Source organism: Ruegeria sp. YTSC002 (genome assembly GCF_059609845.1).
Map to the genome: position 1 here is coordinate 397,352 of NZ_JBXWML010000002.1, position 56,929 is coordinate 454,280.

Below are 56,929 nucleotides of genomic sequence, written 5' to 3' on the forward strand. Positions count from 1 at the left end.
TGGAGATCAATCCGCTGATGATCGAGATTTTCAGGGACGGGATCGAGAAATACGGCCCTCGTGAGTTTTCCCCCAACATCATCCGCCGGCTTGAAGACAAAACCGGGCTGGAAATCCGCGCGCCGGGGTTCCCATCGGAAATGCGGGACGATGAACCTGAAGAGCCCGGTTACGAAGTGATCCCGCAAGGATCTGACCTGAAGGCCGCCGAATAGGGCGGTGCGCGGCGGGCAGGAAACGGATCTACTGTATGGCGGATCATCATTCTTGCGCCGTTGCATTCGCCGACATGGGCGGATCCTGCATCACGCCTGAAGCAAATCGGCTGGAACGTCTGGCCGTTTTTCGTGCCGCCGTTTCTGGGGGGAACGGTTCGCTTTCCGCTGCCGGTGTCCGCAAGAAACCGGATGGGCGGGGCAGGTCGCGCAAAGCGGTCGACAACCGCCGCCCGTCCCGCGAATAGGTCACATCATGTATCGCCGGCCATCACGCAAACATCCTTACGAGCCGCCTCCGGCTTGGTCCTGAAAAAGGCGACTTTATTCAGGAAAGGACAATCGCGTGACGACCCCAGATGGGAACCCTCAGGACACCACCAAAGCACCCCCCGAGCCCGGCCCCATGAGCCGCGAATGGCATTGGCACCCGAACTTGCCGGTGAAATACGCCCCGTACTGGAACTGGCCGCCGAAAACCGGCGTCCTGGCGAAATGGGTTTGGCAGAACTGGCTTCAGTTCTCGGACCGCTCGATCTTTCTGGCCTTGGCCTTCCTGGTGGCCTTCTGGGTACAACCCGTCGGTGTCGGGCAGGCCTCGTTTGCCCCGGGCTGGGTGTCATGGGTGTTCATTCGGAACTGGGTGCTACTGTTGATCGTCGCCGGTGGCCTGCACATGTGGTTCTATGGGGTCGACGGGCAGGGAAAGCTGCTGAAATACGACCCACGGCCTTACATGAAGCGCAAGAACACTTTGTACAAGTTCGGCTATCAGACGTGGGACAACATCTACCATTCGATGGTCTTTGGCGCGACATTCCTGTCGATGCTGGAGTGCTTTCTGCGCTGGATGTATGCCAACAACTATATCGCCACGCTCAGCTTCGCGGCGCATCCGGTCTGGTTCGTGTTGCTGTTCCCGACCCTGGCGATCTGGCAGAGCTTTCATTTCTACGTTGTACACCTGCTTCTGCATCAGCCGTTCATCTACAGACATGTTCACGCCGTGCATCACCGCAACGTCAATACCGGCCCATGGTCGGGCATGTCGATGCATCCGGTCGAGGCTTTCGGGTATCTCAGCGCCATCCTGATCGTGTTGGTATTGCCCAGCCACCCGGTGCACATGATCTTTCTGGGCTATTGGCTTATGCTGGGTGCCGCCTCGTCTCATTCCGGGTACGAGGCCATCTGGGCGCGCGACCGTCAGGCGTTGTTGATCGGGGCGTTTTTCCACCAGTTGCATCACCGTTATTACGAATGCAATTACGGCAACGCGGAAATGCCCTGGGACAAGTGGTTCGGAACCTATCACGACGGCTCGGAAGAGGCCACGAAACGAACACGCAACCGCAAACGTGACATGCACGCCAAATAGAGCGGCGCGCAACGCGGGCGGTGCACAGATGGCACCACTTTGGCGGATCACTTGTTTTGCCCGACAGCGCTTGACTGAACCGACCCGGTTGGCGAAATCCTGACCCTGTACGAAACTGGGCGTGCGGGGCCGGATGGCATTTCCTTCGGGCCCGATTATACTGGGCAAATGAAAGATACTGCTCCAGATTGGTTTGAATCCTGTGTCAGCCGGCTGACCACGACAAGCACCCAGCGGGTGTGGTCAGTTCTGGTCACGATTTTCGGCGATCTGGCGCAGGATGGGTCGGATCAGATCAGTGGATCACTCATCACGGCGCTTACGCGTCTGGCGGGGATCAGGGCCGAGGCCACACGGGTTGCGTTGCATCGGTTGCGCAAGGAAGGCTGGATTGAAAGCACGCGGGTCGGTCGGAACAGTGTGCACAGGCTGACCAGCTTTGGTCGCCGTCAAAGCGTTGCAGCCGCACCGCGTATCTATTCCCGCGACTCGAACATGCCGGATATCTGGCATGTTCTTATCGCCAGCAACTCGGAAAGTTCCCGGAAGGAATTGTCGGATCTGATGCTGACAGGGGATTACTTCTCGCTGAATGCGTCCACGGCCATGGCGCCCGGGCCGATGCCGGATGATCTTGAGGAGCTTCTGGGTTTCGAGAGCGACACGATCTCCGTCCCGAACTGGCTTCGCGACCTGTGCGGGCCGGAGCCGTTGAAAACCGCCTATGATCAATTCTGGGATGCCATTCAGGTTGTTGAGCGGCTTTTGCCCGCAGAGGGGGCGGGCGATCCGATGCGTTCGGCGGTTCTGCGTGTTCTGGTCGTGCACGCCTGGCGACGCATCGTTCTGCGCCATCCAAGCCTGCCGCCGGTTTTCCTGCCGGACGACTGGAAAGGTGCGGCGTGCAGAGAAGCTGTCTCGCACTTGTTGGAAAGGCTGCCGCGCCCCTCGCTATCGAGCTTGGAAGCCGAACTGATGGACTGACCCACAGCGGGGCAAAGTTCGGGCGAGCTGTTGGGTTTCCTGCCATAATCAAAAAGTGACTGCGCTGTTTTGTGCCGTCGCAAAAACCGCTTCGGTCAGAAGGCACCTTTAATGTTACAGGATGTGCGACATGTGAGAAGATTGAGTAACATAAGTCTTGCATCGAATCAGGGGAGGATTTATTAACCGACCAGACGGTTGATATTGTTCCGTGGGAACAGGAGTACTCTAAGATGGACGCTTTCATTTGTGACGCGACGCGCACTCCGATCGGACGGTACGGAGGGGCGCTATCGTCGGTCCGCACAGATGATCTGGCTGCTCTTCCGTTGGCGGCATTGAAGGCGCGCAACCCTCAGGTCGACTGGGCCAGTGTTGACGACGTGATCTATGGCGATGCCAATCAGGCGGGCGAGAGCAACCGAAACGTTGCGCGTATGGCTGCTCTTCTGGCGGGTTTGCCGATTGACGTTCCGGGAACGACGGTGAACCGTCTATGTGCCAGCGGCATGGATGCTGTGGGAATGGCGGCGCGCGGCATCAAGGCGGGCGACTACGATCTGGCCATCGCGGGGGGCGTGGAAAGCATGTCGCGCGCGCCGTTCGTGATGCCCAAGGCAAGTTCGGCGTTTACCCGCAGCAATGCGGTGTACGACACCACGATCGGCTGGCGTTTCGTGAACCCGAAGATGAAGCAGGCATACGGCGTCGATTCCATGCCGCAAACGGCCGACAATGTCGCCGAAGACTATGGTATCAGCCGGGAAGACCAGGATGTCTTTGCCGCGCGCAGCCAGTCCCGCTGGGCCACCGCGCACGCGGCAGGCGTGTTCAAGGATGAAATCACCCCGGTTTCGGTTCCCCAGCGCAAGGGCGATCCGATTGTCGTTGATACGGATGAGCACCCGCGCCCGGGAACAACGGCCGAAAAACTCGCGGGTCTGAAAGGTGTGAACGGGCCCGACAAGACCGTGACGGCGGGGAATGCGTCTGGTGTGAATGATGGTGCGGCGGCGATTCTGATGGCGAATGAGGCCGCAGCAGCCAAGAACGGTCTGACCCCGATGGCCCGAGTGGTTGGCATGTCGGTTGCGGGTGTTGCGCCACGTGTGATGGGCATCGGCCCGGTACCGGCCAGCCGCAAGGTGTTGGCCCGGGCAGGGCTGAGCGTGGATCAGATGGACGTGATCGAACTGAACGAGGCGTTTGCGTCTCAGGGCCTTGCCACATTGCGCGAGCTGGGTCTTCCCGACGACGCGGCCCACGTGAACCCCAATGGTGGTGCGATAGCGCTGGGCCATCCCCTTGGCATGAGCGGTGCGCGTCTTGTGCTGACCGCGGCCTATCAATTGAAACGTACCGGCGGGCGCTATGCCCTGTGCACCATGTGTGTGGGTGTCGGGCAGGGTGCGGCCCTTATACTTGAACGCGTGTAACGGAGGAGACGGGACATGTATGCTCAGATGGTAGAATCCGAAGCATCGAATGAAGATCCGGACAAGCTTGCTGAATTCCAGGCGCGGATCGACGCGGATATCAAGATCGAGCCCAAGGACTGGATGCCTCACGGGTATCGCAAGACGCTGATCCGTCAGATTGGTCAGCACGCTCATTCCGAGATTGTGGGTCAATTGCCCGAAGGCAACTGGATCACGCGCGCGCCGACACTGGAGCGGAAGGCGATCCTTCTCGCCAAGGTGCAGGACGAGGCCGGGCATGGTCTTTACCTGTATTGTGCCGCCGAAACGCTGGGTGTCAGCCGCGATGAGCTGACCGAGATGCTGCTGGATGGCCGCATGAAATACTCGTCGATCTTCAATTACCCGACCTTGAACTGGGCCGATATCGGTGCCGTCGGGTGGCTGGTTGACGGCGCGGCGATCATGAACCAGGTGCCGCTGCAAAGAACGTCCTACGGGCCGTATTCGCGCGCGATGATCCGCATCTGCAAGGAAGAAAGCTTTCACCAGCGTCAGGGGTACGATGCCATTCGCAAGATGGCCGAAGGTACGCCCGAGCAACGCAAGATGGCGCAGGATGCGATGAACCGTTTCTGGTACCCGTCACTGATGATGTTTGGCCCGTCCGACAAGGACTCGGTGCATTCGGCCCAGTCGATGGCGTGGAAGATCAAGATCAACACCAATGACGAGCTGCGCCAGAAATTCGTCGACCAGACCGTGCCGCAGGCTGAGTATCTGGGCCTGACGATCCCTGACCCGGATCTGAAGTGGAATGAAGAGCGGGGGCATTACGACTTTACGGAACCCGACTGGTCCGAGTTCTTTGACGTGATCAAAGGCAACGGCCCCTGCAACGTGGACCGGCTGGCCGCGCGCAACAAGGCATGGGACGACGGCAAGTGGGTCCGTGACGGGCTGTTGGCCCACGCCCGCAAGAAAAAGGCCGGCAATCTGGCTGCTGAATAAGCTTACCCTGAGGAGGATACCCGATGAATACCGAATGGCCCCTGTGGGAAATCTTCATCCGCGGTCAGCATGGGATGAGCCACCGACATGTCGGTTCGCTACATGCCCCTGACGCGGAAATGGCAATCAAGAACGCGCGCGACGTCTACACCCGCCGCAACGAAGGCGTCTCGATCTGGGTGGTCGAAGCCAACAATATCTCGGCGTCATCGCCCAGCGACAAAGGCCCGCTGTACGAACCAAGCGAAAGCAAGGTGTACCGGCACCCGACCTTCTTCGACATTCCCGATGAAGTGGGGGCAATGTGATGACCCGGGATGAGGCATTTCTGCAATTCCTGCTGCGGATGGGGGACAACACACTGATCCTCGGGCATCGTGTCAGTGAGTGGTGCGGCCATGCGCCGGTTCTGGAAGAAGACATAGCGCTGGCCAACACCGCGCTGGACCTGATTGGCCAGACCCAGATGTGGCTGGGCCTTGCAGGAGAGGCCGATGGTGGCAAAAGCGCCGACGATCTGGCTTTCCTGCGCGACGCCTGGGATTTCCGCAACGTGTTGCTGGTCGAGGTGCCGAACGGCGATTTCGGTCGTACGCTGATGCGTCAATTCCTGTTCGATGCGTGGCACTCGATCATGCTGGGACGCCTGATGGCATCTTCGGACCAGCGGGTTGCGGCAATCGCCGCCAAGGCCAGCAAGGAAGTGACCTACCATCTGGAACGTTCGGGCGACACGGTCGTGGGGCTTGGTGACGGAACCGAGGAAAGCCATGCCCGGATGCAGGACGCACTGGATTACCTGTGGCCCTATGTGGGCGAGATGTTTGCCAGCGACGAGGTTGACGCCCAGATGGTCGCCGCAGGTATCGCGCCGAACCCGGCGGATTTGCGAGAGGAATACGACGCGCTGGTTGAGCGGGTCCTCAATCAGGCAACGCTGAGTATTCCGGAAAGCCGTTTTGCCCATAAAGGCGGCCGCGACGGGCGCATGCATACCGAACATCTGGGCCATCTGCTGACGCAGATGCAATGGCTGCAACGCGCCTATCCCGGAGCAAAGTGGTAAGAGCGGATGCGGGTCTCGACTGACCAGATATGGAGCTGGCTGGATGCCGTGCCCGATCCCGAAATCCCGGTGATTTCCGTCGTGGATTTGGGCATAGTGCGCGATGTGCGCTGGGATGCTGACACGCTGGTCGTAACCGTCACGCCAACGTATTCCGGTTGCCCGGCGACATCCATCATCAGTCTGGATATCGAAACCGCGCTGCGCGATCACGGCATCGGGGATCTGCGCATAGAAACCAGCATTTCACCCGCCTGGACCACCGATTGGCTCAGCGAAAAAGGCCGCGCCAAGCTGGAAGACTATGGAATTGCGCCGCCGCAACCCGCGGGCGGCCCGGATCGCTGCCCGCATTGCGGCAGCAAAGCAGTCGAAAAGGTCAGCCAGTTCGGCTCGACCCCGTGCAAGGCCCATTGGCGCTGCACGGTCTGTCTGGAACCCTTTGACTATTTCAAGTGCATCTGAGGAGGAGCACCGGATGGCACGTTTTCACGACCTGAAAGTCACCGACATCCACAAAACCATCCGCGATGCGGTTGTCGTTACGCTTGAACCCGTTAACGGCGCAGCGGATCAGTTCGACTTCGCCGCCGGCCAGTACATGACGTTCCGGCGCGAATTCGACGGCGAAGAACTGCGCCGCTCCTACTCCATCTGTGCCGGCAAGGATGACGGTGTTCTTCAGGTCGGCATAAAACGCGTCGAGGGTGGCGCGTTCTCAAGCTGGGCAAATGAAGAGCTCAGCATAGGTGACGTCGTGCAGGCGATGCCACCAATGGGCAATTTTCACGTACCCATCGATGCGGATGCGGAAAAACACTACCTTGGCTTTGCCGGCGGATCGGGGATCACGCCTGTTCTGTCGATCCTCAAAACCACTTTGGCCCGCGAACCCAAATCCCGTTTTACGCTGATCTATGCCAACAAGGGCATCAACACGATCATGTTCCGTGAAGAACTGGAGGATCTGAAGAACCTCTATATGGGCCGGCTGAACGTCATCCACATTCTGGAAACGGACGCGCAGGAGATTGACCTGTTCACCGGTCTGGTAACGCAGGAAAAATGCCGCGAGCTGTTCAAGCACTGGATCGATGTCAAGACTGCCGACACCGCATTCATCTGCGGACCAGAGCCGATGATGCTGGGTATTGCCGCCGCTCTGCGGGAACACGGTCTTGAGGACAGCCAGATCAAGTTCGAACTCTTTGCCAGCGCCCAGCCGGGTCGGGCCAAGCGCGAGACAAGTGCGGCAGAGGCAGGCACGCAGGCAAACCAGACCAGCGCTTTGATCACATTGGATGGCGCGACGCAGACCGTGACCTTGCCGAAAGATCAGTCCATTCTGGATGCAGCCTTGGAAAATGCCATGGACGCGCCTTACGCCTGCAAAGCCGGGGTTTGTTCGACCTGCCGCTGCCGTGTTCTTGAGGGCGAGGTCGAGATGCTCGCCAATCACGCGCTGGAAGATTACGAGGTCGAAAAAGGTTACGTGCTGAGTTGTCAGGCTTACCCGGTGACCGACCGTGTGGTCGTGGACTACGACCAGTAAAGGGAGAGGATCAATGACCGACGCCATGACACTCGACAGCTACCTGGCCGCAGGCGGAGTGCTGACCAATCCGACCAACGTACCGCCGCGTTACCGCGCCGAGCTGATGAAACTGATGGCTACGTTTGTGGACAGCGAACTCGCAGGTGCCGCAGGCTTTGCTGATGTCATCAACCAGGGCCCTGGCATAAAGGAACGTATCGCGGCGGCGAAGATCGTGCTGGAAAAGACGGACCACGCGGACCGGGTTCTGAAAATCATGGGTGAGTTCGGCGCCGACACGGATCGTTATGCCACGCATCACCCCTGGACTGCCCGGTTGGATCGAAAAGCGGATATCGGCGCGACCCGCAGCGAACATGACATGCGGCTTGCAGTGTTCAATTATCCGATTGCCGGTTGGACTGACGCCGTCGTCATGAACCTGCTGATGAGCCGTGCCGTGGCAGAGCAACTGGCGGAGTTTTCGACCGTCTCTTATCAACCACTCGCCGAGGCTTTCCGGCAGATCGCGCCGGTCGAGGCGCATCACGGCGAACTGGCGTTGGAAGGTGCTGTGAAGCTGGTTGAAAACGGAGAGTCGCAAGATATGCAAGACGCTGTGGACTATTGGTGGCCCCGCGTAGCTGTGTCTTTCGGGAGGGATGACCCGAAACGATTTGAGCATCTGAGATCACTTGGCTTGCGCCACAGCACCAACGCTGCCCTTCGGGAAAGGTGGACGCGGGCAGCGGATGCAGCCCTGAAAAAGCTGGGTTTGAAATCACCTTCCTAAAAGCACGTCTCAAGGAGTGAGACCAATCCGTTTCCGAGGCGATCTGACAAGCGCGTTGGCGATTGAGATGTGTTCCTGAAGGATCGTTTGGTTGCAACACGCTGGGTCAGAGAAGCGGCAACGTCAGGTTTCCCTGACATTGCCGTAGGACATGATGCAGCTGCTGGTTTTTTCGGTCTGCGAGCTGATCCGCCCTGTCTCCTGAAAGGTTGAACCCGGCCGGTTTCTCAACCCGAGCCGGGTTTGCAACGGGGTTAGAGACACTCGGCCAGAGTTTTTGCCATGTTGAGAATGACTTGCGGGTAGAGATCCGCTCCGGGTTCCAGATCAGAGCCCAGCGGATCGATGACGCCCGTTTTGGCCTCGGTCCCGTCCAGCACGGTTTTGACGATGCCGGGGTTGAACTGTGGCTCGGCCAGAACGCAGTTGATACCTTCTTCGCGGATACGGCTTTGAATCTCGGCGATACGAGCCGGGCTCGGGTCCGAGGCGTCGGCGATGGAAATCGCACCTGCGGCAGGGAAGTCAAATGCGTCTTCGAAGTACTGGTAGGCGTCATGGAACACGACGAAGCTTCCTCCGCGAACCGGTCCAAGCGTCTCGGCCACTTGTGCAGACAGCGCGGCCATTTCAGCGCGCGCGGCTGCGGCATTGGCAAAATATGCACCTGCATTGTCCGGATCGGCAGACGACAGCTGTGCGGCGATCAGGTTCAGCCAGGTTTCTGCATTTGCGGGTGAAAGCCATGCATGTGGATCGTGCTCGCCATGCGCGTGATCGTGATGCTCATCATGCTTTTCTTGATCGGCATGTTCTTCGTGATCGTGGTCATCATCCTTGGCGTGGTCGTCGTGATCATGTTCATGATCATCATGATCGTGCCCGTCGTCTTCGACGTGCTCATCATCATGATCATGTTCCTCTTCGCCGGCATGATCATGTGCCTCGAAAACGGCGCTTTCGCGGAACTCCAGAAGAACCGTACCATCGGCGTCAAGTAGGGACGTGACCGTCGCACTGTCGGCAAGGTTTTCGATGGCGCTTTCCATCCAAGGTGTCAGGTCTTCTCCCACCCAGAACACCAGATCGGCATCCTGCAATGCCGCCGCCTCGGACGGGCGCAGGTTGTATTCATGAGGCGAGGCACCTGGTGCGACGATCAGGGCCGGTGTTCCGACGCCGTCCATAACCCGGGAAACAAGCGAGTGGATAGGCGCGATATCGACCGCAACGTTCGGAACGTCCGCGATGGCGGTTCCTCCCATCAATGCAACCGTGATCGAAACTGGAAGAAGCTTTCTGGACATCAGACCCTCTGTGTGATTTTATAACGTTACGAGTGGCAATACATGATATGAAATAACATGACAAGTGATACGAATCCTGTCTCTGTCGATGAGGCGGCCCCGGTCGGGTTTCAGGAACATGACCACCAGACTTGCGTCAAAACGGCGTTGCTATCCGCCGAGGCACGGTGCAAGGGCGAGGGGCTGCGCCTGACGCCGGTTCGCCGCAAGGTCTTGGAAATGCTGCTGCAAGAGCATCGGGCCCTTGGTGCCTATGCCATCCTTGACCGATTGCGAGAGGAAGGGTTCGGATCTCAACCACCGGTCGCCTATCGGGCGCTTGATTTCCTTGTTCAAAACGGGTTCGTTCACAAGATCGAGCGCCTGAATGCATTTGTCGCCTGTTCACATCCCGGCGCGTCGCATTCTCCGGCATTCATGATTTGCAGGAAGTGCGATGCGGTGGCCGAGGCGCAGTCTGCGCCGGCCAAAGGTGTTCTTGGTGCTGCTGCGCGCGCTGCGGGTTTCGAGATCGAGCGAACGGTTGTAGAAGCCGAGGGACTTTGCCCCGACTGCACCGAAAAGGCCTGAAAATGACGCTCGTCTGTGTCGAGAATCTCAGTGTGCGCTACGGCGCCAATACTGTTCTGAGCCATGTGGATATGGCAGTCGAACCTGGTGAGATCGTCACCATCGTCGGGCCAAACGGATCGGGTAAAACCAGCCTGTTGCGCGCCATCATTGGCGCGACCAGGCCATGTGCCGGGCATGTATCACTGAAACCCGGATTGAAGATCGGATATGTGCCGCAGAAACTGCATGTGGATCCCACCTTGCCAATCTCGGTCGAGAGGTTCATGCGCCTGACGGATCGCGTTTCACGTCGCCAATGCGTCGAGGCGCTGGAAACGGCGGGCGTCCCGGATCTGTTGAAACGTCAGATGTCGCAACTGTCGGGCGGTCAGTTTCAGCGTGTGTTGCTGGCGCGGGCGCTGATCAACAAACCTGACCTTCTGCTGCTGGATGAGGCGACCCAAGGGCTGGACCAGCGCGGTTCGGCGAGTTTCTACCAGCAAATCGAGGCCGTACGCCGCGAAACCGGATGTGCAATCCTGATGATCAGTCACGAATTGCACGTGGTCATGAGCGCCTCGGACAGGGTGATTTGTCTCAACGGGCATGTCTGCTGTGAAGGATCGCCGGCGGTGGTCGCTTCGGCACCCGAATACCGGGCCTTGTTCGGAACGGGAACAGGCGGTGCGCTTGCCCTGTACCGGCACGAGCACGATCACAATCACGACCATGATGCAAACCCTCAGGAAGCGGCGGAATGATGCTTGACGATTTCATGATGCGGGCAACGCTCGCAGGTATCGGTGTTGCGTTTGCGGCTGCTCCTCTTGGGTGTTTCGTGGTGTGGCGCCGCATGGCGTATTTCGGTGACGCAACCGCACATGCCGCAATTCTGGGCGTGGCCCTGTCGCTGACCTTTCAGATGTCGATCTTCACCGGAGCGCTGGCCGTTGCACTGATTATGGCGCTGACGGTCACCTTGTTGGCCGGTCGTGGCTATGCGATGGACACGCTGCTGGGGGTCCTGGCGCATTCCGCTTTGGCCTTCGGTCTGGTTGCTGTCTCGTTTTTGTCCGGCGTCCGCATAGATTTGATGGCGTATCTGTTCGGGGATATTCTTGCGGTTTCCCGATCGGATCTGCTGGTGATCTGGGGCGGCGCCGCGCTTGTCGTGGCGCTGATCGCCTGGCGATGGGCTCAGCTTTTGACGGCCACATTGAATGAGGAACTGGCCTATGCCAGTGGTTTCGACCCGAGACGGGAACAGTTGATCCTGACCCTGTCTCTGGCGGTAACCGTGGCTGTTGCGATCAAGGTCGTGGGGGTATTGCTGATTGCGGCGATGCTGATCATTCCCGCGGCGGCGGCACGAAATCTGGCCCGATCGCCCGAATCAATGGCATTGATAGCGGCCGCAATAGGCGCGTTTTCCGCGATTGCGGGGCTCAGAGCGGCTTATGTGTTCGATACTCCGGCGGGGCCTTCGATAGTCTGCGTGGCCGCTGTTTTGTTTGCCTGTCTCAGCCTGGTGGGGTGGCGAACGCAGGGCAGGGCTTGATCGACCCGGGCGGTATGCGAACGTCATTCACGCTAACCAGATGTTGTCCGATGCCGGTGCGCATAAAAAAGGCCCGCAGACCAGGTGCGGGCCTAATTCATTCCTTGATGAAAAAGCTTACTGCGGAATCTCGCCTTCCAGCCCTTCAACATAGAAGTTCATGCCAGCCAGCGTGCCATCGTCAGCAGTTTCGCCTTCAGCCAACCAGTCGCTTCCGTCCTGCTTCTTCAGCGGACCGGTGAACGCGTGATAGCTGCCATCTGCAAGCGCCGCCTTCAGGGCCAGCGCCTCTTCTTTGACATCTGCGGGAACCGCGTCCGAAATCTCGCCGATTTCGACCATTCCTGCTCCGATACCGTCCCAGGTGTTGGAGGATGTCCATGTCCCGTCCATTACCGCTTTAGTCCGCGCGATGTAATAGGGGGCCCAGTTGTCGATGATCGATGACACACGCGGGAGCGGTGCGTATTCGCTCATGTCCGATGCCTGACCGAAGGTGATCACGTTGCCGGCCTCTTGCGCCGCTGCTTGCGGTGCTGTCGAGTCGGTGTGTTGCAGGATTACGTCCGCGCCCTGTTCGATCAAAACGGTGGCGGCGTCAGCTTCTTTCGCCGGGTCGAACCACGTGTAGGCCCAGACGATCTTGAACTCGACATCCGGGTTCACCTTCTTGGCGTGGATATAGGCCGAGTTGATGCCGCGGATCACCTCGGGGATCGGGTAGGACCCGATATAGCCGATGATGTTCGACTTGGTCATTTTACCGGCGATGTGGCCCTGAACCGCGCGGCCTTCGTAGAAGCGGGCCGAGTAGACCGAGACGTTGTCGGCGGTTTTATAGCCGGTTGCATGCTCGAATTTCACGTTCGGGAATTTCTTGGCCACGTTGATGGTCGGGTCCATGTAACCGAACGAAGTGGTAAAGATCAGATCCGCGCCTTCCAGCGCCATCTGCGTCATCACACGCTCGGCGTCCGGGCCTTCGGGAACCGATTCAACGAATACGGTTTCAACCTTGTCGCCGAACTCTTTTTCAACGGCCTGCCGGCCCTTGTCATGTTCATAGGTCCAGCCGCCATCGCCGACCGGGCCGACATAGACGAAACCGACTTTGGTCTTGTCTTCGGCCATGGCCCCCGAGGCCAGACCCAGCGCCATGGCGGCGCTCGTCAGAAGTGCAGTGAATTTCATGTGTTACTCCCCAAATTGGTACTGTTGGCCCCTAGTGTGAGGCATGGAATATCCGGCCCAGCGAAGCAGGCGCGCTGCTCTTGTCGGCCGAAAGGATCACAAGCACAAGGATCGTGATGATATAGGGCGACATTGCCAGATACTCGACGGGAATGGCAACGCCTGCCGCCTGCAAATTAAGCTGCAACACGGTAATGCCGCCGAACAAATAGGCACCCAACAGGACCCGCCACGGTTTCCAGCTTGCAAAGACAACAAGGGCCAATGCGATCCAGCCGACTCCGGCGGTCATGCCCTCGGTCCACTGCGGTACGCGGATCAGGCTGATATAGGCCCCGCCCAGACCGGCGCAGGCGCCGCCGAACATGATGGCCAGAATGCGGATCTTGATCACCTTGTAGCCAAGCGCATGCGCGGCATCGTGGTTTTCACCGACGGCCCGCAGGATCAGACCAACACGCGTGTATTTCAGCACCGCCCAGACGGTCGCCGTGATCGCGATGCCCAGGTACAGGATCGGGTCATGTTGGAACAGGATCGGGCCGACAACCGGGATATCGCTGATCAGCGGAATATGGATGTCGCCCATACTGGGGGGTTTGATCCCCACATAGCTCTGCCCGATCAGTGCGCTGAACCCAAGGCCAAACAGGGTCAGAGCCAGACCGCTGGCCACCTGATTGGCCAATGCAAACTGCGTCAACAAGACGAACAGCAGCGAAAGAACAGCGCCGCCGATGGCGGCAGCGACAAAGCCCAGCCAGGGCGAGCCGGTCTCGACCGAAATCGCAAAGCCGCTGATCGCACCCACGATCATCATGCCTTCGACGCCGAGGTTCAGAACACCTGACTTTTCGACGACCAGCTCTCCGATTGCTGCAAGCAGCAGGGGCGTTGCGGCCACCATCAGTGAGGCGACCAGAAGTACGGGGTTGATTTGGCCAAGATCCATGAGTCACGCCACCTCTTTTCGGGCCGCACGGATGCGGTAGTTGGTCAACAGGTCTAAGGCCAGCAGGAAGAACAGAAGCATGCCCTGGAACACCTGAATGGCAGCGGCTGGCAGGCCCAGCTGAGACTGCGCGATTTCACCGCCGATATAGGTGAGCGCCATCAGAAACCCGGCAAGAAGTATGCCTACCGGGTGCAGGCGGCCCAGAAAGGCCACGATGATTGCTGTGAAACCATAGCCGACGTTGAAATCAATGCTGACCTGACCCGAAGGCCCGGATACTTCGAACATCCCGGCCAGACCGGCCAGAGCGCCGGACATCCCAAGACAGAACAGGATCAGGCGGGCGGGGTTTACACCCGCAAACTTGGCCGCACGGGGTGCTTCACCCGTCAAACGAATGTGGAAGCCCAACATGTGACGATTGAGCAGCACATAGGCAAAAATCACCGCGATGAAAGCCGCGACCACACCCCAGTGCATCCCGGAACCAATGATCAATTCAGCATTGTGAGCACTTTCATAAGATTGCAGGTTACGCGATCCCGGAAAGCCGAACCCCTCGGGGTTTTTCAGCAACCCCAGCGAAACCGAGGCCAGCATCTGCTCGGCCACGTAAACCAGCATCAGCGACACGAGGATTTCGTTGGTGCCGAAGCGTACTTTCAGAACAGCCGGGATCATTGCCCACAGCCAGCCACCGAAGGCACCTGCGATGACCATGATCGGGAATATGTACCATGCCTCAAGCGGGTAGAATGCCAGCCCGGCACCCGCACCGAAAATGGCGCCCATGATATACTGGCCCTCGGCCCCGATGTTCCAGATGCCTGCCCGAAACCCCAACGAAAGGCCGATGGCGATCAGCACCAGCGGCGCGCCTTTCACCAGCAGCTGCGGGCGGTAATAAAAGGCGAATTCACCAAAAAGAGGTTCCCAGAAGATGGTGCCGATGGCCTCGACCGGATTCTTGCCCAGTATGGCGAACAACAAACCACCAAAAAACATCGTCGCCAAAACTGCAACCAACGGCGTCGCATAAGACCAGACCCTGGAAGGCTGAGGACGTTTCTCCAGCACAATCATCAGCTCGTTCCCCTGACTTCTTCATCTTTTTTCAAATACTCTCGCCGAAGGCGGCCCAACAGATCACACATGCGCCACCTCCATTCCGTGGGCACCGCCCATCATCAGCCCGATCTCGTCCACTGTCAGTCCGGTCGTCGGACGTGGCGCGCTCAGGCGGCCCTCGTTCAGCGCAGCAAAGCTGTCCGAGATTTCCATCAACTCATCCAGATCCTGAGAGATGCAGACAACCGCCGTTCCCTTTGCCGCCAGGTCGAGGATTGCCTGCCGGATCGACGCGGCCGCTGCGGCATCCACGCCCCAGGTTGGCTGGTTCACCACCAACACATCCGGGTTTTGCAGCACTTCGCGTCCGATCACGAATTTCTGTAGGTTCCCCCCGGACAAAGACCGCGCCGCGTTGTCCGGGCCGGGTGTCCGGACGTCAAAAACCTCGATGATCTTCTCCGCAAAGCTCCTGGTCTCGGTCCATTTCAGAAAGCCGTTGCTTTCCAGACCCTCTCGAACCGAACCGGTCAACAGGGCGTTTTCGGTCAGGCTCATGTTCGGGGCAGCGGCATGGCCCAGCCGTTCTTCGGGCGCGGTCAACACGCCAAGTTTGCGTCGCGCTGTTGGGCCCAGCTTACCAATCGCCTGACCGTTGAATTTGATCGCATCGGCCGTCGTCAGGATTTCACCAGATAAAACGCCAAGCAATTCATCCTGCCCGTTACCCGCAACACCACCAATGCCCAGAACCTCGCCCTTGCGGACGGTCAAATGCACGTTGCGCAATGCGGTACCGAATTCTGACGGAGAAGGCACCGACAGCCCGCTGACATCCAGCGCCACTGCGCCAAAATCACGCCCGGAACGTTCCGGGGTTTGCAGGGCCGTTCCCACCATCAGTTCGGCCATGTCGCGGGCCGAGGTCTCAGAGGGGACGCACTCGCCGACATTTTTCCCAAGCCGCAGGATCGTGGCGTGGTCACACAGGGTCCGAATCTCTTCCAGCTTGTGCGAGATATACAGGATCGACGTGCCCTCGGACCGCAACTTGTTCAGCGTTTCGAACAGGATCTCGACCTCCTGCGGGGTCAGTACCGAGGTCGGTTCGTCCATGATCAGCAGTTTCGGGTCTTGCAGCAGGCAACGGATAATTTCGACACGCTGGCGTTCGCCGGCGGACAGATCGCCCACAGTGCGGAACGGATCCAACGGCAGGCCGTAGGTTTCGGACACTTCGCGGATGCGCGAGGCCAGATCACCCATGGCGGGCGGGTTTTCCATCCCCAAGGCGATGTTTTCGGCCACGTTCAGGGCGTCAAACAGCGAAAAATGCTGAAACACCATCGCAATTCCGTCAGCCCGCGCGGCGCGGGGTTCAGGCGGCGCAAAAGGCTGACCGCGCAACAGCATGGTGCCACTGTCAGGTTTCACCAGCCCATAGATCATCTTGACCAGCGTGGATTTCCCGGCCCCGTTTTCCCCCAACAAGGCGTGAACTTCGCCCTCACCGATGTCAAAGGACACCTGATCATTGGCCACGACACCGGGATAGGCTTTGGTCAACCCTTGCAGGCTCAGCAATGGAGTGGTCACGCGCTCAGGTCCTTCTTCAACTCGTTCTGCCGGGCCGGACGCAGCAGTTGCGCTGCGACGCCCACGGCGATCATCTGCGGGTGTTTGCCCAGCGACGGGTCACCAATCGGGCAGGTTATCCGGCTTATCCGGTCGGGCGGATGCCCAAGGGCCGCCAATCGCGATCGGAACCGCGCCCATTTGGTAGCCGAGCCAATCAGCCCCGCAAAGCGGAAATCGTGCAAAAGCAGCCTGTTGCACAGTTCCAGATCCAGATTGTGTGAATAAGTCAGCACAAGGTGCTCGGCATTGGCCGGTGCATGTCGCACAAGGTCGGCCGGTTTCGTCGCTGGCAGATCGGTCACGCCTTGGGGAATCACGTCGGGAAAGCGCTCGGGGCCGGTATCGACCCAAGTGATCGCAAGATCGGGCAGGGGGGACAGAACATCCACCAGCGCCCGTCCGACGTGACCTGCGCCCCAGATCCACAGGTTTCGCGCCGGTTTATGCACCGGTTCGATCATCCAGCCGTCGATCAGGCGCGGTTCGGGTGCAATGCCCTGACTGCGTGCCGCCGCCAGCATTCGCTTGACGGAAAGAGGCATGGCGCCCCCCGAAGCTGATCGAGCAATGATCGTATCATCCAGCGTTTCAACCGTCTTGAGATCATAGACCTCGCTGAACAAAGAGACTGCTCCGCCGCAACATTGCCCCATGTCCGGTCCCAGCGTGTGATGCGTCAGGCGCGTGGCCACTGTTTGCGTTCGTGCGGCCTCTGCGGCCTGGTATTCCAATGTACCACCGCCGATGGTTCCGCTTTGCCCGTCTTTCCAGACCAGCATTGCAGCACCCACCTCGCGCGGGGACGACCCTTTGATCCCGGCGATGACCACCCGAACCACTTTCCCGTGGGTTTTGACCGCCTCCCTCAAAGCCTCAAGGTCAAATCCCATCAGATGCCTCCCTTCATCCTCTGGACCCCGCGCCAAACCTCTTCGGCCGTGGCCGGAGCGTTCAGGGCCGGGTACTTGTCTCCGCAGGCGGCAACTGCGTTCGACAGCGCCAGCCAGGCCGAGATCCCCAGCATGAAAGGCGGCTCGCCCACAGCTTTCGAGCGATAGATCGTGTCCTCGCGGTTTTCGCCATCCCAAAGCGTGACGTTGAAGATGTCCGGCCGGTCCGAGCAGGCCGGGATCTTGTAGGTCGAGGGCGCGTGCGTGCGCAGGTTTCCTTTGCTGTCCCACACGAGTTCCTCGGTCGTCAGCCACCCCGCGCCCTGCACATAACCGCCTTCGACCTGACCTATGTCCAGCGCCGGGTTCAGCGATGCGCCCGCATCATGCAGGATATCCGTTCGCAGAATGCGGTTTTCACCGGTCAGAGTGTCCACCGCCACCTCGGTAACGGAAGCGCCGTAGGCAAAGTAGAAGAAGGGGCGACCGCGCCCGGCGATCCGGTCCCATTCGATCTTGGGTGTTTTGTAGAAGCCCGTGGCCGACAGGCTGACGCGCCCCTGATAGGCCAGTGCGGCGGCTTCGGCGAAGGTGTAGCGTTCTTCTGAGACCGAGACATACCCATCCGTGAACGTGACCGTCGATGGATCGGCCTGATGATGCTCTGCAAGATAGACGGCCATCCGATCACGGATCGTGTCGCATGCGGCCTTCACCGCCATACCGTTCAGGTCACTTCCCGAAGATGCCGCCGTCGCAGACGTGTTTGGTACTTTCGCCGTGTCGGTTGCGGTGATTTTCACCATCTCCAGCGGTATGCCAAAGCGCGACGCGGCGACCTGAGCGACCTTCTGGAACAGGCCCTGGCCCATCTCGGTGCCACCGTGATTCAAGTGGACTGATCCGTCCTGATAGACATGTACCAGCGCACCCGCCTGATTGAGATGAGTCAGCGTGAACGAGATACCAAATTTGACCGGGGAAAAGGCGATGCCCTTTTTGATTACGCTGTTTTCGGCGTTCCATTGCGTGATGGCCGCCTTGCGCGCGGCATAGTCGCTGGATTTCAGCAACGCCTCGGTCATGCCGTGCAGTTCGAAATCGCTGACCTCCATCCCATAGGGTGTGGTGTTGCCGCAGGCGGGCAGAGGACGCACCGGTGCGTCGCCCATTTCAACGGCGCCGCGGCTGGTCAGGTCTTCGTGCGGATCGGGATGCCCCTGTGGTTTTTCTGTCGGTGTGCTCTCGGCCACGGCGTGCGCGGGTGCATAGTAATTCCGGCGGCGCAGCTCAACGGGATCCAAACCCAGTTCATGCGCGGCATGGTCCATGACCCGTTCGATGCCGACCATGCCCTGGGGGCCGCCGAACCCGCGATAGGCCGTGGCAGATTGGGTGTTGGTCTTCAACCGGTGGCTTTCGATCCGGGCGTTCGGCAAAAGGTAGGCGTTGTCCGAGTGCAGCATCGCCCGGTCCGCCACGGGCAACGACAGGTCCTGCGCCCAGCCGCAGATCGCATAGTGGTGGAGTGAGAGGCCCTGTATATGTCCATTCTCATCGAAGCCAGCACGGTACGAGATGCGAAAGGCGTGGCGCTTGCCGGTGATGATCATGTCATCGTCGCGGTCATAGCGCATCTTGCAGGCCTTGCCGGTTGCCCGCGCGGCCACGGCGCAGGCCACGGCCAGCGCATTGCCCTGACTTTCCTTGCCGCCAAATCCTCCGCCCATGCGGCGGGTCTCGACCCGGACGGCGTGCATCGGAACGCCCAGAGCGTCGGCCACTTTGTGTTGAATCTCGGTCGGGTGCTGGGTCGAGCTGTGCACCAGCATATCCGCACCTTCATTCGGCACGGCCAGCGCGGCCTGACCTTCCAGATAGAAATGCTCCTGCCCGCCCAGTTCAAACGAACCTTCGATCACATGCGGTGCATTGGCAATGGCCGCATCCGCATCGCCCTTGGCAAAGATGCGTGGACCGTCTTCAAACCGGCTGTCGGCGGCCAGCGCCTCTTCGATCGTCAGGATTGGCACGTCTTCGGCGTAGTCGACCTTACCCAATCGCGCCGCTTTGCGGGCGGCCAGATGGCTGGTGGCAACGACAAGGAACACGGGCTGACCGATATAGTGCACCGAGTCGTCCGACAGCAGCGGCTCATCGTGGATCGAGGGCGAGACATCGTTGGCAAATGGCAGATCCTGTGCCGTCATGACCATCACGACACCCTCGGCGTCTTTGACAGCCGACAGATCCATTGCGGTGATCTTGCCCCTGGCGATCGGGCTCAGGCCAAAGGCCAGATGCAGCGTGCCCTTGGGTGTCGGGATGTCATCCACGTACCGCGCCGCGCCCGAAACGTGCAATGGGGCGGCGTCGTGGGGCAGGGCTTGCGTCACACTCATGCCGACACCTCCAGCACATTGGTGATCTCACCCTGATCTTCCAGCAAAGACCGTTGCAGCATCGCCTTGGCGGTTTCCAGTCGATACAGGGCCGAGGCGCGCATATCCGTGAGTGGCGAAAAGTCGTCGGCAAAGGAAGGCAGCGCGGCGTCAACGGTCGCGCGAGTCCACGGTTTGCCGATCAAGGCGGCCTCGACATGGGTTGCCCGTTTCGGAGTACCGGCCATGCCACCAAACGCGATGCGCGCCTGTGTGACGCTGCCCTCCGAAACGGTTATGTTGAAACAGCCGCAGACGGCCGAGATATCCTGATCGAACCGTTTGCTGAGCTTGTAGACCTTCAGGCGATCTGGTTGGCGCGGGAAGCTGACGGCTTCGACAAACTCGCCCGGAACCCGATCCTGTTTGCCGTAGTCGATGAAGAACTCTTCCAGCGGGATCGACCGCCGATCGTTGCCCTTGCGCAGGTGCAGTGTCGCGTTCAATGCGATCAGCGCGGGCGGGTTGTCCCCGATGGGCGAGCCGTTGGCGATATTGCCACCGACCGTGGCCGCATGGCGAACCTGAACGCTCGCATAGCGTCGGATCATCTCGGCATAGGAGGGATGCAGATCGACCAATGCATCTGCCATGCGATTCATGTCGACCATGGCACCAAAGCGGACTTCTTCACTGCCGAGCGTGATCTTCTTCAAATCATCACAGCGGTTGAGGAAGATCACCGGGTCAAGTTCACGCAATTGTTTCGTGACCCAAAGGCCCACATCGGTCGCACCAGCGACCAGAGTCGCATTCGGGTTCTCGGCATACACGGCGGCCAATTCGTCGGATGAGGTTGGCAGCATGCGCGAAGCGGCAATCGTTGCAGGTGGGCTATCTTTGACCCAAACCGGAACGGGCTGTTCCTCGGCCGCTTTCGCCGCGCGAATGATCGGCGCATAGCCGGTGCAGCGGCAAAGGTTGCCTGCAAGCAAAGTGTCATGGTCCGTTGCACCATTCGTGTGCCCGGCCACCATCGACATGACGAACCCGGGTGTGCAGAAGCCGCATTGCGAGCCGTGCAGATCGACCATTGCCTGCTGGACCGGGTGCGCTTCGCCATTCGGGCCACTTGCGCCTTCAACTGTTCGGACGGCCTTGCCATGCAATTGCGGTAGAAACAGAATGCACGAGTTCAGGGCCTTGGCGCCTTGGTCATCCGTCACCATCACGGTGCAAGCCCCGCAATCGCCTTCGTTGCAGCCTTCTTTGGTGCCGGTCAGACCGCGATCTTCGCGCAGCCAATCCAGCAGGGTGGCTGTCGGATCAACACCAGCCAACTCCACTGTCTCTCCGTTCAGAAGAAACGTGATGTTCATTCGAGAAACCCGTCGCCTTACCCAGTTGCGCCCCTGCGGCCCTCCTTCGATGCGACGTAGAAAGAGTGGCGGGCGAATTGCTTGCCATGAGATGTTAGAAACAGCGCGGCTTGTCTGGCAAGAAAAACCGCCTCTGTTATACACCATTAGACGTATACGGCCTGTTGCCGTCTTGTCTGATTAATGGGCAGCCACTTGTAAATAAAGCAGTTTTTAATTGCGGCGCCCAGTCAATCCCGAAGCACCTTCTGAAAAAGCCGAATAATCAATGGCGATTTTTTTTGCGGCAAACGTGGCGCGGTTCCGCCTTTTGTCGCGCAGCCGGCTGGGGTAGCTTGGGCGTCATGAGCAGCTCTCCACGATTCATCCACCTCCGCGTTCACACTGAATATTCCCTTTTGGAAGGCGCCGTGCGGCTGAAAAAGCTGCCGGGCCTGTGCGAGAAGATGGAGATGCCAGCCGTTGCCGTAACGGATACCAATTCGATGTTTTCGGCGCTGGAATTCGCGGTCACCGCAAGCGGGGCCGGGGTGCAGCCGATCATGGGGTGCCAGGTCGATCTGACCTATGTTCAGGCCCAGCCCGGCGAGAAGCCGAAGACACCCGCGCCTCTGGTGCTGCTGGCGCAGTCCGAGACCGGGTACGAAAACCTGATGAAGCTCAGCACTTGCCTCTACGTGGACAAGGGCGGGCAACTGCCTCAGGTCACTTTGGAAGAATTGGCTGAGCGATCCGAAGGGTTGATCTGCCTGTCCGGTGGACCCGACGGCCCGGTCGGGATGCTGCTGCAACAGGGTCAGCGTCCGGCGGCCGACGCGTTGGTCGATCGGTTGGCGGCAATGTTCCCCGATCGGTTTTACATCGAGCTCCAGCGTCATCCGGGTGAGGATGGCCAGCCCGAGGCCGAGCGCCTGACCGAACGTGACCATGTCGAGATGGCCTATGCTAAGAACCTGCCGCTGGTCGCCACGAATGACGTCTATTTCCCGACGCCGGACATGTACGAAGCTCATGACGCGCTGATCTGCATATCGGAAGGGGCCTATGTCGACCAGCAGGAAGGTCGCCGTCGCCTGACGGCTCAGCACTATTTCAAGTCGCAACAAGAGATGGCGACCCTGTTCGCGGACTTGCCCGAGGCCATCGAAAACACCGTCGAAATCGCCAGACGCTGCGCGTTCATGGCCTATCGGCGCGACCCGATCCTGCCGAAATTCGCGGATGACGAGGTGGCCGAGCTGCGGCGCATCGCCAATGAGGGCTTGCAGAAACGTCTGGCCGTGATCCCGCATGCGGTGACGCCCGAGGAATACCAGGAACGTCTGGATTTCGAACTGGGCATCATCGAAAGCATGGGTTTCCCCGGCTACTTCCTGATCGTCGCGGATTTCATCCAATGGGCCAAGGATCACGACATTCCCGTCGGGCCGGGGCGGGGCTCGGGCGCGGGGTCACTGGTGGCCTATGCGCTGACGATCACCGACCTCGATCCGCTGCGCTACAGCCTGCTGTTCGAACGCTTCCTGAACCCCGAACGGGTGTCGATGCCCGACTTCGATATCGACTTCTGCATGGACCGCCGCGAAGAGGTGATCCGCTATGTGCAGCAGAAATACGGGCGCGACAAGGTGGGGCAGATCATCACCTTCGGGGCCTTGCTGTCAAAGGCCGCCGTGCGCGACATCGGGCGGGTGCTGCAAATGCCGTATGGGCAGGTGGACCGCCTATCCAAGATGATCCCGGTCGAAGGCGTCAAGCCGGTCTCGATCGAAAAGGCCCTGAAAGACGAACCCCGCCTGCGCGAGGCCGCGCGCGAGGAAGAAGTGGTCGACCGCCTGCTGACCTATGGCCAGCAGGTCGAGGGGTTGCTGCGGAATGCTTCGACCCACGCGGCGGGGGTGGTGATCGGCGACCGGCCTCTGGATGCGCTGGTGCCGATCTATCAGGACCCGCGTTCCGACATGCCCGCGACCCAGTTCAACATGAAATGGGTGGAACAGGCCGGGCTGGTGAAGTTCGACTTTCTGGGTCTGAAGACCCTGACCGTGATCCAGAACGCGATGGACCTGATCTTCAAATCCGGGCGTCCCTTGCACATCGCCGCCGATGGCACCGAGCTTTATGAACCCGCCGAGGGGGCTGAAAACCAGATCAACGCCATCCCGCTGGATGATGAGGCGACCTATAAGCTTTACTCAGCAGCCAAGACCGTGGCGGTGTTCCAGGTTGAAAGCTCGGGCATGATGGATGCGCTCAAGCGCATGAAACCCACCTGCATCGAGGATATCGTGGCCCTTGTGGCGCTGTATCGCCCCGGCCCGATGGAGAACATCCCCACCTATTGCGAGGTCAAGAACGGCCAGCGCGAGATCACCTCGGTCCACCCGCTGATCGACCATATCCTCGAAGAAACGCAGGGCATCATCGTCTACCAGGAACAGGTGATGCAGATCGCGCAGGTCATGGCGGGATACAGCCTTGGCGGCGCCGACCTGCTGCGCCGCGCGATGGGCAAGAAGATCAAGGAGGCGATGGACGCCGAACGCCCGAAATTCGAGGCCGGCGCGGCCAAGAACGGCGTGGACGCCAAGAAGGCCTCCGAGGTGTTCGACCTGCTGGAGAAATTCGCCAATTACGGCTTCAACAAATCCCACGCGGCGGCCTATGCGGTGGTCAGCTACCAGACCGGATGGCTCAAGGCGAACCACCCGGTCGAGTTCATGGCCGGCGTCATGAACTGCGACATCCACCTGACCGACAAGCTGGCAGTGTATTTCGAAGAGGTCCGCAAGGGGCTGGGCCTGCCTTATGTGCCGCCCTGCGTGAACCGCTCGCTGGCGACCTTCGACGTGGTGGATGGTCAGCTGGTCTATGCGCTGGGCGCGCTCAAAAATGTCGGCGTCGAGGCGATGAATCTGGTGGTGCAGGGCAGGGGAGACAAGCCGTTCGTCAACCTCTTTGACTTTGCCCGCCGGGTCGATCTGAAAAAGGTCGGCAAACGTCCGCTGGAAATGCTGGCGCGTGCCGGGGCCTTTGATGAGCTCGACAAGAACCGCCGCCGCGTGTTCGAAAGCCTTGACCGCCTGGTGCAGTATTCGGCGGCGATCCATGAACAGAAAAACTCCAATCAGGTGTCTCTGTTCGGCGAGGCAGGCGATGACCTGCCCGAACCGCGCCTGTCGCCGACGCCGGACTGGCTGCCGGCCGAGCGCCTCAGCGAGGAATTCAAGGCCATCGGCTTCTACCTGTCGGGGCACCCGCTGGACGATTACATGCCCGCGCTGAAACGCAAGCAGGTTATGACGCTGGACGAAGTGATTAATGCTGTCCGAGCTAGGGGAATGATGGGAGTGAAGATGGCCGGGGTTGTCGCCGGTCGGCAGGAGCGGAAATCGGCCAAGGGCAACCGCTTTGCTTTCGCTCAGCTGTCTGATCCCACCGGCGCATATGAGGTCACGCTGTTTTCGGACACGTTGGAGAAGTGTCGCGAGTTTCTGGAAACCGGCGCGCAGGTTGTCCTGACTGCCGAGGCGACGATGGAAGCCGATCAGCTCAAGCTGCTGGGCCGCTCGGTTGGCCCTGCGGATTCCCTCGTGGCCGAGGCCGGGGCAACCGGGCTGCGAATTTACGTTGACGAAGCGCAGGCTGTGCCAACGGTCGCCAAGGTGCTGGAAGACGCCGCCTCTGCCGCGAAAGGGGCCGCACGAGGGCCAATCCAGTTCATGTTGCTGGACCCAAGCCTGCCCGGCGATGTCGAAATGGATCTGGGGCGCGAGTTCCCGATCAACCCGCAGATCAAGGGCGCGATCAAATCCCTTGAAGGCGTGATGACCGTCGAAGAGATATGACGCCGCTTTGTTGCCAGTTGATTGGCGCCTCGCTAGGCTGACTTGACAGAGATGTCATTAGGTCATGCCACGGGAGGGCGTTGTTATGGCAATAGCAGGTCTCAAGTTCAGAAAGATTGTATTTGTTGCAGCGGCATCGCTGGCCTTGGTTTCGGCCTCAGCTGGGCTGGCGGATGACAAGAAAAAGGAAAACACGATCAAAGGCGCTGTGATCGGCGCAGGTGTCGGTGCCCTGATCGGCGACGGTAAGGGTGCTGCCGCAGGTGCAGTGGCTGGTGCGCTGATCGGCGCGAATTCCAAGTGAGTGGAGGAGAAGGAAGATGCGTATGAATTCGCTGAAGCGAGCGGCCTCTGCCTTGCTGATCGCAGCCCCCGGATTGGCCTTCGCTGACGAGGAAGCCGAACAGATGATGCAGAACGCGCTGCCGGTGATGTATCACACCTGCGCCTCTGTCGTCGAAGAGGCTGACGGGAACGAAGAGTACATTCTGGACGTGGTCGGGAAGATGACGGCCCTGTCGCTTTACAACCGACAGGTCGATATCGAGGCCCACGCGACTTCGGACGAGGAAAAGGCCGCTTTGCGCGAAACTTTTTTGGCCGCTTTGAAAGAGGGCTGTGCCGGGGACGAAAACGCCTTGTTGGGTGGTGTCGTGGACAATGCCGTGAAATCGACACTGGGGCTGTAATGTATCAGTAGTGAGGCGGCCGTTCGTCACCAAGGACTATGCCGCCGGATCCTTCCTGCGCCCGTTCTGCTTCGCGCTGCAACAGCAATTCAACCCGTTGGGTCAGCCGGTCGATTTCCGTCTGTTGTCTGGTGACGACCGTGTTCAACTCGTCCACGGTACGGGTCAGATGGGCGATCTCTTCTTCCAGATGCTGCATAAGTGACTCCTGTCTTGCGCTGGTCATAGCGACACAGTCGGCCCAAGGCCAGAGAAAGCGCGCCTTGCCCCGATGCGGACCTTGGGATAGACCGCGCGCGGAACAAGGACTCTCCCAAGGACGCCCCACATGGCCAAGCCCAAGAAACAGCCCCGCCCCAAGGCCGTCACGCCGAAAGGGTTCCGCGACTATTTCGGTGAGGAAGTCACGCAGCGCACCGAGATGCTGCGGACGATTGCGGGCGTGTATCATCGTTACGGGTTCGACGCGTTGGAAAGCAGTGCGGTCGAGACCGTCGAGGCGCTGGGCAAGTTCCTGCCTGACGTCGATCGCCCGAACGAAGGCGTCTTTGCGTGGCAGGAATTTGATGACGGCGGCAATGGCGACTGGATGGCCCTGCGCTATGACCTGACCGCACCTTTGGCCCGGGTCTATGCCCAGCACCGCAACGATCTGCCCACGCCCTATCGCCGTTATGCGATGGGTCCGGTCTGGCGCAACGAAAAGCCGGGGCCGGGGCGGTATCGCCAATTCTATCAGTGTGATGCGGATACGGTGGGGACGGCCAGCATGGCCGCCGATGCCGAGATCTGCGCCATGCTGTCCGATACGCTGGAGACCGTGGGCATCCCCCGCGGCGACTATCTGGTCCGGGTCAACAACCGCAAGGTTCTGAACGGCGTTCTGGAGACCATCGGTCTTGCTGATGAAAATCAGAAAGACGCCGTTCTGCGCACCATCGACAAATTCGACAAGGTTGGTGAGCAGGGCGTGAGAGAACTGCTCGGTAAAGGTCGCCTAGACTCTTCTGGAGCTTTTATCGAAGGTGTCGGCTTGAGTGATGCTCAAATGCAACCAGTTTTGGGTTTTATCAACTATTTCAGCATTGTTCAGAATGAGCTTTCTCAAGAAGCCTCACGGGCTTTCGATGAGGGCAATAACAAACGTGGCGACCAATTGGACCGAGCGCGGCACGCTGTTTCCCATGAATTTAGAAATGATCCAGTAGCTTCCGATCCGGATGCTTTGTCTATTTGGAACACAAGAGTTTTCGACCATCTGAAGAGAATTGTCGGAAGTTCTGTTGTGGGTTTCCAAGGCGTTGAAGAGCTTAGGCAAATCTTCGATCTTTTGAGCGCGCAAGGATATGGAGCGGACCGGATCAGGGTCGATCCTTCCGTCGTACGTGGATTGGGATATTACACCGGGCCGGTATACGAGGCTGAGCTCACGTTCGAGATTTTTGACGAAAAGGGCCGCAAGCGGCAATTTGGTTCCGTTGCAGGCGGCGGGCGCTATGACGATCTGGTCAAGCGCTTTACCGGGCAGGAAGTACCTGCGACAGGCATCTCTATCGGCGTTGATCGCCTGCTCGCCGCGCTGCGCGAAAAGGGCCGGGTCACCGCACAGGCGACGGGTCCAGTGGTCGTGACCGTCATGGATCGAGACCGCATGGCCGACTATCAGGCGATGGTGGCCGAGCTGCGCAATGCTGGCATCCGGGCCGAGGTCTATCTGGGCAACCCCAAGAATTTCGGCAATCAGCTAAAATACGCGGACAAGCGGAATTCTCCGATTGCAGTGATCGAGGGCGGCGACGAAAAGGCCAAAGGTATCGTGCAGATCAAGGATCTGATCCTGGGTGCCAAGATTGCCGAAAGCGCCACGCTCGAGGAATGGAAGGAACGCCCCAGCCAGTTCGAGGTGCCGCGCGGCGATCTGGTCGCCAAGGTGCGCGAGATTCTGGACAGTCAGGACTGAGCCATGCCCAACCGATCCCAGATCCAGGCCCGGGCCGCGATGATGCGCGTGCGCTTCGAGGCCGCCGGGGCGCAGGTCGTCGACCCGCCGCTGCTGCAATCGGCCGAGACGCTGCTGGACCTTTACGGCGAGGACATCCGCGCGCGGGCCTATGTCACCTCGGACGCGCTGCGCGGCGAACAGATGCTGCGCCCGGATTTCACCCTGCCGGTGGTGCAGATGCATATGCGCGACGGGGCCGAACCGGCGCGCTATACCTATTCCGGCGAGGTGTTCCGCCGTCAGGAGCACGACCCCGACCGCGCCAATGAATACATCCAGGTGGGCTATGAGGTCTTTGACCGGGAAGACCCCGCCGGGGCCGATGCCGAGGTGTTTTCGCTGATGGCGCTCCAGTTGCGTGGGTTGCCCCTGCGCGCGGCGACCGGCGATATCGGTATCCTCACCGCTGCTGTCGAGGGGCTGCGCACGACCGACCGTCGCAAGGCTGCGCTGATGCGACACCTGTGGAGACCGCGCCGATTCCGTATCTTGCTGGATCGGTTTGCAGGTCGCAAGGCGCCCTCGGAAGGGCGCGCCGCGCTGCTGGACGCAGCCGACCCGATGGCCTTTGATGCCCCTATGATCGGCAAGCGCCGCAAGGCCGAAATCGCGGCGCGCATCGAAGCCCTGCGCGAAGACCGCGATACGCCGCCGATTTCCGACAATGAGCTGGCCGGGCTGGAAACGTTGCTGAATGTGCGCGAGACCATGCCATTTGCGCTGGAACAGCTGCGCGACGTGGCGGTGGATCTGCCGCAGATCACGCCCGCACTGGACCGGTTGGAAGCGCGCGTGGCTGCGCTGCAAGCGCGTGGCGTCGATGTGGATCGGTTGGATTTCGAGGCCGCCTATGGTCGGACATCAATGGAATATTACGATGGTTTCGTATTTGGGTTTTACGCGGAAGGTCGGCCTGACCTGCCTCCGATCGCCACGGGTGGGCGTTATGACGCGCTGACCCGCCAATTGGGCAACGGGGACGAAATCCCGGCTGTTGGTGGCGTGTTGCGCCCCGACCTGATGCTCGAGATCGAGGAGGGCGCTGTATGAGCCTGAAACTGGGTGTGCCCTCGAAGGGCCGGTTGATGGAAAAGACCTTCTCGTGGTTCGAAAAACGCGGCATCACCTTGTCACGCAGCGGGTCGGATCGGGAATATGCGGGCAAGGTTGAAGGGATCGACGGTGTCTCTCTGATCCTGCTGTCGGCGGGGGAGATCCCGCGTGAACTGGCGGCGGGGCGGATTCATCTGGGCGTCACCGGGATCGATCTGGTGCACGAGAAACTGCCGCGCTGGGAACAGCAGGTTGAAGAGGTTTCGCAGCTTGGCTTCGGCAAAGCTGATCTGATCATCGCAATCCCGGCATGTTGGGTCGATGTCGATACGCTTGATGACCTGGACGCGGCAGCTGCTGCGTTTCGCAAGACCCACGGCCACCGGCTGCGGATCGCCACAAAATACCACCGTCTGGTTCGGGAATTCCTGACCGAAGCGGGCGTGGCCGATTATACGCTGGTCGACAGTCAGGGCGCGACTGAAGGCACGGTGATGAATGAAACCGCCGAAGCCATTGCCGACATCACCTCGACCGGAGAGACCCTGCGCGCGAACCATCTGAAGATCCTGTCGGACGGTCTGATCCTGCAATCGCAGGCCACTTTGTGGCGCAGTCGCGTTGCAAAATATGATCCAACGGAAAAAGAGGTTCTGTCCGAATTGTTGGATCGGCTGCGGTGACTACAGCACACCTATTTCTGCCAGGGCGCGGTTCAGATCGTCGGGCAGGGCATCGTCCTGCTCGCGGTTTTTGGGCAAATCGGCAGGAGTATCTTCAGGCTTGAGATAACGCCATCCCTGAAACGGGCGTTTCAGGGCGTTCTGGGTGCGGTGCAGCTTGGGGTCCAGCACAATGGCACAGCGGCGGATACCATCGTCTCCGATCACTTCATCCAGCCGCAGGATTCGTTGCCGACACTGGATTACGCCCTTGATGACCCAGTAGATCGATCCGCCGTTCAGAATTTCGGCTTCGCGCTTGGGCCACATGCGGGTGACGTGGCGTGGAAGGCCATCTGCGAACCGCTGGCGATAGCTGTCCTGCCAGGCCATCAGCGTGTCGACGCTTTCCGACCCGACCGAGAGTTTTATGAGGTTTACGTAATTATCCACAGCTTTCCCACAGAGTCGTCCCGAGGATGATCTTTATATTGTAGCTTGGTTCCAGTTGTCATCAAGGTGTTGTGGTGCGTATGTGATTTGAGTTAGTCTGGATACCTCTTTCAGCACAGGGAATCACCAATGAGCCGCTTTGCCGCCCCCATTGCCGAGCAGATCTGGGATATGAAGTACCGCTTTAAACAGGCGGATGGCACCCCCATCGATCAAACGGTTGAAGACAGTTGGCGGCGTATTGCCCGCGATCTGGCGCGGGTGGAAAACGACCCGGGGCACTGGGAAGAAAAATTCTATGAGGCGCTGGAGGATTTCAAATACCTGCCTGCCGGGCGCATCACAGCAGGTGCCGGCACCGCGCGTCAGGTGACCCTGTTCAACTGTTTTGTCATGGGAACGATCCCTGACAGCATGGGCGGAATTTTCGACATGCTGAAAGAGGCCGCGCTGACCATGCAGCAGGGCGGCGGGATCGGCTATGATTTCTCGACCATCCGCCCGCGTGGCGCTGACGTGAAAGGCGTTGCGGCGGATGCCTCGGGGCCGCTGAGCTTCATGGATGTCTGGGATGCCATGTGCCGCACGATCATGTCCGCCGGTTCGCGCCGGGGCGCCATGATGGCGACCATGCGCTGTGACCACCCGGATATCGAACAGTTCATCACCGCCAAATCCGACCCGGCCCGACTACGCATGTTCAACATGTCGGTTCTGGTGACCGATCCGTTCATGGAGGCGGTCAAGGCTGATGGACCGTGGGAACTGGTGTTTGGTGACAAAGTCTATCACACGGTTCAGGCGCGTGATCTGTGGAACAAGATCATGCAGGCCACCTATGACTATGCCGAGCCGGGCGTGATCTTCATCGACCGGATCAATCAGGCCAACAACCTCAGCTACGTTGAAACCATCGCGGCCACGAACCCGTGTGGCGAACAGCCGTTGCCGCCTTACGGGGCCTGCCTGTTGGGTTCAATCAACCTGGCGCGGCTGGTGTCTGAACCGTTTGAGGCAAACGCCCGTTTGAATGACGCGGCCCTTCAAGAACTTGTCGCCACGGCTGTCCGGATGATGGACAATGTCGTTGATGTGTCAAAATTCCCACTGGCCGAACAAGAGGCTGAAGCGCAGGATAAACGCCGTATAGGATTGGGTGTGACTGGATTGGCGGATGCGCTGCTGATGCTGGGCCTGCGTTATGGGTCCGACGAGGCGGCGCGTCAGACCGAGCGCTGGTTGCACGCGATCGCCCGCGCCGCGTATCTGGCGTCGGTCGACTTGGCCAAGGAAAAAGGGGCGTTTCCCCTGTTCGATGCCGAGAAATACCTGGCCAGCGGCACGATGCAGCAGATGGATGACGATGTACGCGAGGCCATCCGCGAGCACGGGATCCGCAATGCGCTGCTGACCTCGATCGCGCCCACTGGGACGATCTCTCTGTACGCGGGCAACGTGTCGTCGGGGATCGAGCCGGTCTTTGCCTATGCCTATACGCGCAAGGTTTTGCAGAAAGACGGCTCGCGGACCGAGGAAGAGGTGGTGGATTACGCCGTTCAGATGTGGCGCGACAAGTTCGGCGACGTCGAACTGCCCGACTATTTCGTGAACGCCCAGACGCTGACGCCGGCCGAGCATGTCAAGATGCAGGCAGCGGCGCAGAAGTGGATCGACAGCTCGATCTCGAAAACCATCAACTGCCCCGAGGATATCTCGTTCGACGAGTTCAAGGACGTGTACATGCAGGCCTGGGACCTGGGCTGCAAGGGCTGCACCACCTATCGACCGAACGACGTGACGGGTTCGGTGCTGACCGTTTCGGAAAGCGACGACAAGGTGCCGGGCGAAAGCGCGGATGCCCCGCACGAGGTGGATGGCGGCGACGTCATCTACATGTCCGAGCCTCTGGACCGACCGCAGTCGCTGGAGGGTTCGACCTACAAGCTGAAATGGCCCGACAGCGAGCACGCGATCTATCTGACGATCAACGACATCGTCATCGGTGGCCGCCGTCGCCCGTTCGAGGTGTTCATCAACTCGAAGAACATGGAGCACTACGCCTGGACGCTGGCGCTGACCCGGATGATCTCGGCCGTGTTCCGGCGGGGCGGGGACGTGTCTTTCGTGGTCGAGGAACTGAAGGCCGTGTTCGACCCGCGCGGAGGGGCCTGGGTGCAGGGCAAGTACATCCCTTCGATCCTGGCGGCCATCGGCGGCGTGATCGAGCAGCACATGATCGCGATCGGGTTCCTTGAGGGGGAAGGGATGGGACTGAAATCCGACCCGCAGGCGCAGGTGGTCAACATGGATGCCCCACGCGGCAAGGCCTGCCCGTCCTGCGGGCAGTACGACATGGTGATGATCGAGGGCTGCATGACCTGCCGCAGTTGCGGACACTCGAAATGTGGCTGAGGCGCGGGGTGGGGGCTTGTTGATGCACCAAGCAATTGAGACCCAAATCAGCGATTTTTTCGCCCAAAGACAAGGTCTTTGTCGCCCAAGTATCAAAACCCCCTTGTTATCATAGGGGCGGGAAAGCGTCTCATTTTCTTAACAGACGCTTTCTCAGTCAGTATCAATAGTACGAAGGTATTGACGTGCGTCCGGTAATAGGGCTGTTTCATTCTATGACGACATCGCAGCATATCTTTCTCATACGGTTTCTCTGATCTGCCCCTGTTAGGGCCGACCGTTGGCTGCTTCTCAATTCTACTCTTCTTCGCACGTTGTCGGTCGGTTTTTCTCACTGGATAGATGAGGGAACTGCTATGAAGACCATCAAACTCCTACTCGCCACTGATCCCAATTTTGAAAAAGGTGCTCTTACGCATCGGTTCACTGAATATTTGAAGAAATTGCGCAAAACGCGGCTGGCCAGAGAATTCATCGGAGACGATGAGCATTCGGTCGATCTGTGTGGCGTCAGCGCCCACCGGACAAATTTAGGGGTTTGAGCAACGGAGGATTTCTGGTTCATCGAAGCCATTATGGAGCGAAGATGAACAGGCTTTGGCGCAGGCGCTTTGGCACCTGGCGCAAACAGTCGTGCGCGCGCCCGATGACGGCTTTGTCACAGCCGTTTCTCTACGTCCCGGAAATCGAGTGTCCATTGCACAGGGGGCGATCTCATTTGTTGTCCCCGATGGCCGCCATCTGATCGCAAGCCTATCGCAATCAAGCGGTATGAATGTTGCCGTCGGCAGCAAGATACGCCTTGCTCTGCGAACCTTGCCGGGCAGCGAGATTTCTGGGACAGTCGTATCGCTGCCCGTGGGAACGGCAGAGGGCGTTGTTGACTCGCGGGAGGGCCTTCCATCACTGCGCGATTTGGCCGGCGTGTCCAGTTATCCGGTGCTGATCGAAGTTCCGGACCAGATCAATGTCGAAGATTTCCCATTCGGGACTTCTGGCACTGCGCTGGTGATCACGGACAAGGCGGGCGCAATCGGTGTGTTGGCGGAAATCCTGTTCCGGATCACCAAAAAGCTGAATTACATTTGAAATACTGGAGGGACGAAATGAATATAGAATATGTGATTAAAGGGATCGGTTTAGCCTTGGTTATGGCGACTGGAACAACCGCTTCCGCGCAGCAAAGCGATTGGTCCCATGAAGCGACGATTTATCTTTTCATGCCTGAAACGGAAACGTCTATCGAAACGCCGTCGGGGACATTGGACGGCACGTTGAGTTTTTCTGACGCTCTGAGCAACTTGGATTTCGCATTCATGGGCGCGTTTGCGGCATCCAATGGTCGTTGGAGCCTGCTGGCTGACTACAATTATACAAATCTATCCTTCAGCAACAGTGGTTCCGGTCCGTCTGGATCCACTCTCAACACATCATTCACCACTCAGTTCCTCAGCGGGTACGTGGCCTATCGGGTCTATGAGGACCCCGCTGTTCAACTGGACATTGCCGGTGGTTTCAGATGGTTCAGCACCGAAACAAATTTCACGCTGACGCCCAGCTCGGCACCGGGGCGTACGACTACAGTTGACGACGATTGGGTCGATCCGGTCATTGGCGCAAGAGCACGTTTCGTATTCTCTGAAAAATGGACGGGAACCGGGTTCATCGACTATGGCGGCTTCCGCAACGGCAGCGAAACGTGGCAGGTTCTGTTGACGGCAGATTATGCCATCAACGACAGATGGGTGATCCGTGGCGGATATCGCTATATCGCCTTCGACCATGAGATCGGCGGCAATGATTTCGAGTTCCATCAGTCCGGGCCGTTGATCGGGGCGACCTACCGATTCTGATTGATCGTAAACGAAAATTGTTTTCGGTTTCGACATGGCACGAAACGTCAGACGGGCAGATCGCGCAAGTATGGTGTGTGTACCTGCCTTTTTTGCGTTGTTTGCTGCGTTCCGTGAGCGGGCGTTCCAGCAACTATCCTGCTTTTCCGGCGTGATGAAGGGCTGCAAACCCGGTGACGCGGGGATGGCGCGGAACGGGTTGCAAGCGATCTGCGGTCGGAATGGCCGCCTGATCCGGTATCCAGGCGGCCCTGCCTGTCAGAACCAGCGGCCAATGGCTGTGACGGATGGCGCCAGGGCTGCCGAATCCGAGATCGCCGAGAAGACGATGAATGTCGATTGCGACGACGAAGGCGTATCAAACCCGGTAAACCGGGTTGCAACGCCTCCAGTGCCGTTCAGGTTCGGGGGCGTCGAAAAGTCAGCCGGAAAATCCCAGATTATCGGGCCGCTTTTGAAAAGAGCACCCTCAGCAGTCGTGCATGCCACGGGTGCAAGCGTGGCGGTACAGATCTGAGTACCGTCGGCAAACCGAACATAATCTCCGTTGGCGTTGCTGCCGCGCTCAATGACAGCGCCGGTCGGAACACCAGCGTTTTCCGTCACTGTTCCAAGAAGGTTTCCGGGGCCGTATCCATAGTCGGCGCGCATCAGTCGGCCCGAAGTCGTATCGCTGGCATCGGCCTGAACAGCTGTCCCCGACACGGTTCCGGCATCAGGATCAAAGGTCATCACTTCAGTCCAGTTGCCGCCGTCGGGAGACACTTTGATGGAAAATCCGGTAGTGCCAGACAGTCCCATTTCCGCGTGACCCGTCCAGTTCGATTGGAACAACAGCGACGCGGTATCACCGGCGCTGGCTTTGTTGATCTTCAGCTGATGCCCGCCGCCTTCGTGGCTCAGCAAGGTCGCCGGGCTGCGAACGGACAGACGGTTCGTACTGTCTGAATTGGTCGCAACCCCGACTCCGTCCAGGTTCTGAGTGCTGACAGGCAGGGGGGCCCAGGCTGTTCCTGTCCAGAATTTCAGATCTCCGGCCGCTTCATCCCAGGCGCGCCAGCCAATGTCGGGGGTAACGAAATGCCAGGCGTTGTCCAGCCAGACGGCAAGTTCACCGGCATGTCCTGCCCAGTCCCCGGTCGGGTTGGCTCCAAGAGCATGAACTTCGCCTTGCGCGGGAACAACAGGAGGTGTCCCGGAATCTGTTGACCGTACCGAGAGTTGCACGACCAGATCGAGCCGTCTCAGGGCTTCGTTGTGGGTAACGTGTTTTTGCGCCTGTGCCGGTTGCAGCAAAGGCAGGTTCAATCGGGGGGATGTTTGTGACACGGGGGTCCTCCTGTGGCGTCGGTCCGAAGCTTCGGTTGCGCGCTACCCTGCCGCAAAGCGCGTCAATCCTGTCTGACCGGGCCGACCGCCCAGGGAAGATTTTGGTAAGATTCTGGTGTCTGCGAAGAACCCGCCGATGGGTGTTCCCGTGCAGAGCAATGCCCGAGAATCAATCTCGGGCGTAGATGTCATCGTATCGGATGATGTCGTCTTCACCCAGATAGGTGCCAGTCTGAACCTCGATCAAAACCATGGGAACTTTCCCGGGGTTTTCCATTCGGTGTGTCGCTCCCAGCGGGATATAGACGGATTGGTTTTCGGTTACCAAACGCTCCTGATCACCGATGGTGACCTTGGCCGTGCCTTCAACCACGATCCAATGCTCGGAACGATGATGGTGGGATTGCAGGCTGAGCGACGCGCCGGGATGAACATGGATGCGCTTGACCTGAAACCTGTCTCCGATCACCAGGCTTTCGAACCAGCCCCACGGACGATGATCCACCGGCAGGGATTCTGCCTGTTTCACCCCTTTGGCCTTCAGTGCCGTAACGGCCTGTTTCACGTCCTGGGCCTTGTCCATGCTCGCGACCAGAACCGCATCGGGCATCGCAATGGCGATTACGTTTTCAAGACCCATTGCCACGACTTCCTGCGCCGGCGACTCGGACCGTATCAGTGCATTGCGGCAGTCGATTGCCGTTACTTCTCCGTTGGTCGCCACACCGTCATCATCGGGGTTCGACAGCTCTTGAACCGCGGTCCAGCTTCCGACATCGGACCAGCCAGCGGAATAAGGCACCACGCTCAGGTTTAGGGCCTTTTCCATCACGGCGTAGTCTATTGAAATATCTTCCACGCCCGCCCATGCCGCCGGGTCCAGTCGAAGAAAGCCCAAATCCGTTTTTGCCTCGGCAACGGCCTTTTGAACCGGCGGGATCAGTTCGCTCGCATGCTGTTCAAAAGCTGCCAGGATATCGCGAACGGCAAACAGGAAGATGCCCGAGTTCCAAAGATAGCTGCCATCCGACAGCATCGCCTCGGCCGTTTTCCGGTCAGGTTTTTCCACAAAACGATCCAATGGGACAACCTTATGGGTCGATTCCGGAGGATGGCGGAGTTTGAGATAGCCGTAACCGGTTTCCGGGTGTGTCGGAGTGATGCCAAAGGTAACCAGATCGCGTCGTTCATTTATTGCCCGTACGCCTTCGGCGACGGCTTGATGAAAGGCGTCCATGTCCGGAACCACGTGATCAGACGGCGCCACCAGCATGATGCCATCCGGATCTCGTGCCGCCAGATACAAGGCTGCGGCAAGAACGGCGGGGGCGGTGTTTCGACCCTCGGGCTCGATCAGAACTGGGCCGGGGTCAATTCCGACGGCCATCAATTGTTCGGGGACAATAAAGCGAAATGCCTCGTTGGTCAGAATCAGGGGCTTTGCATATGGCTCTTGAGATGGCCCGCGCATCCGTTCCGCGCAATTCTGCAACAGGCTTGTTTCGCCGACCAGAGGAACGAATTGCTTGGGATAGCTTTTGCGTGATAGGGGCCACAAACGTGTTCCCGATCCACCGCAAAGAATGACGGGGTAGACTGTATTGGTCATGCACGTGCCTTCGAATTGCGGGTGACTGACGGTATTGCCATGTTTTTAGACAAGTAAAACAATCTGTGGCTACTGAGCGGCTTTCCCTGTGGCGACAATGTCATTCAGATATTGGCTCAGATCATCGCGCAGGTCTTCGCGGGCAAGAGCAAAGGCAACGGTGGCTTGCAGAAAGCCTGATTTTGAACCGCAATCAAAACGCTGACCGTCGAATTTGTAACCGAAGGCCGGCACTCCGGCGGAAATGTCCTGGGCGATGGCGTCGGTCAGCTGGATTTCGCCGCCGCTTCCGGTTTTTTTTGCGTTGAGGTTGTCGAAAACGGAAGGCCGAAGCACATACCGGCCGATGACCGCCAGATTGGACGGTGCTTCCGATGGGTCAGGCTTTTCAACCATGCCTCTGGTGGGGACGACAGACCCGATATTGTCGCCAACATCGAGCACGCCGTAAGAACTTGTCTTCTCCTTCGGAACTTCCATCGCCGCGACCATGTTGCCACCGGTGTCTTCGTAAGCCTCGATCATCTGTTGCAGACAGGGTTTGTCGGCGGCGATGACGTCGTCAGGCAGCATGACGGCAAATGGTTCATCACCGATCAGCCGACGGGCACACCAGACCGCGTGTCCAAGCCCCAGAGCTTTATGCTGGCGGATATAAGCGATCGCGCCGCTTTCCATATTCGTTTTGTTCAGCACTTCCAGAAGCTTGTTCTTGCCTTTGGCTTTCAGCTCCTGCTCCAGAACCAGGTTGTGGTCGAAATAATCTTCCAGCGCGGATTTTCCGCGTGACGTTACGAAAATGAACTCCTTGATCCCGGCTGCACGGGCTTCGTCAATGGCGTATTGCACCAATGGACGATCCACCAGCGTCATGATTTCTTTTGGAACGGATTTGGTCGCTGGCAAAAAACGCGTTCCCATGCCCGCTACTGGAAAAACCGCTTTGGTAACTTTGCGTGTCATGGTGCCTCTCAATTATCAAGTTTTGCCAGCAGAGCAGGATATGTCCGGAATGTCCTCATAGGCCGCAATACCCTGTCAATCAATGATGCCTGATGGATCAGGCTGCTATCAGTCAAATCGTGCCACCTTGCCAGGGAGGAGTCAAAAGCCCGGTCTGATGCGGTATCCATACAATGTTTGTGTACCATGTGCTTGGATCATTGGCTGACTGCACGGTGAAGAGCGGGATAAATCGCTTCGGTCCGTCACGAATAATTCATAGGCCTGTTCCCCACGGCGTGTTTTGCAGATCATGGCGTTCCCCGAACCGACCCGACTGTGTTGCCGCGCCGCGTATCATGTTATTTTTGCGTGGTTTTCCCAACCTGAAAACCGCAACCCGCCCAAAGCCGCCCACAACCCTCCTTTTCGGAAGCAAGGGGCCTGAAGGACATACCGCGTCAAAGGATGCAGACGGACAGAGTATCTTGCTTCGCATAAGGGCGGCTGACCGCCTTGTTCAACGCGTCCGTGTTTTTGATTTTCCCTTTCTAATTCTGTTTTCGATTGGGCAACAATTGTTGCCTGGTTCCAGGGATAGGTTCTGGGAACGCCTGATTGTTTCACAATGGATCGATGAACTGGCCGGGTGTCAGAGTCGGCTGGGCACCATGGTTTGCCTCACGGGGCCAGGCTTGTTTTCATCGGCGCGTCCGGAAAACAGGTCGGCGCGATCCCCAGAGTCTCTTGCCACCGACCTATCGAACGACGGGTTTTGAACCCTGGCAGCCCATCGACCCCTCCGACATCATGCCCTTTTTGTTCCAGCGCCTGCTGCATCTTGGCGATATCGGATCTGTACAGCCCGCCGACCTTTCCCCAAGTGCCGCTGAAATCGCCGATACCGTATTGAATGCGGTCGCCAACATGGCCGACAAACAAGGCATACAGGTCGCTTTTGTTGTATTCCTTTAGAACGTAGAAGTTTGGCGTAACAAGAAAAGCCGGACCATGTCGTCCTGCGGGCATCATCAAATACCCGTCACCACGCAGCTCGTGGGCCGGAAAGGGTTTGCCCGAGACGCGACGTATCCCCATCTCAACCCAGTCCTGGATAGGTCGTCCCTGATCTGGGCCTTCCAAAGCGCACGAGACGTTTTTGGGTACGAAAACCTCGAAGCCCCAGTCCCGTGCAGTGACCCAGCCATGTTTCTTGAGGTAGTTTCCGATTGAAGCAATCGTATCTTCGGGTGACCCCCAAATATCAGCCGCCCCGTCGCCGTTGCCGTCAGCAGCATACGACAAGTAGCTGGACGGCATGAACTGAGGCTGGCCCAAAGCGCCAGCCCAACTGCTTTTCATTTGTCGCGCGGGCCGGTGCCCTGCTTGTGCGATTTGCAGGGCGGCAACAAGTTCGGTTGTGAAATAGTCTGCACGGGTGCTCATGAAGGCCTTGGTCGACAGTACCCTGAAAGCATCATGACGGATTGGAACTTGTCCGTATCCGCTCTCTCTTCCCCAGATCGCCAGAATAATGCGGGCTGGAACGCCGGTTTCGGCTTCGACCGCCGCCAGGGTTGCGGCATGGCGCCTTGCCATTTTACGGCCTTCCGATGTTGCGCCTTGCACCGACCCCGGATTGAAATAGCGACCGGGTGAGCCAAACTCGGCCTGCTTCTGGACCTTGGGAGTTTTGCGTGCGCTTCCCGGCGGCACCAGATCTGGCAAGTTCCACGCAAGGGTCACGCCGGAGAGGGCTGCTTGCATTGTCTCGCGTGTCACACCCTTGGCCCTTGCCCGGGGCCAAATCGTTTCCTGCAACCACGATTGAAACTGGCGTTCAATCGCCGCACGATCCTGTGCCAGCGTGGGTTGAGAGAGGAGGATTAACCCTAAAGAGAAAAACAGAATACGCATCATTGTTTTGTCTGTCCCGGCTGGGAATGCAAGTCAACGGGAAGATATCGCGCATCCCCGGACCCGTTACACCCGAAATTGAGTTGGGGCCTGACCTGGACAATTTGCGGTTTGGAAAAACTCTTGAGAAAATTCACACACTTGCCGATAGTCGAATGGAAATTGTTTGAGGAAAGGGCAGTCCGTTATGGCACGATTCAATATGCCCAACCCAATCCCTCTGCTCATGGTGGCCGTGATCCTGTCGGTGTCGATGTCGCAAATGGTTGCCGCCAGCGACAGTTTCATGGACCCGCAAGGACCCATTGCCGCCATCCAGAAAACGCATCTGCTGCGGGCGACCGCTGTGATCATGGTGGCTGTTATCCCTGTGCTGATACTGGTGCCGTTGATCGCGTTTCGTTATCGCCGCCGAAGGACCAGTCACGCAGCTTACCGACCGGATTGGGATTTTTCCGCGAAACTGGAATTCCTCATGTGGGGTGTGCCCGTTGTGATCGTGGCGCTCCTGTCGTTCTACCTTTGGAAGGCCACCCATCGGCTTGATCCTTACGCGTCGACCTTTGGCGAAGACCCGGCCTTGCGTGTGCAGGTTGTCGGACTGGATTGGAAGTGGCTGTTCATCTATCCCGATCTTGGTATTGCCAGTGTGGGCGAGTTCGGCATTCCCACCAAAAGGCAAGTGGCCGTGACGCTGACCACCGATACCGTCATGCAATCCTTCATGATCCCTGCGCTGGCCGGCCAGATTTACGCAATGCCGGGCATGACCACCCAACTGCATCTGGTCGCGGACGCGCCCCAAGTCATGCAAGGCGAGAACACGCAGTACAACGGGCGCGGCTTTACCAAACAGAAATTTCGCACCGTAGCGATGCACAATGATGAGTTCGAAGCATGGGCGCAAAAAGTTCGTGACAATGGTATCCAACTGAACCCCGCAACTTATCAAACGCTTGCGATGCGGACGGACAGGGATGAGGTGCAGGCGGCACTGGGCACTGACAAGATGCCAAAGGACGCGCTGTACTTCACGATGGAACAAGATTTGTTTCAAAGGATCCTGCACCGCTATCACAAAGGCAAAGCGCTGCCGGTGGATCAACAGCCGGGAACGGCATCTTTCGGGCAGGAGGGGCAGCAATGACGCCGTCCTATTCAGGGTTCCTTGGCCGCCTCGACTGGGATGCGCTTCCGATCACAGGGTTGATCCAGAACCCGAACGCAAATGAGATCGTTGCCAACGCCGCTGCCGCAATCGTTTTGGTTGGCGTTGTCGTCGTGGTCAGCCTGCTTAGCTGGTTTCGATTGTGGACGCCCCTTTGGCGCGATTGGCTGACCAGTGTTGATCACAAGAAGATTGGGATCATGTATGTCGTCTTTGCCATCGTCATGCTGGCGCGCGGCGTGTTGGAAGGCGTCGTCATGCGCGCGCAGCAGGCCGCGGGCCCGGGCGACGGGTTCCTGGAAGCCGAACACTTCGCCGAGTTGTTCAGCACCCATGGCACGATCATGATTTTCTTTGTCGCGGTGCCCTTTGTCTTTGGCATCGCGAACTTTGTCGTTCCGCTGATGATCGGGGCGCGGGATGTGGCGTTTCCTCGGTTGAACCAGATCAGTCTGGGCCTGACGGTGTCCTCCGGCATGATGCTTATGGTTTCGCTGGTGGTGGGGCGGTTCTCGACCGGCGGCTGGACGGCCTATCCGCCGTATACCGGGGCCGCCTTCAATCCGGGCGTTGGGCCTGACTACTGGATCTGGGCGATCGTTGTTTCGGGTGTCGGCACAACGCTCACCGGGATCAATTTCGCCGTCACGATCTACAAGATGCGCGCGCCGGGCATGACCTTCATGCGGCTGCCGATGTATTGCTGGACCATCATATGCAGTTCGATCCTGATCGTCTTTGCCATGCCGCCGTTGGGCGTCGCGGCGCTGTTGCTGGCGGCGGACCGCTATTTGGACTTCCACTTTTTCACCAATGACCTCGGCGGCAACATGATGAACTATGCCAATCTTTTCTGGCTGTTCGGCCACCCCGAGGTTTACCTGCTGGTTCTACCTGCCTACGGCATCTACTCTGAGGTTTTTGCGACCTTTTCGGCCAAGCGGCTCTACGGCTACAACTCGCTTGTCATCGCCACGATGTCCATCGCGGTTCTGTCGTTTACGGTATGGCTGCACCATTTCTTCACCATGGGGCAGAGCGCCCTGATCAACGCTGTATTTGGTATCGCAACGATGCTGATCGCCATTCCCACCGGTGTAAAAGTCTATGACTGGATGGCGACTCTGTGGCGGGGTCGCATCCGGTTCTCGGTGCCGATGTTGTATGGCTTGGCGTTTTTGATGTTGTTCGTGATTGGTGGCCTGAGCGGGGTGATCCTGGCCAATCCGACCGTGGACTATCAGGTACACAATACGCTGTTCCTGGTGGCCCACTTCCACAACGTATTGTTGCCGGGGGTGCTGTTTGGTCTTTTGGCCGCCTATAACTACTGGTTCCCCAAGGCGTTCGGCTTTCGCCTGAACGAGGTCTGGGGCCGCGTCACGGTTGCCCTCTGGACCATAGGGTTTTTGCTGACCTTCATGCCGCTCTATTTCGTTGGGCTGATGGGGATGCCGCGTCGTTCTTTCAGTTACGATGACCCATCCTTCCATCCTTTCATGATGGTGGCGATCGTTGGGGCGCTGGTGATTACCTGCGCGTTGTTCTCGGTTCTGATCCAGCTTTGGGTCAGCATCCGCGACCGCGAAAAGACCCGCGTTCCCGTTGGGGATCCATGGGATGGGCGGACGTTGGAATGGTCAATCCCGTCGCCGCCGCCGCCATACAACTTTGCGATCATTCCAACTGTTACGGATCGGGATGATTTTGCAGCAGCAAAGGACAAGGGTGCAGCCTATCCAACGCCCGACGCCTATGAAGATATCGAATTGCCGCGCAATACAGGCATTGGCTTTGTCCTGTGTGTTCTGAGCGGTATCTGGATGTTTGCGCTGGTCTGGTGGATCTGGTGGTTGGCTGCATTGATGACGGTTCTGATGATCCTGGCGGTGATCGTCTGGACGTTCGATGACAGCACCGAGCTGACCATACCAGCGGAAGAAGTGCGCAAGGATCACGAAGCCTGGCTTGCACGGGTGCACGGCGAAAAGGCGGTGGATCGCGATTTTGAAACGTCTCCGGAAAATCGCGGCCTCGCCCGCCCCGATCTGGAGGCGGTGACATGAAGCGCGCGCCCACCCACAGCTATCCAGGTATCAATCTGGGGGAACGCCACGCGAGTGCTCATAAGGCGACCGAGGTCGTCACATTCGGGTTCTGGGTCTTTTTGATGAGTGACCTGGTCTATTTCGGCCTGATGTTTGCGATCTATATCACGATGATCGATGCGCAGGCCGGTGGTCCCGGCCCGCACGAGCTGTTTGATCTCAAAAGCATCTTTGCGCAGACGCTCATCCTGTTGACAAGCAGCCTGACGGTTGGCCTTGCCATGCTGGCGCTGAAATACAATCTGCCGCGCGCTCGGATTGTCTTGTGGTTTGGCGTCACGCTTTTACTGGGGATCAGTTTCCTTGTGCTTGAGGTGCGTGATTTCATGGCCATGGCGGAACAAGGTGGCATTCCACAGCGCAGCGGTTTCTTGTCGGCCTTCTTCGGACTCGTTCCTCTGCATGGTCTGCACGTCGCCGCAGGATGCTTGTGGCTGATCGTTCTGGGAATCCAACTGCGCATGAAAGGGATGACGGACGTCATTATCTCACGCGTAGTGCGGTTGGCACTGTTCTGGCATTTTCTCGACCTGATCTGGATCGGGATCATCACCATCGTTTATTTCGGAGGTCTGACCTATGGATAAGCGCTCTGAAATGCACCGTCGCGAGCGTCGGCGCTATGTGATCGGATACGGTGGCTCGCTATTGCTGACGCTGGCAATGTTCGGCGCGGCCTACCTGTTTGGGATCGAAACCCCCGGTGTCTACCTGACCATTGGATTGCTGGGCCTGGCCCAACTTGTTCTGCAACTCGTTTATTTCCTGCACATCGATCGCCGGCGCAGCAGCCGCGAAGACCTGCATCTGGTTCTGTTTTCCACCATGGTTCTGTTGATCATGATCCTTGGAACGGTCTGGGTGCTGGGCAATCTGGCAGTTCGAATGCATATGCATGTGATGTGATTTTCGTGGATTGCAGAAAAAAGGGGATGTGAGAAAGAAGCCACTCAAAACTAAGGCCGTGGCTTTGGTAATCGCTGCAATTGCGGGCGGGCTTGTTCTGTTCTGGAGGCACTGAAAAGCGGGTTGAAAGCGAAACAGGATGATTTTTTGTTTTCGCGGGCACAGTTTGAAATAGCGGAAACCGACCTTGCCTGGGCCAAGATCCGTGCTGCGGCCGATGGATGGGTCTCAAACCTGACCCTTCGCCCCTGATCCTCGGTGTCCGCCGACGCACCGCAATTCTCGTATAGTCGAGTCTTCCGATTGGTGGGTGGACGGCAAATGACCCCAGCGGCGGTGCTCAGCCAGAACGTGACGCCTTACAACCCTGCGGCCCAAGCTTATCGGCCGCACGGCCTTGCACCAGACAGCGTTGAAGGTGCTGCCATTCTGGGCCGGGAAACCATGAAGCAGGCCGAGATGATTTCCTATCTGACCGTGTTCAACAATCTGGGTCTGCCTGCCTTGGCGACAATTCCATTGCTTTTCTTCTGTTGTGCCCCGAATTCCGGGTCACATGTTGCCGCTCATGTGCATTAGCGCGTCAAGGTCAGCCCAAGCCACAGGGCGAACCAGCACAGCGCCAGGCTGATCAGGATATTGCCAGCCGCCAGAACCAGAGTGCGCTCGCGCCGAAGTTCAAGAGATTGATAGGCAAAGCTGGAAAACGTGGTGAACCCGCCGCAGAATCCAAAGACCAGCCGTCTTTGGTCTTCGGGGATGTCGACAGGGCCGCCCAGATAGCCGATCCAGACCCCAAGCAGCAGGCTGCCCACTACATTGACGATCAACGTTGAAAAGGGCAAGTCGTGCCGCACTTTCAAAGCCAGCCAATGACGTAGGACCGCCCCCAGGCCTCCGCCCAGTCCGAACATCGCATGAAGATAGAGGTCATTCATGACGGTGACCTTTCGGAATGAAAATGGTTGCCCAGCTTCTCTCCGACCAGCGCAGCGCCAATGCCGAAAGCGATTTCCAACCCGACGGCAAGCGGCACGGCCCACGGATCACTTTCGGCAATACGTTCCAGATCAGCCACAAAAGACGAAAAGGTGGACAACCCACCACAAAACCCGACCGCGCCCAGATGCAGCACATGCGCGTGCACCTTGTGACGTATAGAATACAGCCACCCCAGGACGAAACAGGCCGCCACGTTGATGCCGAAGGTCGACGTCAGGAAACCGAGGCCGGGGATTTCCAGCGCAAATACTTCGCGCAGCAACGATCCCAGCGCCCCGCCGGCAAAGACAGCGAGAAACATAAGGCTCTTTCGGTCGCGCCGGGGTTGGGAATGCGTCTTTGTCACGTGTATGCCTGTCGTATTCTGGTATGCGTGGCATATCCACTGGCGACACCCTGTTCAACTGTCGAGCGGCCGTAACGCGTTTTCACGTTTTCGTCTTTGAGCGGATAAATTCCTGCGAAAGCTTGCAATTAAAAATCAATCTGTTTCACGTTGAGTGCTGTTGGAACGCGCAACGACCGGTCGGAAACACAAGGAGACAGGAACATGATTGTACGCAGGATCTACTATTTTCTGAGCTATGTCTGCCTGCCGCTCGTGTTGCTGTTGGGGTTCTTCTGGCCACCCCTACATTGGCTTTTGGTCATCTTGGTGCCCTACGCGGTCATCGGCCTTTACGACATTCTGACAACCAAGCACAATGTGCTGAACAACTATCCGGTTCTGGGTCATTTCCGGTACATGCTTGAATTCGTCAGCCCGGAAATCCGACAGTATTTCGTTGAAACCAACGAAAGCGGCAGACCTTACAATCGGATCATTCGCGGGCTGGTTTATTCTCGCGCCAAGGGCCAGATGGACACGCAGGCTTTCGGAACACAATACGACATTAACGAGGTTGGTTATCACCGCGCAAATCACTCACTTGCGCCCAAACACGTAGATGAAAGTGAACTCCGCGTGATGCTGGGTGGACCGCAATGCACAAAGCCATACAGCGCCTCGCGTCTCAATGTTTCGGCCATGAGTTTCGGCGCGCTGAGCGCCAACGCCATCCGCGCGCTGAATGGCGGGGCAAAGGACGGAGGCTTTGCCCACAACACCGGTGAAGGCGGGTTGTCTCCTCACCATCTGGCCGAAGGCGGCGACATCATCTGGCAGATCGGGACGGGCTATTTTGGATGTCGAACGCCGGAAGGCGGGTTTGACAAGGACAAGTTTGCCGAAAGGGCCACAAAGGATGTAGTCAAGGCAATCGAGATCAAATTGTCCCAAGGTGCCAAGCCTGCGCATGGGGGCGTTCTGCCCGCTGCCAAGGTCGATGCCGAAATTGCCGAAATCCGCGGGGTGCCCGAGCATCAGGATGTGATTTCCCCCCCAACTCACAGTGCTTTTGACGGGCCCTCGGGGTTGATGCATTTTGTTCAACATCTGCGCGAAATGTCAGGCGGCAAACCTGTCGGCTTCAAATTGTGTATTGGCAACCCGTCCGAATTCATGTCGATCTGCAAGGCCATGCTCGAGACAGGGATTTTGCCGGACTTCATCACCATTGATGGATCGGAAGGGGGAACGGGCGCGGCTCCGGTCGAGTTCACCAACCGTCTGGGCATGCCCCTGAACGAGGCGCTGATTTTCGCAAACAATTGCCTGCGTGGGGTTGGGCTGCGTGACAAGATCCGGATCATTTGTGCGGGCAAAGTGGCGACCGGATACGACATGGTCGAGAAATTCGCGCTTGGTGCAGATATGTGCAACGCCGCGCGGGCGATGATGTTTGCCGTAGGTTGCATTCAGGCCTTGCATTGCAACACCAACCGTTGCCCGTCCGGGGTCGCCACCCAGGATCCCGTTCGCGGGCGCGCGGTGAACATCCCGCAAAAGCGGCGGCGCGTTCACCGGTATCACGATGCAACACTGGAAAGCTTCCGCGAACTCTTGGGTGCGATGGGAAAGGAAAAAGTGTCCGAGCTGCATCCACGCGATATTTTGCGACGCACGGCGGACGAGCATGAGCGCACCTATGGCGAGCTTTACACCTATCTCGAGGATGGTGCATTGCTGGCAGATGTGGTTCCCGAGGAATTCGCGGCGGATTGGAAACGCGCTTCGGCATCTCATTTCTGAGGCGGGATCCGGAACAAACAACCGTTTACCCAGAAGGGGTGTGGGCGAATTGCGCCCGCGCCCGCCGTTTCGACATGTGGCTTACCTCAACTGGGATTCGATCTGGGATTGTTGGCCACATGCGTGTTGATCCTGCGAATGCTCCATTCAACGGCATCCCGCATCGCGCGCCCCAAGGCCAAATCAAACGCTTTGATCAGATCTGATGTCTGGTCGCTCGCTGAAATGACGTTTTCCTGAAACGAATTCGAGGCGATGATCTTGTCGTCGTATTCATCGATGACCTTGATGTTCATGCGCACTTCGATACGGATTTTGTCTCCGTTCTCGGGGTCCGCGACAACAATGCCCTGAAACTCGCGCAGGTCCGGTGCGATCACGTAATCAGCGCGCAATCCAACCGTTGACCGGCCAACGGCGGCGACTTTGCCAGAATTCTCAAAGCTCTCGATCAACAGCGTCTGAACGATCAGAGGTGCCCGATCCACCCAACGTGCCTGTGGCAGATACTGGACCTGAAACGGGGTGGGCTGAATGGCGATCTGATCCGTGTTCACCGCGGCGGTTGCTGTTGGTTCTTCAACGACGATCTGTTTCTGTATTCGCGGCAGCGCCGACGAAAACGTGCTTTTGGGTGTCAACAGATACAGATCGTTGGGTTTCGCGGCTTGTTTCAAAGTGCCCAACCCGGCACATCCACCGACCAATGCAAACGTCAGAATTGCAATTGCAGGCTTGATCATTGACGGAACTCCGATGCTTGGGTGCCCAGCAGAAACCGCGCAGGATCACGTTCGACCTTGTCCACCAGACGGTCGAGGCTGATCACCAGACGTTGGGATTCTTCGATGAAGCGGATGAATTGCGGCAGACCCACACGCAGGAAGTCCGATACCTGCCGGCGGTTGGTCTGAACGATGCCGTCAATTGTCCCCAGCAGCTCTGAGGCAGAGTTCGAAGCGCTCAGGACATCGTCTGAAATCTGATCGATCTTGCCGGTGATGTTCGAGACTGTTTCGGTGACCTGGTTGGCCGCCTTCCGGATATCTTCCGCAACGGGCGCCACGTCTTCTTCCATGACGCGGTTGGCTGATTCAAAGGCCGTTTCCGCCGAAGATAACGCCCCTTTGGCCGTGTCCATTGTGGATGTTATCGAACCAAGTGTCGTGTTGGCGTTCAACACGGTCTCGTTCACGATCCCCAAAGTGACGCTGCCCTCATCCGACAAGAGGGTCAACCGTTCGGCCAGTTGCGACCCGCGTTCGATGAAAGGTCGAACGTCCTGCTGCAAGATGCGGTCTGCTGTTTCGATCGTCGTTTTCGCTTCGTCCAGCGCGGCCCTGGCTGACTCGGACGCGGATTTAACCGAATTGAGCGTCTCCGTGCCGGTCTTGAGGGTCGTATCGGCCGTTTCGATCAGAGGGTCCAGACGTTTCGAAAACTCACCAATATCCTTGGCTGCACTGCCAATGTCGCTGGCCACGGATTCAAAACTTGTCAAAGTCTTGTCCAGCCGGCCCGTCGCAGAGGCAAGGTTGTCCAGAATGCTGTTCACGGCTTGGCGGTTCTTGTCGTCAACGACCTTGTTCAGGCTTTCCAGTAGGGTTACGGCTTCGTCCAGCACCTTCGGTGCGCCTTCAAACAATGACTGGATGGTGCTGCGCTTGCTTTTGATCACGCTGTCCTGCGGCAGCCTTTTGGCAGTCGGCGACCCGCCGGTAAGTTCAACGTAACCGACGCCGGTTACACCCAGCGATTGAAGCTGGGCGATCGTTTCTTCGGTGATCGGAATATCTGCATCCACTTCTATACGCACGCGAACCTTGGACGGATCGTCCTTGTCCAGGTTCAAAGAGAGCACCTGCCCAACAGGAAGACCGTTGAAATTTACCCCACCCGCCGCCGAAAGCCCCGAGACGTTGTCGAACAATACATCGTAATAAGCGTATTGGCGGGTCACTTCGAATTTCGCCAACCACAGGAAAAAGCCGAATACGCCCAACAGCCCCGCAAGGGTGAACGCGCCGATCAGGATGTAATTTGCTCTGGTTTCCATCGCTTTTACCTGCCCTGACCCTTCTGTTGCGCCGCGCGGGCGCGGGGGCCTGTGAAATATTCCTGCACCCAAGGATGGTCCACTTTGGTCATATCCTCAATCGGACCTTCAACCAGCACGCGTTTTTCTGCAAGCACTGCAATTCGGTCGCAGATGGCGTAAAGGCTGTCCAGATCGTGGGTGACCATGAAAACAGTCAACCCAAGTGCCTGCTGCAATTCGCCGATCAGTTCATCATATGCAGCCGCGCCAATCGGGTCCAATCCGGCAGTCGGTTCATCCAGAAAAACGATTTCGGGATCAAGCGCCAGCGCCCGCGCCAGTGCGGCGCGCTTTCGCATGCCGCCCGACAGTTCCGATGGAAACTTGCCGCAACTCAGCTGGGGCAGACCCACGAGGCTGATCTTCAACGCACCCAGTGACTCCATCAGTTTTTCACTGATGCCCGTGTGCTCTCGCAGTGGGGCCATCACGTTTTGCAATACGGTCAGCGATGAAAACAGCGCGCCGTCCTGAAAGGCCACGCCCCAGTGGCGTTCGATCCTGCGGCGATCTTCTTCAGGGCCGTTCAAGACATCCACGCCCAGCACTTCGATACTGCCGGCGGCTGGCTTGTTCAGACCCACAATCGTACGAAGCAAAACGGATTTTCCGGTTCCGGACCCGCCAACGATGCCCAGAACCTCGCCACGCCAGACATCAAGGTTCAGATCGTCATGAACCACCTGCGTTCCGAATTGGCTTCTGAGACCGCGAACGCGAATCACGGCGTCACGCTGCGATGCGTTCTGTTCCGTTTCGTGTTGCGTGCTATCGTTCATGTCAGATTCCGATTTCGGAAAAGAAAATCGAAAACAATGCGTCGATTGCAATCACCATGAAAATGGATTGCACGACCGATGCGGTTGTGCGCTGCCCCACACTCTGGGCCGACCCTTTGACCTGCAAGGCCTGCCAGCAGGCTATGACCCCAATGACCAATGCAAAGAACGGTGCCTTGATCAAGCCAACTGCAAGTTGCCAGACATCGGTGTTTTCTTTCAGACGAGTGACAAACATGCCCGGGCTTACGCCCAGATCGATCCAGCTCATCAGGGCGCCGCCGAATAGGCCGGCCATATCTGCGACAAAGCCAAGAATGGGCAGCATGATCAGCAACGCCAACACACGCGGAATGACCAGAACCTCGATCGGGTCAAGGCCCAGTGTTCGCATGGCGTCGATCTCTTCCTGTACTTTCATCGAACCAATCGAGGCCGTGAATGCCGAACCCGAGCGGCCGGCGACGATAATGGCGGTCAGCAAAATTCCCAGCTCTCGCAGAATCGAGATCGAAATCAGTTCGACCACAAAGATTTCGGCCCCGAACTGTTTCAATTGTGTCGCACCCTGAAAGGCCAGCACGACACCGATCAGAAAACCCATCAGGGCCACGATGGGAAGGGCTTTGACCCCGGTTTCCTCCATATGAGTGACAAGGGCCGCTTTGCGCAGGCGCCACGGCATGATCAGGGTCCGAAACAAGCGGTGCAGGGTGAGGCCCAGAAACTCGAGGATCGACAGGGTATCCTTCCAGGCTCCGAATGTGCCCTGACCCACATGAGCGACCCAGTCCAGAAAACCGCGAGGGTCCTCGAGCTTGCCGGGTTTGTCCGGGATACTGCGGGTCACGGTTTCTATCAGCGCCGCATGCGCGGGTTTCACGCCTTGAATTTCCAGCGTGGCACCGTTTGACGTGAACCTCCGGCCCAGGTCTGCAACCAGCCAGGCTCCGCCCGTATCCAGTGCTTCGACGCCGGACAGATCAAAAATGACATTGCCCCCGCAAGGTTGGACCGCAGCAAAATCACGCTCCACGGTTTGCAGGGATTGTGTGAGCAACTCACCAGAAATGCGCACTTGATTGCCGCTGGCGTCGCGCTCTGATGTTATCGTTGGCTGCGTCATGGTGCCATGTGAAGTAAAACATTCAATGCCCGCAATGACTTTGTGCCATTTGACCCGGTTTTTGCCGCAAAGAATGGCCTTGGCGTCACGCCGGACCATGAGTTGGAGCAAGCGCAACTGGACACCAGGAACGTATTTTTTCGGTTCAAGTCAGGCCGGAAAAGAAAACGCAGGGCCGCTCGACTAATCGGTTGCGCGAAGATCGGAAGCGGGACACATTCCGCTGCGGAACCCTGGGTGCGGAATTCGGAGAAGTCGGTATGCATCACGCCAAGAACGTTCTGTTCATCATCATCGACCAATTGAGGGCAGATTGCCTGAACGGCGCTCTGGCCGAGCACGTGAAGCTACCGAACCTGCGGGCTTTCATGGACGAAGCGGTGAGTTTTATGCGCCACTTCTCTGTCACCAACCCCTGTGGGCCATCCCGCGCATCGATTTTGACCGGCCAATACGCGATGAACCATCGTTCCGTGCGAAATGGTACGCCGCTGCGTCATGACACGCCGAACATCGCCACGGAAATGCGAAAGGCGGGTTATATGCCGATGCTGTTCGGGTACACCGATACGTCTGCCGACCCCCGAGTCCATGATCCCAACGACCCCGTGCTCAAATCTTACGAGCAATCGATGAACGGGTTCCTTGAAGTTGTCGAAATGCGCCTGGAAGAGTCATACCCCTGGCAATCGTATTTGATGAAGAAAGGCTACACGTTCGATACATATTGGGATGTCTACAAGCCTGTCTCTCCGGATGGTCAAACGCCCAGGCTGAACGACCCGGCCATGTATCGGGCGGAACACAGCGACACAGCCTTCCTGACCGATGCGTTTCTGGACGGTATTGCACCTCATCGTGGCCAGGGGTGGTTTGCTCATCTGACGTACATCCGTCCGCATCCACCTTTGGTTGCGCCTGCTCCGTATAACGACATGTACGATCCGGCGGATATACCGCTGCCGCAGCGATTGCCGAGCGAAGCCGCTGAAAAGGCGCTTCATCCGTTTTTCGGCCCAAAGCTGGACGCCTATACGGCAGAAAAGTTTGTTCATGGCTTTGCTGATGTTGAGCCAACGGATGAAAATATACGCACTTTGCGCGCCGTTTATCTGGGATTGGCGACCGAGGTCGATCACCATATCGGGCGCGTTGTTCAGTATCTCAAGGACAGCGGGCAATACGACGATACCATGCTGATCATAACGGCTGATCATGGCGAAATGCTGGGCGATAGGTACAGCTGGGGGAAAATGACTGTGTACGATGCGGCCTATCACACACCGTTGATGATACGCCTGCCGGGGAACGAGGCACGGGCCGGCGCAAAAGTCACCGTTCCTACCGAATCAATTGATGTCACGCCGACAATCCTTGATTGGATTGGGCAGACAGTTCCAAACGCCATGGATGGCAGGTCTTTGCTGCCCTTGTTGCATGGCGACGTCCCCGATGACTGGCGCTGCTATTCCTTCAGCGAGCTGGATTTCTCCGAACCCGAAGAACCGACCGTCTGGCAACAGCGGTTGGGAACGGGAAACAGTGATTCATGTCTGGGAATATTGCGGGACGAACGATTCACGTTGATCGAATTTGCAGCTGACCTCCCGCCGATCCTGTTTGACCACCAGGGACAGGGAGAATTCGAAAATCTTGCGGAAAACCCTGCGTTTGCGGACGATCTTGCCCGGTTGGGCAGACAGATGCTGCGCCATCGGATGCGAAACATGGATCATACCTTGTCGTTGCACTCCATCACGTCCGAAGGCGCGAAGTCCCGTTCCAGGTATTAGGATCACTGCCCGCTTTCGTCCTCTTTTCAGTTGGATCAGGCAAGTTGCATGGGACGTTTTGTCGTTCATCAATTCCACTACCGGCGCATCAATTCTGATGGTACCCATGGGGTGTGGAGAAGACGAACCTGGACATCACCGAACAGCGCATAAAGGCGATGACGACTGCCGGACTGAATCTCATCGGTCAGGCGCTTTCGATCTATGACAGCAACCTGAAACTGGTGCTGAGCAATCGTCGGTTCAAGGAAATGTTCGACCTGCCGGACGAGCTGGTCGAACGCGGAGCCTTGTTTCGGGATACCATCCATTTTCTCGCCAGCCGTGGCGAATACGGTGACGAAGAAAGTGTGGAAGAAATGGTGAACCTGCGCGTCGAGCAGGCTTTGGCGTTTGAGCCTCATTACATGGAACGCGTAAGGCCCAACGGGCAGGTTATCTCGATAGAAGGCGCGCCGCTGCCGCAGGGTGGATGGGTTGCGGTCTATACCGACATAACCGGCACCCGGCGTGCAGAAAACCTGCTGCGGGCGCGATCGGAAGAACTGTCGGAACAATTGCTCGGCCACGCCGAAGAACTGTCAGCAACCAACCGAAAGCTTGCGGCCACCATCAAGGCATTGGAAGAGGCCAAACGCGAGCTGACCGAGATCGAAGCCCGCACACGCATGATGACGGAAATGATGCCGGCTCATATCGCGCATTTGGATAGCACTGGTCGATATGACTACTCCAACCGCCGTTTGAGTGCGGTCCTGCCCGGGCGCCCGTCGGAAATTCTGGGGCTTCACATATCTGAAGCGCTTGGTGCAGCCGCGTTTCGGCGGGTCGAAGCGCATCTGGCAAAAGCATATGGCGGAGAAGCTTCCGTATTCGAGTTCAACGAGGATCAGGATTCCCGCCGCATCCGGGTTTCGTTCACGCCGGATGACGCCGGAGGCGTCTATGTAATGTCGGTTGATATCACCGAAGAAACGCAGGCGCGCGTCGTTTTGCAGCAAACGCGCCGGCGGGCCATGGCCGCCCAGATGACCAGTGGATTGGCTCATGACTTCTCCAATTTGCTGACGATCATCCTTGGGATGCAGTCCAAACTGAACAAAATGGACCTGCCGGATGAAGCACATGAACTGGTTGCCGCGACACAGCAAACCGCGCGTCGGGGTGGGCAATTGCTGAACCGAATTGCAGACATGACCGGGAACCGAACGCCACAGCCTCAGGCCACGGACATGAAGGCGCTGCTGGAAGACCTGAGAATATTGGCCTCGCCTTCCTTGCCGCGCGGCGTCGGTTTGTCGGTGGTCAACACTTTGCCGGACCGGGCTTTGATGCTGGATCCGGGAATGGTGCAGGATGCGTTGCTGAACCTGGTGCTGAATGCGCGGGATGCCTGCGGCAGTTCGGGCCAGATTACAATAAGCGCGCACACCATCGGAGAAATTTGGGTTGAAATCGCCGTATCAGACACTGGCCCGGGCTTTACACCCGAGGCGCTGGAAAAGGCGCTGAACCCGTTCTTTACCACCAAGGGAAGCGACGGGTCGGGGCTGGGTCTGCCCATGGTGTATGACACTGTGAAGCTCGCCGGTGGCGATTTGCATCTCAAAAACACGCCATCAGGCGCGTCCGTTGTTTTGCGGCTGCCATTCCGACCTGCTCCTCCCGTGCAGAACGGTTTGGTACTTCTGGTTGAAGACAGTGAAGATCTGCGGGGTCAGTTTCGGGACATGCTGGTAGAGCTGGGCTGCGCCGTCATCGAGGCCAATTCGGTAGATGAGGCGCTGGCGCTGATAAACAGCGTTGAAGACATTTCTCTGGTCCTGTCCGATATCCGTCTGGAAGGAAGTGGTACCGGTCTGGACATATTGCGGCAGGTGAAGCCGGGATTGCCATGTATCCTTATGACGTCGCTGCCCAGTTCGGACCCGTTGTACCAGCGCGCCCTTGCGTTGGCCCCGGTGTTGCGTAAACCGTTTTCGCAGGCTCAATTGTCAGCTCTGATCCAAACCGAGGCCGCCTGATGACGCAACCGCTGGTTACCATCCTCGACGACGAACCCGAAATCCGACGCATCCTGACGGACGCTCTGGAGGATGCCGGTTTCCGAACGCAGAGTTTTTCCCGCGCGCGAGAGTTCGAGGCTGCGCTCAATCGTGTGACGCCTGATGTCTGTCTGGTCGACCTGTCTTTGCCGGACACGGATGGGCTGGCGTTGGTTCATCGTCTGGCGCTGGAACAAGGCGCGGCCGTGATCATCATTTCGGGGCGGGCGCAGGTGCAGGACCGTGTTACGGGGCTGGAACTTGGCGCAGACGACTATATTACGAAACCGTTTGACCCTGCGGAAGTCGTGGCGCGGATCAGGGCAAGGTTAAGAACACCCCGCACTCAGACCTCACATTCGGATACGGCGGAATTCAACGGCTGGACCGCACATTTTGACCGATATGTTCTTGAAAGTGACACAGGTGAGGAAACACCGTTCAGCCATGCCGAGGGGGAAGTCCTTCGTCTGTTTCTGGAAAGCCCCAAGCGGCTGATCAGCAGGGGGCAAATGCAGGAGTCCCTGGGCGGTGCAGCCGGCGACAGTTTTGACAGGGCGATGGATGTTCGGATTTCCAGGTTGCGCACAAAGCTGGGAGAGGACCCCAAGAACCCGCGGTTGATCAAGACGATCTATGGAGCAGGGTATATATTCTTGGGTGATGTTGGTTGGAAGTAGATGCAGATCCGACCGGTAGAAACTTGGTCAGATGAGTTGTTTTCCATGTCTGTTTGAACCGCCCCGGTTTTCCCGGAGGCTGCTGACACCGTGATATCCATATTGGAACCCGCTCGTCTGTCCCCAATTGCCCCATCGCTCATTCGCGCAATGCCTGATCCTTTATTTTAACAACCGGTTGCAGAACATAATCCAGCACTGATTTCCGGCCAGACAGAATGTCCACTTCGGCGATCATTCCAGGTATGATTTCGACTGCTATGCCATTCCCGTCAAGCATGGTGCTTTTGGTTCGGATTTCGACCACAAAGACCTCTTCGTCATTCCGCTCTGATCGTGTGACCGTATCTGCACCGATGCGGATGATTTCACCATCCAACGCCCCGTATCGTGCGAAATCATAAGCCGTGATTTTGACCTTCACAGGCTGACCCGCGTGCAGAAACGCAATGTCCTCAGGCTTTACATAGGCTTCAACCAGCAATGTGTCGTCCAGCGGCACGATTTCAACAAGGTCCTCTCCACTGCGGGCGAGACCGCCGATGGTTGAGCGATGAATCCGGTTTACAATGCCGCGTACCGGAGACCGAACCTGCGCCCTTGACGCCCGGTCGCGCAAAGCGGGCAGGGCGGGTTGCAAAGCAGCCAGCTCGGCAGTGGCAAGCGCCAGATCCGTCAGCGCGGCGCTGCGAAACCGGCTTCGCACCGCCTGAATCCGATCGTCGATTTCGTCCAGGCCCGTTTGCAACCTGTTGGTTACAGCTTCTGCCCGCACCTTGCGACCGCGCCATTCGGCTTCACTCCGCCGCAACGCAAGCAATGTTGTTGCAGGCTCCATTTGACGCTCGACCAGCGGCGCCATGATCGCCCTTTCTTCGGCCAGGACCAACAGGGTTTCCTCTGCCGTCACTTGATCGACTAGGCCTTCCTCAAACTCTCGCTGTTTTTGCTGACGCTGACGCTCCAGGATGGCTATTTCTGCCTCCAATTCAGCCCGCCGTCCTTG

The 56,929-nt window shown here is 58.3% G+C and carries 54 protein-coding genes (2 of these 54 cut by a window edge); 33 read left to right on the plus strand and 21 right to left on the minus strand.

What is annotated here, in order from left to right:
* The 11 genes from AC2FFD_RS07045 to AC2FFD_RS07095 all read left to right on the plus strand — a co-directional run.
* On the plus strand, positions 1 to 215 hold the end of the coding sequence (locus tag AC2FFD_RS07045; protein WP_425079120.1) for an NAD(P)-dependent oxidoreductase. Its footprint begins 751 nt before the window's first position; 215 of the gene's 966 nt are visible here — the last part of the coding sequence; its start codon lies off the left edge, out of view; it ends in the stop codon at positions 213 to 215.
* 35 nt (positions 216 to 250) lie between these two features.
* A complete protein-coding gene (locus AC2FFD_RS07050) occupies positions 251 to 463 on the plus strand; it encodes a hypothetical protein (RefSeq protein WP_496872657.1) in 213 nt (70 codons plus the stop codon).
* A 98-nt stretch (positions 464 to 561) separates the two neighbouring features.
* Positions 562 to 1,593, plus strand: a complete 1,032-nt coding sequence (locus tag AC2FFD_RS07055; RefSeq protein ID WP_496872659.1) for a sterol desaturase family protein — start codon at positions 562 to 564, stop codon at positions 1,591 to 1,593.
* Positions 1,594 to 1,761: 168 nt separating this feature from the next.
* Positions 1,762 to 2,577, plus strand: a complete 816-nt coding sequence (locus tag AC2FFD_RS07060; protein WP_170556109.1) for a PaaX family transcriptional regulator C-terminal domain-containing protein — start codon at positions 1,762 to 1,764, stop codon at positions 2,575 to 2,577.
* A gap of 233 nt (positions 2,578 to 2,810) precedes the next feature.
* Entirely contained in the window at positions 2,811 to 4,013 is a 1,203-nt protein-coding gene (pcaF, locus tag AC2FFD_RS07065) for a 3-oxoadipyl-CoA thiolase (protein ID WP_496872662.1), read from the plus strand.
* 15 nt (positions 4,014 to 4,028) lie between these two features.
* Complete coding sequence (paaA, locus tag AC2FFD_RS07070) at positions 4,029 to 5,006, plus strand: 1,2-phenylacetyl-CoA epoxidase subunit PaaA (protein ID WP_152460123.1); 978 nt, start codon at positions 4,029 to 4,031, stop codon at positions 5,004 to 5,006.
* A gap of 23 nt (positions 5,007 to 5,029) precedes the next feature.
* Positions 5,030 to 5,314, plus strand: a complete 285-nt coding sequence (paaB, locus tag AC2FFD_RS07075) for a 1,2-phenylacetyl-CoA epoxidase subunit PaaB (RefSeq protein WP_050604311.1) — start codon at positions 5,030 to 5,032, stop codon at positions 5,312 to 5,314.
* The gene (paaC, locus tag AC2FFD_RS07080; protein ID WP_170346878.1) at positions 5,314 to 6,072 is read left to right on the plus strand and encodes a 1,2-phenylacetyl-CoA epoxidase subunit PaaC; all 759 of its coding nucleotides are present in this window, start codon (positions 5,314 to 5,316) and stop codon (positions 6,070 to 6,072) included. The genes paaB and paaC overlap by 1 nt, the downstream gene beginning before the upstream one ends.
* A 6-nt stretch (positions 6,073 to 6,078) precedes the next feature.
* Complete coding sequence (gene paaD, locus AC2FFD_RS07085) at positions 6,079 to 6,537, plus strand: 1,2-phenylacetyl-CoA epoxidase subunit PaaD (protein WP_496872665.1); 459 nt, start codon at positions 6,079 to 6,081, stop codon at positions 6,535 to 6,537.
* A 13-nt stretch (positions 6,538 to 6,550) separates the two neighbouring features.
* Positions 6,551 to 7,624, plus strand: coding sequence for a 2Fe-2S iron-sulfur cluster-binding protein (locus tag AC2FFD_RS07090; protein ID WP_496872668.1), 1,074 nt, complete (start codon positions 6,551 to 6,553; stop codon positions 7,622 to 7,624).
* A gap of 13 nt (positions 7,625 to 7,637) precedes the next feature.
* The gene (locus AC2FFD_RS07095) at positions 7,638 to 8,399 is read left to right on the plus strand and encodes a Phenylacetic acid catabolic protein (protein ID WP_425079116.1); all 762 of its coding nucleotides are present in this window, start codon (positions 7,638 to 7,640) and stop codon (positions 8,397 to 8,399) included.
* 254 nt (positions 8,400 to 8,653) lie between these two features.
* Here AC2FFD_RS07095 and AC2FFD_RS07100 read toward each other — a convergent pair whose 3' ends face one another.
* On the minus strand, positions 8,654 to 9,706 hold the full coding sequence (locus AC2FFD_RS07100) for a zinc ABC transporter substrate-binding protein (protein WP_496872669.1): 1,053 nt from the start codon (positions 9,704 to 9,706) through the stop codon (positions 8,654 to 8,656).
* A gap of 57 nt (positions 9,707 to 9,763) precedes the next feature.
* Between AC2FFD_RS07100 and AC2FFD_RS07105 the strand changes: the two genes are divergently transcribed.
* Genes AC2FFD_RS07105 through AC2FFD_RS07115 form a run of 3 tightly spaced genes read left to right on the plus strand, consistent with a single transcriptional unit; the run spans position 9,764 to position 11,816 of the window.
* A complete protein-coding gene (locus tag AC2FFD_RS07105) occupies positions 9,764 to 10,276 on the plus strand; it encodes a Fur family transcriptional regulator (RefSeq protein ID WP_170346883.1) in 513 nt (170 codons plus the stop codon).
* Positions 10,277 to 10,278: 2 nt separating this feature from the next.
* Complete coding sequence (locus tag AC2FFD_RS07110) at positions 10,279 to 11,019, plus strand: metal ABC transporter ATP-binding protein (RefSeq protein ID WP_170346884.1); 741 nt, start codon at positions 10,279 to 10,281, stop codon at positions 11,017 to 11,019.
* Positions 11,019 to 11,816, plus strand: a complete 798-nt coding sequence (locus AC2FFD_RS07115; protein ID WP_170346929.1) for a metal ABC transporter permease — start codon at positions 11,019 to 11,021, stop codon at positions 11,814 to 11,816. The genes AC2FFD_RS07110 and AC2FFD_RS07115 overlap by 1 nt, the downstream gene beginning before the upstream one ends.
* 117 nt (positions 11,817 to 11,933) lie before the next feature.
* On the opposite strand, the gene AC2FFD_RS07120 is transcribed toward AC2FFD_RS07115, so the two are convergent.
* The 7 genes from AC2FFD_RS07120 to xdhA form a co-directional block, all read right to left on the minus strand.
* Entirely contained in the window at positions 11,934 to 13,007 is a 1,074-nt protein-coding gene (locus AC2FFD_RS07120) for a BMP family ABC transporter substrate-binding protein (protein ID WP_170346885.1), read from the minus strand.
* Between the two features lie 31 nt (positions 13,008 to 13,038).
* Positions 13,039 to 13,959 carry an ABC transporter permease gene (locus AC2FFD_RS07125; protein ID WP_170346886.1) on the minus strand — a complete coding sequence of 307 codons (921 nt, stop codon included), beginning with the start codon at positions 13,957 to 13,959 and terminating at the stop codon, positions 13,039 to 13,041.
* A gap of 3 nt (positions 13,960 to 13,962) precedes the next feature.
* On the minus strand, positions 13,963 to 15,045 hold the full coding sequence (locus tag AC2FFD_RS07130; protein WP_170346887.1) for an ABC transporter permease: 1,083 nt from the start codon (positions 15,043 to 15,045) through the stop codon (positions 13,963 to 13,965).
* A gap of 63 nt (positions 15,046 to 15,108) precedes the next feature.
* Positions 15,109 to 16,626 (minus strand): ABC transporter ATP-binding protein, encoded by a 1,518-nt coding sequence (locus tag AC2FFD_RS07135; RefSeq protein WP_170346888.1) that lies wholly within the window; start codon positions 16,624 to 16,626, stop codon positions 15,109 to 15,111.
* The gene (gene xdhC, locus AC2FFD_RS07140) at positions 16,623 to 17,558 is read right to left on the minus strand and encodes a xanthine dehydrogenase accessory protein XdhC (protein ID WP_170346889.1); all 936 of its coding nucleotides are present in this window, start codon (positions 17,556 to 17,558) and stop codon (positions 16,623 to 16,625) included. The genes AC2FFD_RS07135 and xdhC overlap by 4 nt, the downstream gene beginning before the upstream one ends.
* Positions 17,558 to 19,960 (minus strand): xanthine dehydrogenase molybdopterin binding subunit, encoded by a 2,403-nt coding sequence (gene xdhB, locus AC2FFD_RS07145; protein ID WP_496872672.1) that lies wholly within the window; start codon positions 19,958 to 19,960, stop codon positions 17,558 to 17,560. The genes xdhC and xdhB overlap by 1 nt, the downstream gene beginning before the upstream one ends.
* Entirely contained in the window at positions 19,957 to 21,318 is a 1,362-nt protein-coding gene (xdhA, locus tag AC2FFD_RS07150; protein ID WP_496872674.1) for a xanthine dehydrogenase small subunit, read from the minus strand. The genes xdhB and xdhA overlap by 4 nt, the downstream gene beginning before the upstream one ends.
* Before the next feature lie 344 nt (positions 21,319 to 21,662).
* Between xdhA and dnaE the strand changes: the two genes are divergently transcribed.
* The 3 genes from dnaE to AC2FFD_RS07165 all read left to right on the plus strand — a co-directional run bounded on the left by dnaE (position 21,663) and on the right by AC2FFD_RS07165 (position 25,855).
* Positions 21,663 to 25,166: a DNA polymerase III subunit alpha gene (dnaE, locus tag AC2FFD_RS07155; RefSeq protein ID WP_496872676.1), complete on the plus strand. Its 3,504-nt coding sequence runs from the start codon at positions 21,663 to 21,665 to the stop codon at positions 25,164 to 25,166.
* Positions 25,167 to 25,251: 85 nt separating this feature from the next.
* Entirely contained in the window at positions 25,252 to 25,470 is a 219-nt protein-coding gene (locus AC2FFD_RS07160) for a YMGG-like glycine zipper-containing protein (protein ID WP_170346894.1), read from the plus strand.
* Between the two features lie 16 nt (positions 25,471 to 25,486).
* Positions 25,487 to 25,855 carry a hypothetical protein gene (locus AC2FFD_RS07165; RefSeq protein ID WP_254440087.1) on the plus strand — a complete coding sequence of 123 codons (369 nt, stop codon included), beginning with the start codon at positions 25,487 to 25,489 and terminating at the stop codon, positions 25,853 to 25,855.
* Between the two features lie 4 nt (positions 25,856 to 25,859).
* On the opposite strand, the gene AC2FFD_RS07170 is transcribed toward AC2FFD_RS07165, so the two are convergent.
* Positions 25,860 to 26,054 carry a SlyX family protein gene (locus tag AC2FFD_RS07170; RefSeq protein WP_170346895.1) on the minus strand — a complete coding sequence of 65 codons (195 nt, stop codon included), beginning with the start codon at positions 26,052 to 26,054 and terminating at the stop codon, positions 25,860 to 25,862.
* Between the two features lie 129 nt (positions 26,055 to 26,183).
* On the opposite strand from AC2FFD_RS07170, the gene AC2FFD_RS07175 reads away from it, so the two are divergent.
* The 3 genes from AC2FFD_RS07175 to hisG are packed head-to-tail and all read left to right on the plus strand — an operon-like array spanning position 26,184 to position 29,593.
* Positions 26,184 to 27,815, plus strand: coding sequence for a histidine--tRNA ligase (locus tag AC2FFD_RS07175; RefSeq protein WP_496872679.1), 1,632 nt, complete (start codon positions 26,184 to 26,186; stop codon positions 27,813 to 27,815).
* Positions 27,816 to 27,818: 3 nt separating this feature from the next.
* Positions 27,819 to 28,907, plus strand: a complete 1,089-nt coding sequence (locus AC2FFD_RS07180; RefSeq protein ID WP_496872681.1) for an ATP phosphoribosyltransferase regulatory subunit — start codon at positions 27,819 to 27,821, stop codon at positions 28,905 to 28,907.
* Positions 28,904 to 29,593: an ATP phosphoribosyltransferase gene (gene hisG, locus AC2FFD_RS07185; RefSeq protein ID WP_257601235.1), complete on the plus strand. Its 690-nt coding sequence runs from the start codon at positions 28,904 to 28,906 to the stop codon at positions 29,591 to 29,593. Before AC2FFD_RS07180 ends, hisG begins: the two co-directional genes overlap by 4 nt.
* Here the strand turns inward: hisG and AC2FFD_RS07190 are convergent, their stop codons facing one another.
* Positions 29,594 to 30,025 carry a DUF1489 family protein gene (locus AC2FFD_RS07190; protein WP_171119093.1) on the minus strand — a complete coding sequence of 144 codons (432 nt, stop codon included), beginning with the start codon at positions 30,023 to 30,025 and terminating at the stop codon, positions 29,594 to 29,596. It lies immediately after the preceding gene.
* A 129-nt stretch (positions 30,026 to 30,154) separates the two neighbouring features.
* On the opposite strand from AC2FFD_RS07190, the gene AC2FFD_RS07195 reads away from it, so the two are divergent.
* The 4 genes from AC2FFD_RS07195 (at position 30,155) to AC2FFD_RS07210 (ending at position 34,290) form a co-directional block, all read left to right on the plus strand.
* Positions 30,155 to 32,437 carry an adenosylcobalamin-dependent ribonucleoside-diphosphate reductase gene (locus AC2FFD_RS07195; RefSeq protein ID WP_496872685.1) on the plus strand — a complete coding sequence of 761 codons (2,283 nt, stop codon included), beginning with the start codon at positions 30,155 to 30,157 and terminating at the stop codon, positions 32,435 to 32,437.
* Positions 32,438 to 32,793: 356 nt separating this feature from the next.
* Entirely contained in the window at positions 32,794 to 32,979 is a 186-nt protein-coding gene (locus AC2FFD_RS07200) for a hypothetical protein (protein WP_496872686.1), read from the plus strand.
* A 148-nt stretch (positions 32,980 to 33,127) separates the two neighbouring features.
* Positions 33,128 to 33,526, plus strand: coding sequence for a hypothetical protein (locus AC2FFD_RS07205; RefSeq protein ID WP_496872688.1), 399 nt, complete (start codon positions 33,128 to 33,130; stop codon positions 33,524 to 33,526).
* 17 nt (positions 33,527 to 33,543) lie between these two features.
* Positions 33,544 to 34,290, plus strand: a complete 747-nt coding sequence (locus tag AC2FFD_RS07210) for an outer membrane protein (RefSeq protein ID WP_257601260.1) — start codon at positions 33,544 to 33,546, stop codon at positions 34,288 to 34,290.
* 258 nt (positions 34,291 to 34,548) lie between these two features.
* Here the strand turns inward: AC2FFD_RS07210 and AC2FFD_RS07215 are convergent, their stop codons facing one another.
* The 4 genes from AC2FFD_RS07215 to AC2FFD_RS07230 all read right to left on the minus strand — a co-directional run bounded on the left by AC2FFD_RS07215 (position 34,549) and on the right by AC2FFD_RS07230 (position 40,087).
* Positions 34,549 to 35,619, minus strand: coding sequence for a DUF2793 domain-containing protein (locus tag AC2FFD_RS07215; RefSeq protein WP_496872690.1), 1,071 nt, complete (start codon positions 35,617 to 35,619; stop codon positions 34,549 to 34,551).
* Between the two features lie 169 nt (positions 35,620 to 35,788).
* Complete coding sequence (locus AC2FFD_RS07220) at positions 35,789 to 37,228, minus strand: mannose-1-phosphate guanylyltransferase/mannose-6-phosphate isomerase (protein WP_496872692.1); 1,440 nt, start codon at positions 37,226 to 37,228, stop codon at positions 35,789 to 35,791.
* 69 nt (positions 37,229 to 37,297) lie between these two features.
* A complete protein-coding gene (gene galU, locus AC2FFD_RS07225) occupies positions 37,298 to 38,191 on the minus strand; it encodes a UTP--glucose-1-phosphate uridylyltransferase GalU (RefSeq protein ID WP_496872693.1) in 894 nt (297 codons plus the stop codon).
* Between the two features lie 660 nt (positions 38,192 to 38,851).
* On the minus strand, positions 38,852 to 40,087 hold the full coding sequence (locus AC2FFD_RS07230) for a lytic murein transglycosylase (protein ID WP_496872750.1): 1,236 nt from the start codon (positions 40,085 to 40,087) through the stop codon (positions 38,852 to 38,854).
* A gap of 187 nt (positions 40,088 to 40,274) precedes the next feature.
* Here AC2FFD_RS07230 and AC2FFD_RS07235 point away from each other — a divergent pair, with 187 nt between their 5' ends.
* The 5 genes from AC2FFD_RS07235 to AC2FFD_RS07255 all read left to right on the plus strand — a co-directional run bounded on the left by AC2FFD_RS07235 (position 40,275) and on the right by AC2FFD_RS07255 (position 44,848).
* Positions 40,275 to 41,234, plus strand: coding sequence for a cytochrome ubiquinol oxidase subunit II (locus AC2FFD_RS07235; protein WP_496872695.1), 960 nt, complete (start codon positions 40,275 to 40,277; stop codon positions 41,232 to 41,234).
* Positions 41,231 to 43,321, plus strand: coding sequence for a cbb3-type cytochrome c oxidase subunit I (locus AC2FFD_RS07240; protein ID WP_496872696.1), 2,091 nt, complete (start codon positions 41,231 to 41,233; stop codon positions 43,319 to 43,321). Before AC2FFD_RS07235 ends, AC2FFD_RS07240 begins: the two co-directional genes overlap by 4 nt.
* Positions 43,318 to 43,950, plus strand: coding sequence for a cytochrome c oxidase subunit 3 (locus AC2FFD_RS07245; RefSeq protein ID WP_170347099.1), 633 nt, complete (start codon positions 43,318 to 43,320; stop codon positions 43,948 to 43,950). The genes AC2FFD_RS07240 and AC2FFD_RS07245 overlap by 4 nt, the downstream gene beginning before the upstream one ends.
* Positions 43,943 to 44,269, plus strand: a complete 327-nt coding sequence (locus AC2FFD_RS07250) for a cytochrome o ubiquinol oxidase subunit IV (RefSeq protein WP_254440049.1) — start codon at positions 43,943 to 43,945, stop codon at positions 44,267 to 44,269. Before AC2FFD_RS07245 ends, AC2FFD_RS07250 begins: the two co-directional genes overlap by 8 nt.
* Before the next feature lie 321 nt (positions 44,270 to 44,590).
* Complete coding sequence (locus tag AC2FFD_RS07255; RefSeq protein ID WP_496872699.1) at positions 44,591 to 44,848, plus strand: hypothetical protein; 258 nt, start codon at positions 44,591 to 44,593, stop codon at positions 44,846 to 44,848.
* Here AC2FFD_RS07255 and crcB read toward each other — a convergent pair.
* Both crcB and AC2FFD_RS07265 read right to left on the minus strand, forming a co-directional pair.
* Complete coding sequence (gene crcB, locus AC2FFD_RS07260) at positions 44,845 to 45,207, minus strand: fluoride efflux transporter CrcB (protein ID WP_170347103.1); 363 nt, start codon at positions 45,205 to 45,207, stop codon at positions 44,845 to 44,847. The genes AC2FFD_RS07255 and crcB overlap by 4 nt on opposite strands.
* Positions 45,204 to 45,572, minus strand: coding sequence for a fluoride efflux transporter FluC (locus AC2FFD_RS07265; RefSeq protein ID WP_496872701.1), 369 nt, complete (start codon positions 45,570 to 45,572; stop codon positions 45,204 to 45,206). The genes crcB and AC2FFD_RS07265 overlap by 4 nt, the downstream gene beginning before the upstream one ends.
* 249 nt (positions 45,573 to 45,821) lie before the next feature.
* Here AC2FFD_RS07265 and AC2FFD_RS07270 point away from each other — a divergent pair, with 249 nt between their 5' ends.
* Positions 45,822 to 47,402, plus strand: coding sequence for an FMN-binding glutamate synthase family protein (locus AC2FFD_RS07270; protein WP_425079084.1), 1,581 nt, complete (start codon positions 45,822 to 45,824; stop codon positions 47,400 to 47,402).
* A gap of 86 nt (positions 47,403 to 47,488) precedes the next feature.
* Here the strand turns inward: AC2FFD_RS07270 and AC2FFD_RS07275 are convergent, their stop codons facing one another.
* The 4 genes from AC2FFD_RS07275 to AC2FFD_RS07290 are packed head-to-tail and all read right to left on the minus strand — an operon-like array spanning position 47,489 to position 51,405.
* Complete coding sequence (locus AC2FFD_RS07275; RefSeq protein WP_170347110.1) at positions 47,489 to 48,145, minus strand: ABC-type transport auxiliary lipoprotein family protein; 657 nt, start codon at positions 48,143 to 48,145, stop codon at positions 47,489 to 47,491.
* Positions 48,142 to 49,458, minus strand: a complete 1,317-nt coding sequence (locus AC2FFD_RS07280; RefSeq protein WP_425079082.1) for an MlaD family protein — start codon at positions 49,456 to 49,458, stop codon at positions 48,142 to 48,144. The genes AC2FFD_RS07275 and AC2FFD_RS07280 overlap by 4 nt, the downstream gene beginning before the upstream one ends.
* A 5-nt stretch (positions 49,459 to 49,463) precedes the next feature.
* Positions 49,464 to 50,279: an ABC transporter ATP-binding protein gene (locus tag AC2FFD_RS07285; RefSeq protein ID WP_170347114.1), complete on the minus strand. Its 816-nt coding sequence runs from the start codon at positions 50,277 to 50,279 to the stop codon at positions 49,464 to 49,466.
* Position 50,280: 1 nt separating this feature from the next.
* Entirely contained in the window at positions 50,281 to 51,405 is a 1,125-nt protein-coding gene (locus tag AC2FFD_RS07290; RefSeq protein WP_257601272.1) for an ABC transporter permease, read from the minus strand.
* A gap of 260 nt (positions 51,406 to 51,665) precedes the next feature.
* On the opposite strand from AC2FFD_RS07290, the gene AC2FFD_RS07295 reads away from it, so the two are divergent.
* From AC2FFD_RS07295 to AC2FFD_RS07305, 3 genes are all read left to right on the plus strand, one after another.
* Entirely contained in the window at positions 51,666 to 53,198 is a 1,533-nt protein-coding gene (locus tag AC2FFD_RS07295; RefSeq protein WP_496872705.1) for an alkaline phosphatase family protein, read from the plus strand.
* Between the two features lie 158 nt (positions 53,199 to 53,356).
* On the plus strand, positions 53,357 to 55,222 hold the full coding sequence (locus AC2FFD_RS07300) for a PAS-domain containing protein (protein ID WP_496872751.1): 1,866 nt from the start codon (positions 53,357 to 53,359) through the stop codon (positions 55,220 to 55,222).
* On the plus strand, positions 55,222 to 55,923 hold the full coding sequence (locus AC2FFD_RS07305; protein ID WP_170347119.1) for a response regulator transcription factor: 702 nt from the start codon (positions 55,222 to 55,224) through the stop codon (positions 55,921 to 55,923). The genes AC2FFD_RS07300 and AC2FFD_RS07305 overlap by 1 nt, the downstream gene beginning before the upstream one ends.
* 139 nt (positions 55,924 to 56,062) lie before the next feature.
* Here AC2FFD_RS07305 and AC2FFD_RS07310 read toward each other — a convergent pair whose 3' ends face one another.
* Positions 56,063 to 56,929, minus strand: the 3' portion of a protein-coding gene (locus AC2FFD_RS07310) for an HlyD family type I secretion periplasmic adaptor subunit (RefSeq protein ID WP_170347121.1). It continues 444 nt past the right edge of the window; the window shows 867 of its 1,311 coding nt (coding positions 445-1,311); its start codon lies beyond the right edge, outside the window; its stop codon occupies positions 56,063 to 56,065.

Coding starts and splice junctions, on each gene's coding strand:
- AC2FFD_RS07235 (WP_496872695.1), top strand. CDS start 40,275: ATGGCACGATTCAATATGCCCAACCCAATCCCTCTGCTCATGGTGGCC.
- AC2FFD_RS07090 (WP_496872668.1), top strand. CDS start 6,551: ATGGCACGTTTTCACGACCTGAAAGTCACCGACATCCACAAAACCATC.
- AC2FFD_RS07160 (WP_170346894.1), top strand. CDS start 25,252: ATGGCAATAGCAGGTCTCAAGTTCAGAAAGATTGTATTTGTTGCAGCG.
- AC2FFD_RS07220 (WP_496872692.1), bottom strand. CDS start 37,228: ATGACCAATACAGTCTACCCCGTCATTCTTTGCGGTGGATCGGGAACA.
- paaC (WP_170346878.1), top strand. CDS start 5,314: ATGACCCGGGATGAGGCATTTCTGCAATTCCTGCTGCGGATGGGGGAC.
- AC2FFD_RS07270 (WP_425079084.1), top strand. CDS start 45,822: ATGATTGTACGCAGGATCTACTATTTTCTGAGCTATGTCTGCCTGCCG.
- AC2FFD_RS07180 (WP_496872681.1), top strand. CDS start 27,819: ATGCCCAACCGATCCCAGATCCAGGCCCGGGCCGCGATGATGCGCGTG.
- AC2FFD_RS07285 (WP_170347114.1), bottom strand. CDS start 50,279: ATGAACGATAGCACGCAACACGAAACGGAACAGAACGCATCGCAGCGT.
- AC2FFD_RS07230 (WP_496872750.1), bottom strand. CDS start 40,087: ATGCGTATTCTGTTTTTCTCTTTAGGGTTAATCCTCCTCTCTCAACCC.
- galU (WP_496872693.1), bottom strand. CDS start 38,191: ATGACACGCAAAGTTACCAAAGCGGTTTTTCCAGTAGCGGGCATGGGA.
- AC2FFD_RS07165 (WP_254440087.1), top strand. CDS start 25,487: ATGCGTATGAATTCGCTGAAGCGAGCGGCCTCTGCCTTGCTGATCGCA.
- AC2FFD_RS07110 (WP_170346884.1), top strand. CDS start 10,279: ATGACGCTCGTCTGTGTCGAGAATCTCAGTGTGCGCTACGGCGCCAAT.
- AC2FFD_RS07060 (WP_170556109.1), top strand. CDS start 1,762: ATGAAAGATACTGCTCCAGATTGGTTTGAATCCTGTGTCAGCCGGCTG.
- paaD (WP_496872665.1), top strand. CDS start 6,079: ATGCGGGTCTCGACTGACCAGATATGGAGCTGGCTGGATGCCGTGCCC.
- dnaE (WP_496872676.1), top strand. CDS start 21,663: ATGAGCAGCTCTCCACGATTCATCCACCTCCGCGTTCACACTGAATAT.
- AC2FFD_RS07050 (WP_496872657.1), top strand. CDS start 251: ATGGCGGATCATCATTCTTGCGCCGTTGCATTCGCCGACATGGGCGGA.
- AC2FFD_RS07095 (WP_425079116.1), top strand. CDS start 7,638: ATGACCGACGCCATGACACTCGACAGCTACCTGGCCGCAGGCGGAGTG.
- AC2FFD_RS07100 (WP_496872669.1), bottom strand. CDS start 9,706: ATGTCCAGAAAGCTTCTTCCAGTTTCGATCACGGTTGCATTGATGGGA.
- AC2FFD_RS07175 (WP_496872679.1), top strand. CDS start 26,184: ATGGCCAAGCCCAAGAAACAGCCCCGCCCCAAGGCCGTCACGCCGAAA.
- AC2FFD_RS07240 (WP_496872696.1), top strand. CDS start 41,231: ATGACGCCGTCCTATTCAGGGTTCCTTGGCCGCCTCGACTGGGATGCG.
- AC2FFD_RS07120 (WP_170346885.1), bottom strand. CDS start 13,007: ATGAAATTCACTGCACTTCTGACGAGCGCCGCCATGGCGCTGGGTCTG.
- AC2FFD_RS07200 (WP_496872686.1), top strand. CDS start 32,794: ATGAAGACCATCAAACTCCTACTCGCCACTGATCCCAATTTTGAAAAA.
- xdhB (WP_496872672.1), bottom strand. CDS start 19,960: ATGAGTGTGACGCAAGCCCTGCCCCACGACGCCGCCCCATTGCACGTT.
- AC2FFD_RS07295 (WP_496872705.1), top strand. CDS start 51,666: ATGCATCACGCCAAGAACGTTCTGTTCATCATCATCGACCAATTGAGG.
- AC2FFD_RS07290 (WP_257601272.1), bottom strand. CDS start 51,405: ATGACGCAGCCAACGATAACATCAGAGCGCGACGCCAGCGGCAATCAA.
- paaA (WP_152460123.1), top strand. CDS start 4,029: ATGTATGCTCAGATGGTAGAATCCGAAGCATCGAATGAAGATCCGGAC.
- AC2FFD_RS07130 (WP_170346887.1), bottom strand. CDS start 15,045: ATGATTGTGCTGGAGAAACGTCCTCAGCCTTCCAGGGTCTGGTCTTAT.
- paaB (WP_050604311.1), top strand. CDS start 5,030: ATGAATACCGAATGGCCCCTGTGGGAAATCTTCATCCGCGGTCAGCAT.
- AC2FFD_RS07250 (WP_254440049.1), top strand. CDS start 43,943: ATGGATAAGCGCTCTGAAATGCACCGTCGCGAGCGTCGGCGCTATGTG.
- crcB (WP_170347103.1), bottom strand. CDS start 45,207: ATGAATGACCTCTATCTTCATGCGATGTTCGGACTGGGCGGAGGCCTG.
- AC2FFD_RS07105 (WP_170346883.1), top strand. CDS start 9,764: ATGACAAGTGATACGAATCCTGTCTCTGTCGATGAGGCGGCCCCGGTC.
- pcaF (WP_496872662.1), top strand. CDS start 2,811: ATGGACGCTTTCATTTGTGACGCGACGCGCACTCCGATCGGACGGTAC.
- AC2FFD_RS07255 (WP_496872699.1), top strand. CDS start 44,591: ATGACCCCAGCGGCGGTGCTCAGCCAGAACGTGACGCCTTACAACCCT.
- AC2FFD_RS07265 (WP_496872701.1), bottom strand. CDS start 45,572: ATGTTTCTCGCTGTCTTTGCCGGCGGGGCGCTGGGATCGTTGCTGCGC.
- AC2FFD_RS07210 (WP_257601260.1), top strand. CDS start 33,544: ATGAATATAGAATATGTGATTAAAGGGATCGGTTTAGCCTTGGTTATG.
- AC2FFD_RS07300 (WP_496872751.1), top strand. CDS start 53,357: ATGACGACTGCCGGACTGAATCTCATCGGTCAGGCGCTTTCGATCTAT.
- AC2FFD_RS07125 (WP_170346886.1), bottom strand. CDS start 13,959: ATGGATCTTGGCCAAATCAACCCCGTACTTCTGGTCGCCTCACTGATG.
- xdhA (WP_496872674.1), bottom strand. CDS start 21,318: ATGAACATCACGTTTCTTCTGAACGGAGAGACAGTGGAGTTGGCTGGT.
- AC2FFD_RS07170 (WP_170346895.1), bottom strand. CDS start 26,054: ATGCAGCATCTGGAAGAAGAGATCGCCCATCTGACCCGTACCGTGGAC.
- AC2FFD_RS07305 (WP_170347119.1), top strand. CDS start 55,222: ATGACGCAACCGCTGGTTACCATCCTCGACGACGAACCCGAAATCCGA.
- AC2FFD_RS07115 (WP_170346929.1), top strand. CDS start 11,019: ATGCTTGACGATTTCATGATGCGGGCAACGCTCGCAGGTATCGGTGTT.
- AC2FFD_RS07195 (WP_496872685.1), top strand. CDS start 30,155: ATGAGCCGCTTTGCCGCCCCCATTGCCGAGCAGATCTGGGATATGAAG.
- hisG (WP_257601235.1), top strand. CDS start 28,904: ATGAGCCTGAAACTGGGTGTGCCCTCGAAGGGCCGGTTGATGGAAAAG.
- AC2FFD_RS07245 (WP_170347099.1), top strand. CDS start 43,318: ATGAAGCGCGCGCCCACCCACAGCTATCCAGGTATCAATCTGGGGGAA.
- xdhC (WP_170346889.1), bottom strand. CDS start 17,558: ATGGGATTTGACCTTGAGGCTTTGAGGGAGGCGGTCAAAACCCACGGG.
- AC2FFD_RS07275 (WP_170347110.1), bottom strand. CDS start 48,145: ATGATCAAGCCTGCAATTGCAATTCTGACGTTTGCATTGGTCGGTGGA.
- AC2FFD_RS07280 (WP_425079082.1), bottom strand. CDS start 49,458: ATGGAAACCAGAGCAAATTACATCCTGATCGGCGCGTTCACCCTTGCG.